The sequence below is a fragment of the Sutterella seckii genome (assembly GCF_009183815.1).
GTDB lineage: Bacteria > Pseudomonadota > Gammaproteobacteria > Burkholderiales > Burkholderiaceae_F > Sutterella > Sutterella seckii.
The window spans coordinates 1-47,850 of sequence record NZ_WEHX01000010.1; the positions used below are offsets into that span (position 1 = coordinate 1).

44 protein-coding genes, 1 tRNA gene and 2 pseudogenes are annotated in these 47,850 nt (G+C 60.0%); 33 read left to right on the plus strand and 14 right to left on the minus strand.

Annotated elements, in window-relative coordinates:
• A partial coding sequence (locus GBM95_RS03105) for an RNA-guided endonuclease TnpB family protein (RefSeq protein ID WP_152157745.1) occupies positions 1–815 on the minus strand: 815 nt, incomplete at its 3' end.
• Between the two features lie 79 nt (positions 816–894).
• On the opposite strand from GBM95_RS03105, the gene tnpA reads away from it, so the two are divergent.
• Both tnpA and galE read left to right on the plus strand, forming a co-directional pair.
• On the plus strand, positions 895–1,299 hold the full coding sequence (tnpA, locus tag GBM95_RS03110; protein WP_152157746.1) for an IS200/IS605 family transposase: 405 nt from the start codon (positions 895–897) through the stop codon (positions 1,297–1,299).
• A gap of 123 nt (positions 1,300–1,422) precedes the next feature.
• Positions 1,423–2,454: a UDP-glucose 4-epimerase GalE gene (gene galE / locus GBM95_RS03115; protein WP_152157747.1), complete on the plus strand. Its 1,032-nt coding sequence runs from the start codon at positions 1,423–1,425 to the stop codon at positions 2,452–2,454.
• On the opposite strand, the gene GBM95_RS03120 is transcribed toward galE, so the two are convergent.
• The gene (locus GBM95_RS03120; protein ID WP_152157748.1) at positions 2,445–3,446 is read right to left on the minus strand and encodes an SDR family oxidoreductase; all 1,002 of its coding nucleotides are present in this window, start codon (positions 3,444–3,446) and stop codon (positions 2,445–2,447) included. The two genes, galE and GBM95_RS03120, sit on opposite strands and share 10 nt — an antisense overlap.
• Positions 3,416–6,213: pseudogene (uvrA, locus tag GBM95_RS03125) on the minus strand (excinuclease ABC subunit UvrA). Before uvrA ends, GBM95_RS03120 begins: the two are co-directional and overlap by 31 nt.
• 112 nt (positions 6,214–6,325) lie before the next feature.
• Between uvrA and GBM95_RS03130 the strand changes: the two are divergent.
• The 4 genes from GBM95_RS03130 to GBM95_RS03145 all read left to right on the plus strand — a co-directional run bounded on the left by GBM95_RS03130 (position 6,326) and on the right by GBM95_RS03145 (position 10,411).
• Positions 6,326–7,540, plus strand: coding sequence for an MFS transporter (locus tag GBM95_RS03130; protein ID WP_152157749.1), 1,215 nt, complete (start codon positions 6,326–6,328; stop codon positions 7,538–7,540).
• Positions 7,541–7,579: 39 nt separating this feature from the next.
• Positions 7,580–8,083: a single-stranded DNA-binding protein gene (locus GBM95_RS03135; RefSeq protein ID WP_152157750.1), complete on the plus strand. Its 504-nt coding sequence runs from the start codon at positions 7,580–7,582 to the stop codon at positions 8,081–8,083.
• Positions 8,084–8,106: 23 nt separating this feature from the next.
• Positions 8,107–8,370, plus strand: coding sequence for a metal-sensing transcriptional repressor (locus GBM95_RS03140; protein WP_226963133.1), 264 nt, complete (start codon positions 8,107–8,109; stop codon positions 8,368–8,370).
• A gap of 145 nt (positions 8,371–8,515) precedes the next feature.
• Positions 8,516–10,411, plus strand: a complete 1,896-nt coding sequence (locus GBM95_RS03145; protein ID WP_226963134.1) for a heavy metal translocating P-type ATPase — start codon at positions 8,516–8,518, stop codon at positions 10,409–10,411.
• An 82-nt stretch (positions 10,412–10,493) separates the two neighbouring features.
• On the opposite strand, the gene GBM95_RS03150 is transcribed toward GBM95_RS03145, so the two are convergent.
• From GBM95_RS03150 to GBM95_RS03165, 4 genes are read right to left on the minus strand one after another with little or no spacing between them, the layout of a single operon-like run.
• Positions 10,494–11,702, minus strand: coding sequence for an ABC transporter permease (locus tag GBM95_RS03150; RefSeq protein ID WP_152157751.1), 1,209 nt, complete (start codon positions 11,700–11,702; stop codon positions 10,494–10,496).
• On the minus strand, positions 11,699–12,442 hold the full coding sequence (locus GBM95_RS03155) for an ABC transporter ATP-binding protein (protein WP_152157752.1): 744 nt from the start codon (positions 12,440–12,442) through the stop codon (positions 11,699–11,701). Before GBM95_RS03155 ends, GBM95_RS03150 begins: the two co-directional genes overlap by 4 nt.
• Positions 12,443–12,465: 23 nt before the next feature.
• Positions 12,466–13,770 (minus strand): efflux RND transporter periplasmic adaptor subunit, encoded by a 1,305-nt coding sequence (locus GBM95_RS03160; RefSeq protein WP_152157753.1) that lies wholly within the window; start codon positions 13,768–13,770, stop codon positions 12,466–12,468.
• A gap of 21 nt (positions 13,771–13,791) precedes the next feature.
• On the minus strand, positions 13,792–15,204 hold the full coding sequence (locus GBM95_RS03165) for an efflux transporter outer membrane subunit (protein ID WP_152157754.1): 1,413 nt from the start codon (positions 15,202–15,204) through the stop codon (positions 13,792–13,794).
• Between the two features lie 241 nt (positions 15,205–15,445).
• Here GBM95_RS03165 and GBM95_RS03170 point away from each other — a divergent pair, with 241 nt between their 5' ends.
• From GBM95_RS03170 to GBM95_RS03195, 6 genes and pseudogenes are all read left to right on the plus strand, one after another.
• Positions 15,446–16,156 (plus strand): response regulator transcription factor, encoded by a 711-nt coding sequence (locus GBM95_RS03170; protein ID WP_152157755.1) that lies wholly within the window; start codon positions 15,446–15,448, stop codon positions 16,154–16,156.
• Between the two features lie 160 nt (positions 16,157–16,316).
• The gene (gene fusA, locus GBM95_RS03175; protein WP_152157756.1) at positions 16,317–18,365 is read left to right on the plus strand and encodes an elongation factor G; all 2,049 of its coding nucleotides are present in this window, start codon (positions 16,317–16,319) and stop codon (positions 18,363–18,365) included.
• A gap of 165 nt (positions 18,366–18,530) precedes the next feature.
• Positions 18,531–18,734 (plus strand): annotated as a pseudogene (locus tag GBM95_RS03180) (FmdB family zinc ribbon protein); the annotation flags it as partial.
• 128 nt (positions 18,735–18,862) lie between these two features.
• Positions 18,863–19,525 carry a DUF502 domain-containing protein gene (locus tag GBM95_RS03185; RefSeq protein WP_152157758.1) on the plus strand — a complete coding sequence of 221 codons (663 nt, stop codon included), beginning with the start codon at positions 18,863–18,865 and terminating at the stop codon, positions 19,523–19,525.
• Between the two features lie 204 nt (positions 19,526–19,729).
• Positions 19,730–21,529 (plus strand): aspartate--tRNA ligase, encoded by a 1,800-nt coding sequence (gene aspS / locus GBM95_RS03190; protein WP_152157759.1) that lies wholly within the window; start codon positions 19,730–19,732, stop codon positions 21,527–21,529.
• A 120-nt stretch (positions 21,530–21,649) separates the two neighbouring features.
• Positions 21,650–22,513 carry a DMT family transporter gene (locus GBM95_RS03195; RefSeq protein WP_152157760.1) on the plus strand — a complete coding sequence of 288 codons (864 nt, stop codon included), beginning with the start codon at positions 21,650–21,652 and terminating at the stop codon, positions 22,511–22,513.
• A 4-nt stretch (positions 22,514–22,517) separates the two neighbouring features.
• On the opposite strand, the gene GBM95_RS03200 is transcribed toward GBM95_RS03195, so the two are convergent.
• From GBM95_RS03200 to mtnA, 5 genes are read right to left on the minus strand one after another with little or no spacing between them, the layout of a single operon-like run.
• Positions 22,518–23,531 (minus strand): DUF7146 domain-containing protein, encoded by a 1,014-nt coding sequence (locus GBM95_RS03200; protein ID WP_152157761.1) that lies wholly within the window; start codon positions 23,529–23,531, stop codon positions 22,518–22,520.
• Positions 23,532–23,562: 31 nt separating this feature from the next.
• Entirely contained in the window at positions 23,563–24,072 is a 510-nt protein-coding gene (locus tag GBM95_RS03205; protein WP_152157762.1) for a hypothetical protein, read from the minus strand.
• The gene (locus GBM95_RS03210; protein WP_193222557.1) at positions 24,069–24,332 is read right to left on the minus strand and encodes a hypothetical protein; all 264 of its coding nucleotides are present in this window, start codon (positions 24,330–24,332) and stop codon (positions 24,069–24,071) included. The genes GBM95_RS03205 and GBM95_RS03210 overlap by 4 nt, the downstream gene beginning before the upstream one ends.
• Positions 24,329–24,991: a class II aldolase/adducin family protein gene (locus GBM95_RS03215; RefSeq protein WP_152157763.1), complete on the minus strand. Its 663-nt coding sequence runs from the start codon at positions 24,989–24,991 to the stop codon at positions 24,329–24,331. The genes GBM95_RS03210 and GBM95_RS03215 overlap by 4 nt, the downstream gene beginning before the upstream one ends.
• Positions 24,978–26,072 (minus strand): S-methyl-5-thioribose-1-phosphate isomerase, encoded by a 1,095-nt coding sequence (mtnA, locus tag GBM95_RS03220; protein WP_152157764.1) that lies wholly within the window; start codon positions 26,070–26,072, stop codon positions 24,978–24,980. The genes GBM95_RS03215 and mtnA overlap by 14 nt, the downstream gene beginning before the upstream one ends.
• Positions 26,073–26,307: 235 nt before the next feature.
• Here mtnA and GBM95_RS03225 point away from each other — a divergent pair, with 235 nt between their 5' ends.
• The 6 genes from GBM95_RS03225 to GBM95_RS03250 all read left to right on the plus strand — a co-directional run bounded on the left by GBM95_RS03225 (position 26,308) and on the right by GBM95_RS03250 (position 33,299).
• A complete protein-coding gene (locus GBM95_RS03225) occupies positions 26,308–29,007 on the plus strand; it encodes a bifunctional acetate--CoA ligase family protein/GNAT family N-acetyltransferase (protein ID WP_152157765.1) in 2,700 nt (899 codons plus the stop codon).
• Positions 29,008–29,020: 13 nt separating this feature from the next.
• The gene (locus tag GBM95_RS03230; protein WP_152157766.1) at positions 29,021–29,782 is read left to right on the plus strand and encodes an enoyl-CoA hydratase-related protein; all 762 of its coding nucleotides are present in this window, start codon (positions 29,021–29,023) and stop codon (positions 29,780–29,782) included.
• A gap of 211 nt (positions 29,783–29,993) precedes the next feature.
• Positions 29,994–30,896 carry a transporter substrate-binding domain-containing protein gene (locus GBM95_RS03235; protein ID WP_152157767.1) on the plus strand — a complete coding sequence of 301 codons (903 nt, stop codon included), beginning with the start codon at positions 29,994–29,996 and terminating at the stop codon, positions 30,894–30,896.
• A 196-nt stretch (positions 30,897–31,092) separates the two neighbouring features.
• Entirely contained in the window at positions 31,093–31,827 is a 735-nt protein-coding gene (locus tag GBM95_RS03240) for an amino acid ABC transporter permease (RefSeq protein ID WP_152157768.1), read from the plus strand.
• Positions 31,828–31,839: 12 nt separating this feature from the next.
• Positions 31,840–32,526 (plus strand): amino acid ABC transporter permease, encoded by a 687-nt coding sequence (locus GBM95_RS03245; RefSeq protein WP_152157769.1) that lies wholly within the window; start codon positions 31,840–31,842, stop codon positions 32,524–32,526.
• A gap of 44 nt (positions 32,527–32,570) precedes the next feature.
• Complete coding sequence (locus tag GBM95_RS03250; protein ID WP_165697889.1) at positions 32,571–33,299, plus strand: amino acid ABC transporter ATP-binding protein; 729 nt, start codon at positions 32,571–32,573, stop codon at positions 33,297–33,299.
• On the opposite strand, the gene GBM95_RS12275 is transcribed toward GBM95_RS03250, so the two are convergent.
• A complete protein-coding gene (locus tag GBM95_RS12275) occupies positions 33,289–33,441 on the minus strand; it encodes a hypothetical protein (protein ID WP_193222558.1) in 153 nt (50 codons plus the stop codon). The genes GBM95_RS03250 and GBM95_RS12275 overlap by 11 nt on opposite strands.
• Between GBM95_RS12275 and GBM95_RS03255 the strand changes: the two genes are divergently transcribed.
• From GBM95_RS03255 to rapZ, 8 genes are all read left to right on the plus strand, one after another.
• Positions 33,440–34,432 carry a KpsF/GutQ family sugar-phosphate isomerase gene (locus GBM95_RS03255; protein ID WP_152157770.1) on the plus strand — a complete coding sequence of 331 codons (993 nt, stop codon included), beginning with the start codon at positions 33,440–33,442 and terminating at the stop codon, positions 34,430–34,432. The two genes, GBM95_RS12275 and GBM95_RS03255, sit on opposite strands and share 2 nt — an antisense overlap.
• Entirely contained in the window at positions 34,432–34,965 is a 534-nt protein-coding gene (locus GBM95_RS03260; protein ID WP_152157771.1) for a KdsC family phosphatase, read from the plus strand. The genes GBM95_RS03255 and GBM95_RS03260 overlap by 1 nt, the downstream gene beginning before the upstream one ends.
• Positions 34,966–34,969: 4 nt before the next feature.
• Entirely contained in the window at positions 34,970–35,578 is a 609-nt protein-coding gene (lptC, locus tag GBM95_RS03265; protein WP_152157772.1) for an LPS export ABC transporter periplasmic protein LptC, read from the plus strand.
• Between the two features lie 80 nt (positions 35,579–35,658).
• Complete coding sequence (lptA, locus tag GBM95_RS03270) at positions 35,659–36,261, plus strand: lipopolysaccharide transport periplasmic protein LptA (protein WP_152157773.1); 603 nt, start codon at positions 35,659–35,661, stop codon at positions 36,259–36,261.
• A 29-nt stretch (positions 36,262–36,290) separates the two neighbouring features.
• Positions 36,291–37,070 carry an LPS export ABC transporter ATP-binding protein gene (gene lptB, locus GBM95_RS03275; RefSeq protein ID WP_152157774.1) on the plus strand — a complete coding sequence of 260 codons (780 nt, stop codon included), beginning with the start codon at positions 36,291–36,293 and terminating at the stop codon, positions 37,068–37,070.
• 8 nt (positions 37,071–37,078) lie between these two features.
• On the plus strand, positions 37,079–38,542 hold the full coding sequence (gene rpoN / locus GBM95_RS03280; protein WP_152157775.1) for an RNA polymerase factor sigma-54: 1,464 nt from the start codon (positions 37,079–37,081) through the stop codon (positions 38,540–38,542).
• On the plus strand, positions 38,539–38,958 hold the full coding sequence (locus tag GBM95_RS03285; protein ID WP_152157776.1) for a PTS sugar transporter subunit IIA: 420 nt from the start codon (positions 38,539–38,541) through the stop codon (positions 38,956–38,958). Before rpoN ends, GBM95_RS03285 begins: the two co-directional genes overlap by 4 nt.
• Before the next feature lie 135 nt (positions 38,959–39,093).
• Positions 39,094–39,984 (plus strand): RNase adapter RapZ, encoded by an 891-nt coding sequence (gene rapZ, locus GBM95_RS03290; RefSeq protein WP_152157777.1) that lies wholly within the window; start codon positions 39,094–39,096, stop codon positions 39,982–39,984.
• On the opposite strand, the gene mutY is transcribed toward rapZ, so the two are convergent.
• Entirely contained in the window at positions 39,972–41,036 is a 1,065-nt protein-coding gene (mutY, locus tag GBM95_RS03295; RefSeq protein ID WP_152157778.1) for an A/G-specific adenine glycosylase, read from the minus strand. The two genes, rapZ and mutY, sit on opposite strands and share 13 nt — an antisense overlap.
• 184 nt (positions 41,037–41,220) lie before the next feature.
• Here mutY and GBM95_RS03300 point away from each other — a divergent pair, with 184 nt between their 5' ends.
• The 7 genes from GBM95_RS03300 to GBM95_RS03330 form a co-directional block, all read left to right on the plus strand.
• Positions 41,221–42,978, plus strand: coding sequence for a tetratricopeptide repeat protein (locus tag GBM95_RS03300; RefSeq protein WP_152157779.1), 1,758 nt, complete (start codon positions 41,221–41,223; stop codon positions 42,976–42,978).
• Positions 42,975–43,472 carry a lipoprotein insertase outer membrane protein LolB gene (locus GBM95_RS03305; protein WP_152157780.1) on the plus strand — a complete coding sequence of 166 codons (498 nt, stop codon included), beginning with the start codon at positions 42,975–42,977 and terminating at the stop codon, positions 43,470–43,472. The genes GBM95_RS03300 and GBM95_RS03305 overlap by 4 nt, the downstream gene beginning before the upstream one ends.
• A complete protein-coding gene (gene ispE, locus GBM95_RS03310) occupies positions 43,472–44,386 on the plus strand; it encodes a 4-(cytidine 5'-diphospho)-2-C-methyl-D-erythritol kinase (protein ID WP_152157781.1) in 915 nt (304 codons plus the stop codon). The genes GBM95_RS03305 and ispE overlap by 1 nt, the downstream gene beginning before the upstream one ends.
• Positions 44,377–44,451 (plus strand) — tRNA-Gln (locus tag GBM95_RS03315). The genes ispE and GBM95_RS03315 overlap by 10 nt, the downstream gene beginning before the upstream one ends.
• A gap of 104 nt (positions 44,452–44,555) precedes the next feature.
• Positions 44,556–45,506, plus strand: a complete 951-nt coding sequence (locus tag GBM95_RS03320) for a ribose-phosphate pyrophosphokinase (protein ID WP_165697890.1) — start codon at positions 44,556–44,558, stop codon at positions 45,504–45,506.
• Positions 45,507–45,586: 80 nt separating this feature from the next.
• Positions 45,587–46,225 carry a 50S ribosomal protein L25/general stress protein Ctc gene (locus tag GBM95_RS03325; protein ID WP_152157782.1) on the plus strand — a complete coding sequence of 213 codons (639 nt, stop codon included), beginning with the start codon at positions 45,587–45,589 and terminating at the stop codon, positions 46,223–46,225.
• Positions 46,226–46,475: 250 nt separating this feature from the next.
• Positions 46,476–47,850, plus strand: a 1,375-nt coding sequence (locus GBM95_RS03330) for a DEAD/DEAH box helicase (RefSeq protein WP_152157783.1), incomplete at its 3' end; no start/stop codon positions are given.

Here is a 47,850-nt window from a genome sequence, read left to right on the forward strand (position 1 = left end):
CCCCAGGCGGCATCAGCAATCGACTCCGCCAGGTGGTGGTTCTTCAGCATGTTGATGATTCTTAAACTCTCCGCAGCCAGCGCTTGGCTTTCGTTCACGAGTCGCGAAGAGACCTTGTGAAGGTTGTCGGTGCGGGCATTCGCCACGAGCTTATGCGCGCGTGCGAGCCTGCGGCGCAGCACCTTGCGGGCGTGCTTCAGATGCCTCGGGTTCGGTTCCTTGCGTCCGTTCGATTCTGTGAGGAGATCCTTGATGCCGACATCGATGCCGATGACCTGATCCTCATAGATCTCCTTCAGAGGTTCCTTTTCAGCAAGACCATCTTCCCAGAGGACGGCGGCGTAGTAGTCGCCGGCGGCATCGGCTTCAAGCGTGATGCTCTTCACCTTGCCGACGACCTCCCGATGAATCCGAGCCTTGATCGGCTCCATTTTCGGCACGCGCACGTAGTTGGGGCCGACGGAGACGTTGGTGCAGTGATAGCTCAACTGCGGCCCTCTGCGGGACTTGTAGTGCGGAAAGCCTGCTCTTCCCTCAAAGAAAGCGCGGTAGCCCTTGTTGAGATTCCGCACCGATTCCTGAAGCGCCATCGAATCGTATTCCCTAAGCCATGCGTACTTCTTCGACTTCTTGGCTCTGGCGATGAGTGGCTTGATCTCGTGGATGAGGTCAAGCGATACGCACCGCGTACGGTAGTAATGCTTCTTCAGGAAGAGCGCCATGTTCCAGCACTTGCGGACAGCACCCCACTGTGCCCAGAGAAAAGCTTCCTGAGCGGCAGTTGGGTAGATGCGGAATTTCGCAGCACGGAGCATGTGGCGGTTAAATAAATTTATTTTTAAATAATATTATGATATTATCATAATTAAGCATTAGCGGTCAAGGAGAATTTCGATGTTCGACGACTACGAAAGAGCGCGTCACAGCGTGACGAAACTCCATGTGCATTTGATCTTCACAACGAAATACCGGCGAAAAGTGATGACGCCGGAAGTGCTCGAAAGCGTGCTTGCTGCCCTAAAAATCGCGGCCGAAGATTTAGGCTGCAGCCTCCTGGAGGCCAACGGGGAAGCGGATCACGTACATCTGCTCGTGAGCTATCCTCCGAAGGTTAGCATCAGCGAGATGGTGAACCGCTTTAAAACGCGTTCGTCTCGAAAGATACGCGAGAAATATCCAGGGATTCTTGAAGGAGGCAAAACAGGGCTGTTTTGGTCGCGCAGCTACTTTGCTTGTTCAGTAGGCGGAGCTTCCCTGGAAGTTCTTAAAAAATACATTGAGAATCAGACAACCGATTAGCCGCCATTCCTCCCCGCCCCATCCGGGGCGAGGGCTCCTGGCGGATTTTGCTGAAGGAAGCAGGAGAAGCTTTGATTTTCTCGTGCTTCAGGATTTCCCGAAAATACTCAATAGGATGATTGTATGCGCGTACTTCTGACAGGCGGCATGGGCTTTATCGGCTCCCACACGGCTGTGGTGCTTCAGGAAGCAGGTCACGAACCGGTGCTCTACGACAACCTCTCGAATGCCGACCTGGGCGTCGCCCAACGCATTGCTGCTATCACCGGAAAGACGCCGAAATTCATTGAGGGCGACATCCGTGACGAAGAGCGTCTTGAAAAGACCCTGCGCGACGAAAGCATTGAAGCCGTCATCCATTTCGCCGGCCTGAAGGCCGTCGGCGAATCCGTCGTGAAGCCGCTTGAGTATTACGACAACAACCTGATCGGCACAATCCGGCTCCTTGAGGCCATGAAGAAAACGGGCGTCAGGCGCCTCATCTTCAGCTCCTCCTCCACAGTCTACGGGACGCCGAAGCGCCTTCCGCTGCATGAATCCGACCCGACGGGAGAAGCCACCAACCCGTACGGGCGCACCAAACTGCAGATCGAGGAGATCCTCTCCGACCTCTGCCGGGCGGCCCCGGATTGGAGCGTCATTTGCCTGAGGTACTTCAACCCGATCGGTGCGCACCCGTCAGGTCTCATCGGGGAAGATCCCAACGGGATCCCCAACAACCTCCTTCCTTACGTCGCCCGGGTGGCAAACGGGCGCCTCCCCTGCCTCAATGTCTTCGGCGGCGACTATGAAACGCCTGACGGCACGGGCGTGCGCGACTACATCCACGTGATGGATCTGGCCCGCGGCCACGCCGCGGCGCTTCCTTATGCCATGAGCCACACCGGCTGGAAAGCCGTGAACCTCGGCTGCGGCAGAGGCTACAGCGTGCTCGAAGTCGTCAAGGCTTTTGAGAAAGCTTCCGGACGCAAGGTTCCTCTCAAAATCGGTCCCCGCCGTGCGGGCGACATTGCCGCCAACTGGTGCGATCCGACGCTCGCAAAAGAACTTTTCGGCTGGGAAGCGAAGCTTGGCATTGACGACATGTGCCGCGATGCCTGGCGCTTTGAAGAAAAGCGCGCCGAGGAACTCAAGGCGCAGTCGAATCAATCCTGAGTTTCCCCAATTGCAAATCGTGGCAGGAGGAAATTATCCACGGACTTATCCACAGACTCCTGCCATGAATAACAATAGCTTGCATTGAAAAATGCAAGTTGTTCACACGAAAGTCTGCAATTCTCGGGCTGACTCTTCTGATGTGCTCTGAAGCCCTTCATGCCGATAAGCGCATTTGTGAACACGACACCCAGCCCGAATCCTTGTTTTTCAGAGAATTCCGCAGCGCGGGAAAGGATTCTTTTCGCCAGCGCATACCGTGAAACGGTTTCCCCGGGCGGCGCGAAATGAAGCACTTCCGGCACGCCCCTCCCGAGCGAGCTTTCTGCTCCTCCGAGCATCATGGAGGCCGACCAGAAGGCAAGCGACTCATAGCTTGAAGGCTTCCCAAACTGATTGGTCCGCATGGTGATGGGTTTTCCGGACAATGCGCGCTCGAGTACTTTTTGGGGGAAACCTGCCCCTGTCGCTTCTGAATAGAGCCAGCCCGCTCTGACGATAAGCGCCTTCCCTGAAGCCTTGCGGGTGATGCGGCGAACTTCACGCTCCCCATCGAGCTTGGTTCGTCCATACGCACCCTGGGGTTTCGGCCTCAGATCAGAGTGAAGCAAACGACGACCGCCGCCGGAGAAAACATAGTCGGACGAGTAGTGCAGCAGCGGCACATCCCAATGCGCCGCAGCAAGCGCCGCTCCGCGGGGCGCAAGCACGTTTCCTCGAAACGCGCCCGTTTTGTCGACTTCCGCACGCGGCACGTCGGACCATGCCGCAGCGCAGACAATCCAATCGGGGCGCCCGCCGGGAAAACGCTTCGAGAGCTTCAGCACGGATGCCGGATCCGCTGCATCCGCCTCAGCGCGCGATGCGGCAACCACAGTCTTCGCCCCAAGCTGATGGAGCGTCTTATCCAGCTCGCGCCCGAGCCTGCCGGCGCCGCCGAGAATCAGAATGCCGCTCATTCTCAAGCCCTCTCGAAATAAGCCTTGAGCCATGGGCCGGTAATGCTTTTCTTATTGCGAATCAATGCCCTGGGCGTACCCGCAGCCACAATTTCCCCTCCCGCATCACCGCCCTCCGGTCCCATGTCAATGAGCCAGTCGGCGGCAGCGGCAACGGCAAGATCATGCTCGATGACGAGCACCGTATTGCCGAGCTGAGTAAGACGCCTCAAGGCGCTGAGAAGCTTCGCCGTATCTTCAAAATGAAGTCCGGTCGTCGGCTCATCGAGTATGTAGAGCGTTTCCCCCGTATCGCGGCGCGCAAGTTCAGCCGCGAGCTTCACGCGCTGCGCTTCGCCGCCCGAGAAGGTCGCAGCATTTTGTCCGAGCCGGATGTAGCCGAGCCCCACGTCGGCAAGCGTATCGAGCTTGCGGATGATCTGGGGCTGCTGCGCGAAAACTGCGCGTGCCTCATCCACGGTGAGATCAAGCACGTCGGCAATTGAAAGTCCCTTCCAGCGGCATTCGAGCGTTTCACGGTTGTAGCGCTTCCCGCCGCAGACGTCGCACGTCACGAAGACGTCCGGCAGGAACTGCATCTCCACGCGCACAAGGCCGTCCCCGGAACAAGCCTCGCACCTTCCGCCCCGGGCATTGAAGCTGAAGCGCGAGGCGTCGTAGCCGCGCTCGCGAGCGGTAAGCGTCTGCGCAAACACGTCACGAATCAGGGTAAAGAGCCCCGTATACGTAGCGGCATTAGATCGCGGCGTTCTTCCGATCGGCGTCTGATCGACGGAAATGACCTTGTCGAACAGATCGCTTCCCTCAATCCGCACAAAGGGCAGCGACGGCGTCTTCGCATTATTGAGAAGGCCCGCCATTGCCGGGAGAAGCGTATCCGTAATGAGCGTCGACTTCCCCGACCCGGAAATGCCCGTCACGACCGTGAGCGCGCCGACCGGAATTTCGAGCGTCACATTTTTAAGCGTTCTCCCTGAAGCACCGATAAGTTTCAGCCATTCGGACTTCGCAGCGGAAAACCTCTTTGCGACCGTCTCCTGCGCGACGGTCTTTGCATGAGAAAGGTAGGGCCCCGTCACGGAATCCGGATTCTGCATGATCTCGTCGGGCGTCCCGACCGCGACGATGCGGCCTCCCTTTTTGCCGGCACCGGGCCCGAGATCCACAATCCAGTCCGCCGCGCGCATGACGTCTTCGTCATGCTCCACAATGACCACCGTGTTGCCGAGGTCTCTCAGATCCTTGAGCGTCCGGATCAGCCGGTCTCCGTCTCTCGGATGCAAGCCAATGCTCGGCTCGTCGAGCACGTAGAGAACGCCGGACAACCCGGATCCAATCTGCCCTGCAAGACGAATTCGCTGACTCTCTCCGCCCGAGAGCGTATTGGCGCGTCTCGCAATCGTGAGATAGCCGAGTCCGAGCGACTCGAGACACTTCAATCGCGGCACGGCTCCCGCGATAAGCTTTTCGCCGATTGCTTGCTTGTTTCCGGTGAGTTTCAGGCCCTCCAGCCGCTCCCGCAGGGATAGAAGCGTCATGCGGGAAGCATCGACGAAGGTGAAGCCGTCCGCTATCCGCTCTCCCACCCAGACATTGCGGGCAATCGGACCCAGTCCGCTCCCCGCGCATTCCCTGCAGAGCTGCGGCGCCCGTACCTCCTGAAGTGCGGCCTGTTCCGGCTCGGAAAGCTCGCTCCACCTCTCATCGAGTTCTGGGATTGCGCCCGGGAATGGCGGATGAAGCGCTTTTGTTTCCGAACTTCCCCAGAGAAGCGCTTCCTGCTTAGACGCATCAATATCGCGCCAGAGGACTGACACATCGATGCCGAGCGCCTCTGCAGCAGCGATGAGACGCTTCGGATCAATGCCTTTAAGCGCGCCGCTCCCGATCGACTGGGCAGGATCAGCAACAACCGCCTGAGGAAGGAAGGAAATTCTTTCTCCCGTGCCTGCGCAAGCGGAACAAGCTCCCCTGGGATTTGTGGCTGAAAAGTGAGCGGGCTCGAGCTCTCCCGCCGTAAAGTCGCATAAAGGGCAGGCATATTTGGAAGTAAAGGCGGCGCTCCATTCTGAATCCATGTCCTGCGCAATCACGCGTCCATCCGCAAGCGAGAGCGCATTTTCAATACTGGAGGCAATCCGCTCGCGGGCATCCGGCCGCACGCGCAGACGATCGACGACAACCTCCAGATCATGAGGCTTCCCGTCTGCCCAGACTTCTCCATCCGCGTCGTCCAGACTGAGGACCTCTCCGTCCGCTCGAATGCGCTGATATCCCTCGCTCTGCAGTTCATCGAGGAGCCGCCGGGCTTCCTGAGCCTCAAAAACATGCTGACGCTTCACGGGAGCAAGTATCAGCAGCCGCTTGTCGGCGGCATCAACCAGAAGCCGATCCGTCATATAAGCAACCGACTGAACCTCAAGCCTGAGGTGATGAACCGGGCAGTAGAGATCCCCTGTACGGGCAAAAAGAAGCCTCAGGTAGTCCGATACTTCTGTTGCCGTGCCGACGGTCGAGCGCGCACCTCCCTGGGTGGTCTTCTGATCAATTGCAATCGCCGGCGGCAGTCCGCGGATTTCATCCACTTCTGGTCGTGGAAGCCGCTCTAAGAACTGCCGGGCATAAGCAGAGAGGCTTTCAACGTAGCGGCGTTCGCCTTCGGCATAAAGCGTATCGAAGGCAAGCGAACTTTTCCCCGAACCCGAAACGCCGGTAAACACGATGTATCTGCGCGCGGAAGATCAACCGAAATATTCTTCAGATTGTGCGTGCGCGCGCCCCGAATAGAAATGGCATCCATGACTCTTGAAATAAACCGCTTTTAAGGCACTGGAAAAGTGGAAAAACTATAACGCGGACATTCGGACCGGCCAACATAGACCGGCAGACAACACAATCGCCCCACCTTTTCCATGACTCAGTCAGCCCCCTGGCGCATGACGCCGCGCGAGAAAAAATCAAGCATTTCGCTCGCTGGAATCTTCGCGCTTCGCATGCTCGGCCTTTTCGTCATTCTTCCCGTTTTTGCCATTTATGCGCGTGAACTTCCCGGGGGGAACGATGAGTTCATGGTAGGTCTTACGCTCGGCATTTACGGGCTCGCTCAGGGCATTCTGCAGATACCCTTCGGTGCCGCATCAGACCGCTTCGGAAGAAAGCCCGTCATTATTGCAGGCCTCCTGATCTTTGCTTTCGGGAGCTTCATCGCTGCCTGCTCGGGCTCCATCTGGGGCATCTTTTTCGGCCGGGCCCTTCAGGGCGCCGGCGCTATTTCCGCCGCAGTCACTGCTTTTATTTCAGACTCCGTGCGTGAAGAAGTCATTACCAAGGCAATGGCGATGGTGGGAGCCTCCATCGGCCTCACGTTCGCCGTTTCTCTCGTCATCGCGCCGCTGCTTTCCGACCTCTGGGGCGTCCCCGGAATCTTTGCGCTCACCGGCCTTCTTGCGCTCGCTGCGATCCTTGTCGCGAAATTCGTTGTTCCCGACGCCCCTCAGCATCTGAGAACCAAAACATCCGGGAAGCCCTGGCAGGAAATTCTGCTCGACCACCAGTTGATCAGACTCAATATCGGCATTTTTGTCCTTCATGCATGCCTCACTGCAGTCTTTGTCGTCATCCCGACGCGGCTCCTCGAAATGAATCTCCCCTCCGAGCACCACTGGTGGGTTTATCTGCCCGCCGTCACGGCGGGCTTCATCGTGATGGCGCCGCTCATCATCCTGGGCGAGAAGCGCGGCAAGATGGTGCGCATCATGAAGCTGGTGATCGGCTTTCTCACGGCCGCTTTCGTGCTCTTTGCCTATCTCATGCATTCGATCTGGGAAATCGCATTTCTCCTCGGTCTCTTCTTCGTGGGGTTCAATGTGCTCGAAGCAACACTGCCGAGCCTCATTTCCAAAATAGCCCCCAAAAGCGACAAAGGGCTTGCGCTCGGGATCTACAACACCCTGCAGAACTTCGGCCTTTTTGCTGGCGGCGCTCTCGGAGGCTTCATTGCCCGTGAGTGGAGCGCAGAAGCCGTCTTCTTTACCTGCGCTTTTGCTATGCTTCTGTGGCTCGCCTCAGCGATTGGCCTCAAGGAGCCCGAACGCTCCAGCCGAAAACCTGGGGAAGCCTTAAATTAGTTTTATTTCACACCATTACCTTTAATTTTTTGTCCGAATATGGCTTCCATCAACAAGGTTATTGTTCTCGGCAACCTCGGCGCCGATCCTGAAGTCCGCTACACCCCCGACGGCGGCACCGCCATCGCTACCCTGCGCATCGCCACCTCGCGCCGCTACAAAAACCGCGACGGTCAGCCCGTGGAAGAAACCGAATGGCACCGCGTCATTCTTTTCGGCCGCGCTGCTGAACTCGCCAAGGACTATCTGCGCAAGGGCAGCTCCGTCCTGATCGAAGGCCGCCTGCGCACCCGCAAATGGACCGATCAGAGCGGCAACGATCGCTGGACGACCGAAATCGTCAGTGAAAACATGCAGTTCGTCGGCGGCCGCAACAATCGCCAGGATAACGGCGGCGATGCAGGCTACGCGCCCTCAAACGATTTTGAATCGTCGCCGCGTCCCGCACCGGCTCGCCAGGCGGCCCCGGCACCCGCTCCTCAGCCTTCGCCTGCCGCAGCGTCCGCTCCGATCGACAGCCTTGACGAAGACGTTCCGTTCTGATCTGTACTTTCATGAAACAGTGCATGGATGCGCCTAATCTTCACAGGCGCCTCAAAAAGATCATCGGCCAGGTTCAGGCCATCGACCGCATGGTTGATGAGGATGTTCCCTGCGAGGACATCCTCGTGCAGATCAATGCCGCCAAGAGTGCGCTTCACAAAGTGGGACAAATTGTCCTCGAAGGACACCTGCAGCACTGCGTGCGCGACGGCATCGCGAAGGGCGATGCCGATGCAACGGTTGCCAAGTTTGCCAAAGCGGTTGAACATTTCGCCCGCATGTCCTGAAGCCGGCGCGCGCCTTGACAGCCCGCAGATGAAGGCATAAGCTAACCCCATACCCTATGGGGTATCAATATTTTCAAAACACGCCGCACGCTGTGCGGCTTGTTTTTTTAGCTTTTTCTAATACCCATACGGGTATATGTAAAAAATGTCTCCGCTTTCCTTCATTCGCGCCGCCTGGCAGGATGAGACCCGGCGCCAGATCGTTCTGATCGTCGTCTCCGCCATTGCGCTTCTCTTGGGCTTCTTCGACGTCACGGTCTCCGGCATCGACCTCTCCTGGGTCGCAATTCTGCTCTGCGGCACGCCGATCGTCATTGAGGCTGCAATCGGCCTCATTACGCGCTTTGACGTTAAGGCGGATCTTTTGGTCTCGCTCGCTCTCATCGCGTCAATCATCATCGGAGAATATTTTGCGGCGGGCGAAATCGCCGTCATCATGCAGCTCGGCGCGCTTCTTGAGGAAATGACCGTCGCCAAGGCGCGAAAAGGCATTGAGCGTCTCGCGTCGCTCGCGCCTGAAACCGCACGCGTGGTTACGTCCGGAACGGAGCGCATCATTCCGGCCTCAGAAGTGAAGAAAGGCGAAACCATCCGCGTCAATCCCGGAGAAACCGTTCCGGTAGACGGCGAGATCCTCTCAGGCAGCACATCTGTTGACGAATCCGTGCTGACAGGTGAGCCGATGCCGGTAGATAAAACAGCCGGCGACCATGTGATGTCGGGCTCCATCAACCGCTTCGGGGTTTTTGAGCTCCGGGCGGATGCCGTGGGAGACGCCTCCACGATCGCCCGCATGGCAAAGCTCGTCGAATCTGCGGACGCGAGCCGGGCGAAAATCGTGCGGCTTGCCGATCGATGGGCAACCTGGATCGTGGCCGCAGCACTCTCCATGGCCTGCGTCACATGGCTCGTGACCGGGGAGGAAATCCGTGCGGTTACGATTCTCGTCGTCTTCTGCCCGTGCGCCCTGGTGCTTGCAACGCCGACGGCCGTCATGGCAGCCATCGGATGCGCCACGAAGCGGGGAGTACTCGTACGCGAAGGGGATGCGCTTGAGCGTCTCGCCGAAATCGATCGTGCCGCATTCGACAAGACCGGCACGCTCACCACAGGTGAACCCACGCTCTGCGGCGTGAAGAGCCTTTCGAAGACCTGTTCCGAAAACGACATTCTCCGTTTCGCAGCCATTGCAGAAAAGCCGAGCAGCCATCCTCTGGGACGAGCCATCATCCGCGGGCTGAAGGATGCCGAAAAAGCAGGGCTGCCGAACCCGGACGACTTCAAAATGGAATCGGGAAGCGGCGTGAGCGCCCGGATCGATGATCATGCCGTCGCGGTCGGCCGTCTCTCCTGGCTGAAGCGCATCGGCGCAGCCGGCACCGGAGACGCCCGATCCGCAGCTGCCGTCTTTGAAGCAGAAGGCGCCACCACGGTCTTCATTGCACTTGACGGCGCGGTTGTCGGCTTCATCGCGCTCTCGGACGCGATGCGCCCGGGGATTGCCAATGTCATGCGCAGTCTGGAAAAGCAAAATGTCTCGCCGATGCTGATGACGGGCGACCATAAGGAAGCCGCAGAACATATTGCCAAAGAAGCAGGCATTGACGAACGGTTTGTTGATGCGGGCTGCATGCCTGAGGACAAGCTCCGCCGCCTTGAATCTCTTGAGCGCGCCACGATCCGCACGGCAATGGTGGGAGACGGCATCAATGATGCCCCGGCCCTGAAGCGCGCCTGGGTCGGCATCGCCATGGGCGGCATTGGTAGCGACATTGCCGTCAACGCCGCAGACATCGTGCTCGTGAGGGACGACATCCGCGTGATCCCATGGCTAGTACGACTCTCGCGCCGCATGATGCGTATGATCCGCTTCAACATCACGCTTGCGATGAGAATCAACTTCCTTGCCATCATTCTCGCCGCGCTCGGTCTGATGGGGCCCGTCCTGGGAGCTCTTGTGCACAACGCCGGCTCCGTCATCGTCATTCTCAATTCCGCAAGGCTACTGAGAACGCCTTCTGAAGGAGATCAGACAGCCTGAGGAACCATGCTGAAAGGCCTCCGGGGAAACGCTTCTCCAGAGGCCTTCTCATTGATGCAAGCCCGAAAGCTTTGCGGGGCAGCTACTCGTGGCGCACTGCTTCGATCGGATCAAGTCTCGCCGCTCTTCTTGCCGGGAAGAAGCCGAATACGATGCCGGTGAGCGCCGAAACCGTAAAGGCGAGGAGATTAATGAAGGGATCGAACGCAAACGGAACTTCCATCCAGGCGCAGAACACATAAGAAGCGCCGAAGGCAACCGCCATGCCGAGCAGTCCGCCGAGGCAGCCGAGCATCAGCGCTTCGATCAGGAACTGCATGAGCACCTCCCGGCCAAGCGCCCCGATGGCAAGACGAATGCCGATCTCGCGCGTGCGCTCCGTCACCGATACAAGCATGATGTTCATGATGCCGATGCCGCCCACCAGGAGACTCACGCCGGCAACGGCCGCGAGCAGCGTCGTCATAATGCCGGTCGTTGAGGCAACCTTTTCAGCGATTTCAGCTGTATCCATGATCTGGAAGTTGTCATCGTCGCCCGCAGAAAGCGAACGTCTCTCGCGCATCAGGTCCTTTACCGCCTGCTTCAAGCGCTCACGGTCGGAATTGCCGTCCATCAGGATCAGAAGCGAAGAGACGCGCGTGTCGCCGATCAGACGGCGCTGCACGGTCTTGACCGGCATGATGACGACATCGTCCTGATCTCCTCCCATGGCCGCGGAACCCTTGGTGGCGAGAAGCCCGATCACGCGGCAGGAAAAGCCCCCGGTTCGAATCAGTTCGCCCACAACGCCGTCGGTACGTCCGAAGAGTTCATTGGCAATGGTGGAGCCGATCACGCAGACAGCGGAACCCGCCATTTCCTCGGCCTCTTCAAAGCTTCGGCCGTCCGCAAAAGTACGGTTGTCGATCGTGAAGTAGCTCGATGTCGTCCCCGTAATGCTGGTCTGCCAGTTGCGCCCGTTTGCGACGAGCGTGACGCTCTTGCTTACCTGAGGCGCCACTGCCACGACACCCGCAAGCTGCGTCTGCAGCGCCGTCACATCCTCCATCTTGAAGGAAGGCGCCCCGATCCTTTGTCCGGGGCCAAGACGCATGCCCGGGCGCAGCATCAGCTGATTATTGCCGAAGGATTCAATTTCCGAGCGAATCGCCTCGCTTGCGCCATTGCCGATCGTCACCATCGTAATGACGGCCGCGACGCCGATCACGACGCCGAGCACCGTTAGGAGACTTCGCATAGGGTTGCGCCAGATCTGCCGTACGGCAAGAAGGAATGCGTTCCAGATCATGCTTGCCCTCCGTCTTCCTTAGCAAGCGTCTGAGGGCCCTCGCCCGGAAGCCCGCGGTCGTCGCGCACGAGGTGTCCGTCCTTGAAGATGATGTGTCTGCGCGCAAACTTCGCCATGTCAGGCTCATGCGTAACAAGAGAAACCGTGATGCCGTCCGTTTGATTAAGGTCCGAAAGGAGCTTCATGATTTCAATGCTTCGCGCGCTATCGAGCGACCCTGTTGGTTCGTCTGCCAGGAGCAGCTTCGGCTTGATGACGATTGCCCGGGCAATGGCGACGCGCTGCTGCTGGCCGCCCGAAAGCTCTGCCGGCGTGTGGTGCGCCCAGTCGGCGAGCCCCACGCGATCGAGCGCCGCAAAGGCGAGCTTCTGGCGCTCGGTACGCTTGAGTCCCCGGTAAAGAAGCGGCAGCTCAACATTCTCGAGCGCGGTCGTTCTCGGCAGAAGATTGAATCCCTGGAAGACAAATCCGATATAGCGGCGGCGAAGCATCGCCCGTTCATCGTTGCTGAGATTCTCCACGTGCACGCCCTCAAAGAGATATTCCCCCCAGGAGGGTCTGTCGAGCGCGCCGATGATGTTCATGGCGGTGGATTTGCCAGAACCCGACGGCCCCATGATGGCGACAAACTCACCCTCATGGATCGTGAGATCAATGCTGTGAAGTGCCGTAAAGGCCGCCTCCCCGGTGCCGTAGCGCTTCCCGATGCCGCGGAATTCAATAAGCGGAATATCCGTCATTCATAGACTCCCTATCCGGATCATCAGGATCTCTGAGCGCGCTGCTGATCAACCACGACCGCATCCTTTTCATGGATTTCTCCGGAGAGAATTTCCGTATGTGCGCCGTCCGTAAGTCCGGTGCGGACGGTCACGGGCTGCGGAACGCCGTTCTTCAGCACATACACCGTGCGTACGCGTTCAGCCTGGCCCTGAGAGGAATCTTCGCGAGCCGACTTCTGCGAACCTGAGTGACGGGGAGGCCCGGGCATGAAGGCTGAGCGAGCGCTTGAAGATTCCTTCTGAGCAGCCTCGCGCGGCACAAACCGCAGGGCGGAATTGGGCACGAGAAGCACATCCTGGCGCTGCGCCGTGGAAATGGTTGCCGAGGCCGTCATGCCGGGGCGAAGCTGCAGATCTGCGTTCTCCACATCCAGATAGGTGGTGTAGGTCACAACATTTTCCGTCGTCGTCGCACCGAAGGCCACCTTGCGCAGAGTGGCAGGGAAGCGCTTGTCCGGATAGGCGCTCACCGTAAAGTAGGCCCGCTGCCCGGACTTGACGCTCCCGATATCAGCTTCATCCACCTTCACCTGAAGCTCAAGCTTGGTGAGGTCGGTGGCGAGCGTGAGGAGTTCAACCGCCTGAAGGCTTGCCGCTACGGCGTAGCCGGGCTCCACCGAGCGTGCCAGCACGACGCCCTCAATGGGCGAGCGGATCATGGCTTTCGAGAGATCCGTTTCAGCCTGACTCAGCGAAGCCTCCGCATCGATAATCGAAGCGCGGGACACTTCAACAGCAGCCTTGGCGGTTGCCACCGCTGCCTCCTGCTGATCGAGTTCGGTCCGCGAAGGCATCTTGCCGCCCGAGAGCTTGTTGAGCTCCTTCAGCCGCTTATCCTTCACCTCGGCTTCGCGAAGCGTCGCCTGGCTTTCCGCCAGCTTTGCATTGGCGCTCGCCAGCGCTGCCCTCGCGCTCGCCACCTTGGATTCGAGGTTGCGGGTGTCAAGCTCAATCAGCACGTCGTTCGCGTGAATTTCATCATTCACGTCCACATTCACCTTGCGCACGATCCCGGAAAGTTCGGAGCCAAGCGTCACCGTACGCGTGGGGTTGAGCGTGCCGTCCGCCGTCACCGTCACGCGAATCTCGCCTTTGGTCACAGGCTGAGTCACATACTGCACCTTGCTTCCTGCCGCCCGATTCTGCTGCCAATACCAGGCGCCCCCGCCGGCGATCGCCAGAACAACAACCCAGGGAAGCGCACGGACATACCAGGGCCTGTGCACCTCGCCCAGGAGCTCTTTTACGGATTCATTCGCTTGAGGCGTCTTCTTATCGTCTGTCATGACCAAAATTCCTTATTGTTCTTAATTCTTCTGAGCGCCGTCTTCTCTTGCGGCATCCACTGCCCATGCGCCTCCGAGCGCGCGATAAAGACGTATGTAGCCCGCGGCGCGATCCGCGCGGTTGCTTAATTCGGATTCCTCTGCGGAAAGGAGTGAACGCTGCGTCGAGAGGAGCATCGTGTAGTCGCCGATTCCGGCTTCATATTCCTGGCGCGCCAGCATTTCGGCAGATCTTGCATGCTCAACAGCACGGGCAAGATCCGTGCGGCGCCGCTCCGCATTGGCGATCGACGCGATGGCGTTGTCGGTTTCTTCAAGCGCCGCAAGAAGCGTTGAGCGGTAGACGGCTACATTTCTGTCCACCTCCGCCGCCGCACTCTCTTCTCCCGCGATAAGCGATCCCCAGTTGAGAACAGGAAGCGTGAGCACTGCGGCAAGTCCCGCCACGCCCGTGCCGGCAGTACCCAGAGCACTCACTGTGGCTGCCGTCGTGCCGATATTCCCAGAAAGATTGAGCGAAGGGGAAAAATTGCTCTTTGCGCTTTTCAGCTGCAGAACCGCAGCCTCAACATTGAGGCGCGCCGCGCGCACGTCAGGCCGGTTGGCAATCGTTTCTGCGGGGATGGCAACGGCTGCATCATCGGGCGGCAATGGAATGACGCTGGACGACCCCAGTTCGAGCTCCTCCACCGGTGTCGCCGTAAGCCGCATCAGCGCATTCCGGTATTCGAATATGCTTCCTTCAAGCGTCGGAATGCGGGCACGTGCGGAAGCGAGCTGCACCATGGCGTCCTCTGCTTCTGACGCAGCGCCCGTTCCCGCCTCGAACTGCCAGCGGGAAGTTTCCGCCGTCTCCATGTAATTGGCGAGCGACTTCTTGACCACTTCGAGCTGCGCCTCTGCTGCACGCAGATTGACGTAGGCTTCAGCGACAGCTGCAGCAGTTGCCGCGCGGACATCCTCGAGCGAATAGCGCGACGCGGCCGCAGAAAGCTCTGCCGCATCCGCTTTCCAGAATTCAGCCCCGGCAAGATTGAGTGCGAGTCCGCCCGAACCCTCTAGCGAGAATGAATCGCGCGTCGTTCCGCCGGACCGATTTTTCCCGGCATTAGCACCCAGCGAAGCCGTCGGCCAGAGCGCCGCATTGGCAGAAGTGATGCTCGCCTCGGCTGAACGCAGATTTGCCGCAGCCGTTGCGATATCCGGATTGGCTTCAAATGCTTTCTCAAGAAGCGCAGTAAGAACCGGATCCTGCCAACGCGCCCAGAAATTGTCCCAGGCAACAATGCTGCCGGTCGGCAGGGAGGAACGCTGCCAATTCCCAGGCGTCATATCCGCCGTCATTCGATCAAGATCCGGATGCTCGACGGCGCATCCGGCGAGTCCGAGACAGAGCGCGGCAGCGAGTGAGAGAGGCCGCAGACCTGCATGCATTTTTTATTCTCCGATAGGAATGCTTTTCATTGAGGCAATTGTCTGCTGAAACAGGCGCTCAGAAGCGGCAAATGCCGCACATTTCAAAACTTTCCGGTTAGCACTTTTTTCAGCTTCAGAGAAGACTCATTCAGGCCTAAGCGCTTTCTAAGTCGATGGCTCATCAACGCTTTCGTCAACCGTATTTAGCCGCAAAGGTTTGTTAAGATAGGCGGAACCTTTGTTTAGCATCAGTTGGCACATGTTTAAAAATCCTCGCCGCATTCTGATCATCGACACCGACGCCGAACGGTGCACGCTGCTCGTCGACTACCTTCGTCTTGAGGGCTTTCATGCGCTTCCTGCGCATGCCGTTGACGCAGGGCTTAACGCTGTTGAAAATGAAGCGCTCGATCTGATCATCTGCGACGAAGTCCTGCCCGGCATGACCTGCGAGGCCATGCTCGCGGCGCTCAGACTCCGCTCCGATGCGCCGGTCCTCATGCTGGCCGGTACGGAGGAAGGCGCCGAAGCGCTTAAAAAAGCCGGAGCCGACGATGCGGTCGTCAAGCCCTGTCCGCCCCGGGACCTTTATTCGCATATCGGCGGCATCCTGCGCCGCACCTCGAGCGCCAGAGCGACGGCAACGCCCATTGTCGTCGGACCGATTGTCGTCAACCCCGCGGAGCGGGTGGCCAAGGCCGGCAACAGGCCGGTGGAGCTCACCACCACTGAGTTTTCGCTTTTTGAGCTTCTTGCCCGCAATGCAGGCGGCCCGGTTTCCAAGGAGGAAATTTATCCGAAGGTGCTCGGACGGTCGATGGGTCCGTACGACCGCGCCATCGACGTGCATGTTTCCTCAATCCGCCACAAGCTGAGCGCCGTTGTAGGCAAGGCGCTCGCCATTGAAAGCGTGCGCGGCGTGGGATACCAGCTGATTGTCCGTTCTCCTGAGGAACTTCAGAGCCTCTGACGACGGACCGGGAACTCTTAAGTATCACACAATCGCGGACTCGCGGCCACAGCTTGATTCTGTCTTGCGCTTTTGATCAAGCTCCCTTCAGCTTTTCTCCGATTTCCCGGCATGAAAGTGCAGAATGGTTTGAATCTTTCCTGAAAATAAAGGATCAGCCATGAGCAACTATTCCACCGAGAATCTGCGCACCCTCGCTTTGGTCGGCCACGGTTCCTGCGGCAAAACCTCTCTGATCGAGGCCATGCTCTACCGCTCCGGCATGATTCCGGAGCTCGGCAGCGTTGAACGCGGCAACACGATGTGCGACAACGACGCACTCGAAAAAGAGGTCGGTCACTCAATCCGCCTCGCGGTTGCGCACGTGGATACGGCCATGGCGGACCTTACGCCTGTCCGCATTCACATCCTCGACACCCCGGGCTACCCTGACTATCTCGGTCAGGACCTTTCTGCACTCGACGCCGTGAAATCGGTCTGCGCAGTGATCGACCCGACGCGCGGCCCGGAGCTTCTCACGCGCCGGATGATGGAAGCGGCCAAGGAGCGCGGGCTCTGCCGCATGATCGTCATCAATAAGTTCGATCTCCCGGATGCCGATCTTGAAAAGTGCCTCGAGGAGCTGCGCGAAACGTGGGGACCGGGCGTGCTGCCCATCAATCTCCCGACGCGCAACCGCACGCACGTCATCGACTGCTTCGACCGCGAGGACGGCGACAGCGACATCATGACCGTCGAGGACGTTCACCGCGCCTTCATCGAGCGCGTGGTTGAAGAGGACGACGAAATGCTCGAGCGCTACCTCGAGGAAGGCCATGTCGACCCGAGGCTTCTGCACCCGCTCGTCACCAAGGCGCTCCGCGAGGGTCACGTCATCCCGGTCTGCTTCACCTCGGCGAAGAACCTCATCGGCATCCGCGACTTCATGAAGGTGATCATCCGCCACCTGCCGCATCCCGGCGAAGCCAATGAAGCGCTCTTCCAGAAGAAGGACGGATCGCCCTTCCGCACCTATCCGGACAAGAACCTTCCGGTCATTGCTCAGGTCTTCAAGATCGTGAACGATCCCTTCATCGGCAAGATCGGCGTCTTCCGCGTGCATCAGGGCACGATCAGAAGAGACTCCGTCCTCTATGTCGACGACAGCAAGAAGCCGATCAAGGCGACGCGTCCGCTCATTCTGCAGGGCAAGAACACCCAGGAAACGGATCTCCTTTCGCCGGGCGACATCGGCGCTCTCGCCAAGATCGACGAACTTCAGTACGGCTCCGTCATTCACGGCGATCCGATGGACGGCGGCGTCCGCATGCGTCCCATCAACTTCCCGCGTCCGATGTACGGTCTTGCCATTCGTCCGGCACGCCGGGGCGACGAAAGCCGCATGAACGAAGTGCTCGCGAAGATGCAGAGCGAAGACCCGACGATGTCGGTCGAGCACGATCCGGTCCTCAATGAAACCGTCATCCGCGGCCTCACCGACATGCACGTGCGCTCGATCCTCAACCGCATGCGTGCCAACTTCAAGCTTGAGGTTGAAACGGCCGCTCCCTCGATCCCCTATCGCGAAACCATTTCCGCTCCGGCGGAAGGCCATGCCCGCCACAAGAAGCAGACGGGCGGCGCCGGGCAGTTCGGCGAGGTCTACCTGCGCGTCGAACCGCTCGAACGCGGCAAGGGCTTCGAATTCGTCGATCAGGTGAAGGGCGGCGTCATTCCCTACAACCTCATCCCGGCGGTTGAAAAAGGCGTGCGCGAGGTTCTCGCCACCGGCTTCGTCGCAGGCTACCCGATTGAAGACGTGCGCGTTACCGTTTACGACGGCAAGAGCCACCCGGTCGACTCCAAGGAAGTGGCCTTCGTGGCCGCCGGCCGGAAAGCCTTCCTTGACGCGCTCGCCAAGGCTGCGCCCCAGGTGCTCGAACCCATCGTCTCCGTTGAGGTGACGGCTCCCGAAGCCTACATGGGCGACATCGCGGGCGACCTTGCCAGCCGCCGCGGTCAGGTAACCAACACCGAAGCGCTTCCGGGCGGCGACATCGAGGTGACGGCGCTCGTGCCGCTTGCTGAACTCGAAAACTATGCGACGCGCCTGCACGCCCTCACGCAGGGCACCGGCGCATGGAGCATGGAGCTTTCGAGCTACCAGCCGGTGCCGGCGGCCCGTCAGGCAGAGCTTGCGGCCCACTTCAAGCGCACCGATGAAGACTGAGTGACCTGACGCTTCGGGACGGAGCCTTCATGCTTTCTTCCCGGAGCCCGGTCACCTTCCGCTTCAAAGAAGAGGACGACAGGAAAAACAACTGCCGTCCTCTTTCCTATAATGCGTGGCGATTGACTGAACTTTTTTCGGTCCTCTAGCGAGGACCATGCGATCATGCCCATTTACGCATACAAGTGCACTTCCTGCGGATTTGAAAAGGATTTCCTGCAGAAGATGAGCGACAAGCCCCTGTCAAAATGCCCGAAGTGCGGCAAGGACACCCTGAGAAAGGAGCTTTCAGCCCCTGGCTTTGAGCTGAAGGGCTCCGGCTGGGCTGCCACCGACTTCAACAGCGGCCCCAAGGCTGTTCCGGCTGCTCACGTGCATTCGGATAAATAATCCCCGGAAATCCTTTTGCTGCGCCATAGCTTCCCAATATGCGGCGCAGCTCCAGAAAGCCGTGCCGCGACCACCTTCGCAGCGCGGCTTTTTTCGCGCAACGCATCATGCTCAAGAAATACTTTTCCGCAGGCCTTCTGCTCTGGGTGCCTCTCGCGATCACGCTCTGGGTTCTCGAAAGCCTCATTCGCTGGTCCGACGTCGTCCTGAATCTTCTGCCGCCCGAACTCAATCCCGAAAAACTCATCGGCTTCGAGATCCCGGGGCTCGGCCTTCTTCTCGCAGCTGCCGTCATCCTCATCACCGGCGTGCTCGTCGCCAACATGCTCGGACAATGGGTCGTTTCGCGCTGGGAGTGGTTCCTCGACAAGATCCCCGTGGTGCGGCCGATCTATTCGGGCGTAAAGCAGATCCTTGCAACGGTCCTCTCCGACCGGACGCAGAGCTTCAGGGAGGTCGTGCTCATTGAGTTCCCGATCTCAGGCTGCTGGACCTACGGCTTCATCGTGGCGACTCCCGGGAAGGAGACGCTCGAAACGCTCTCCGCCACGGAGATGGTGACGGTTTTCGTGCCGACGGCGCCCAATCCCACATCGGGCTACGTCATCATGGTCGAGCGCGACAAGCTCCATAAGACCTCTGCCACCATCGAGCAGGCCTTTAAATTCCATGTCTCCCTCGGCGTCATGACCCCTGAAGGCGCCCTCAGGGGAGCGTCCGAAAAGCGCGACGCTTCAGCAGAAAATCAGGCAAAAAAGCCCGCCGGTTAGGGGAAAACGCGCTCGCGAGGCGGTCTTTCGAGCTAAACTCATGCTACGGCTTGGTCCCGGAGCGCTGCCGCTACAAACGACGGAACGCCGGACAACCCCCAAGCGCGACAGATTTCAAGGCAGCTCCCCAGCCTCGAAAGGGTTTGGGGCGCGCTATTTTTTCATACCCTGCTGGCCCTGCGGCCAGCAACTCTGGGAGCTTTTATGCGAACCGTGTACTCTGGCTTGGTTGATGAGTCCTTCATCGGCCAGACTGTGACCCTCTACGGTTGGGCCCATCGTCGCCGCGACCATGGCGGCGTGATCTTCATCGATCTTCGCGACCGCGAGGGTCTCGTGCAGGTTGTCTGCGATCCGGATCGTCCGGAAGTGTTTGCCACCGCCGACCGCTGCCGCAACGAATACTGCCTCAAGGTCGTCGGCGTCGTCCGCGCGCGTCCTGAAGGCACGAAGAACGACTCCCTGATCTCGGGCGGCGTCGAAGTTCTCTGCCACGAGCTTGAGATTCTCAACGCCTCGTCCACGCCTCCGTTCCACCTCGACGACGAGAACCTCTCCGAGACGACCCGCCTCACGTACCGCGTGCTCGACCTGCGCCGTCCGGTCATGCAGAAGAACCTGCGCACCCGCTACCGCACGGCGATGGCCTTCCGCAAGTTCCTCGACGCCAACGGCTTCATCGACATCGAAACGCCGGCCCTCACGCGCTCCACCCCTGAAGGTGCCCGCGACTACCTCGTGCCGTCCCGCGTTCAGGAAGGCTGCTTCTACGCTCTGCCGCAGTCCCCGCAGCTCTTCAAGCAGCTCCTGATGATCGCCGGCTTCGACCGCTACTACCAGATCGTCAAGTGCTTCCGCGACGAAGACCTTCGCGCCGACCGCCAGCCTGAATTCACCCAGGTCGATATCGAAACCTCGTTCCTCAACATGGACGAGATCCGCGGCCTGATGGAAAAGCTCGTCCGCACGGTCTTCAAGGAAGCGATCGACGTTGATCTCGTTGATCCGTTCCCCGTCATGCTCTACGACGACGCGATGGCGATGTACGGCTCGGACAAGCCCGATCGCCGCATCAGCCTGCGTCTGCACGAAGTGACCGACATCGTCGCCAACTCGGCCTTCAAGGTCTTCTCCGGCGTCAAGTCGCTCCACAACGGCAAGGTTGTAGCCATGTGCGTCCCGGGTGCTGCTTCCATGCCGCGCTCCGAAATCGACACCTACACCGAGTTCGTCAAGATCTACGGCGCCAAGGGCCTCGCCTACATCAAGGTGAATGAACTCGCCCGCGGCCGCGAAGGCCTCCAGTCGCCGATCGTGAAGAACCTCTCCGACGAAGAGCTCAAGGCGATCCTTGAACGCGTCGGCGCCAAGGACGGCGACGTGGTCTTCTTCGGTGCGGACAAGGCGAAGATCGTCTGGGACAGCCTCGGCGCCCTGCGTCTCAAGATCGGCCACTCCGAATTCGGCAAGGAGCACAAGCTCTTTACGCCGGGCTGGAAGCCCCTCTGGGTCGTCAACTTCCCGATGTTCGAGTACTCGGAAGAGGAAGACCGCTGGGTTGCCTGCCACCATCCGTTCACCTGCCCGCTCGACGGCGACGAGGACAAGCTCCTCACGGATCCGGAACACTGCTACGCCAAGGCCTATGACTGCGTTCTGAACGGCTGGGAAATCGGCGGCGGCTCGATTCGTATCCACCGCGAGGACATTCAGGAGAAGGTCTTTGCCGCGCTCAAGATCGGCCCCGAAGAGGCTCGTCAGAAGTTCGGCTTCCTCCTCGATGCCCTCAAGTTCGGTGCGCCTCCCCATGGCGGCCTCGCTTTCGGTCTCGACCGCATCGTTGCCATGATGGTCGAAGCCGATTCGATCCGCGACGTCATCGCCTTCCCGAAGACGCAGCGCGCTCAGTGCCTCCTCACGCAGGCTCCGTCGACGGTTGACGAGAAGCAGCTGCGCGAGCTTCACATCAAGCTTCGCCGCGAACCGAAGAAGGAAGAGCAGTAATCACTCTCTGACGACTTCGTTCAGGGAGCCTCATTTCTGAGGCTCCGCCGGAAGCCCCGCCCAAACTGCGGGGCTTTCTTTTCTTTATTCCCTTCCATTTCTCCGCCCGGACACCCTCACATGCAAAGCCTCTGGATGCTCGCCGCAGCCTTTCTCTTTTCGCTGATGGCCGTCTGCACGAAGCTCGGCGCAGAGCACTTCTCCACCTTTGAGCTTGTCTTTTACCGTTCGCTTTTCGGCATGATTGTGATCGCGCTCTGGGTGCTTCTTAAGCGGCAGACGCTCCGAACGCAATTCTTCTTTTCACATATGAAGAGAAGCTTCTTCGGCACGCTCGGCCTCACGATCTGGTTCTGGACCCTCGGCGTTCTGCCCCTCGGCACGTCCATGACCCTCAACTACACAAGCCCGCTCTATATGGCGCTCTTCGTTTCCGTGATCGCGCTTCGAGCCGGCCGCCGTCCGAGCCTCGGGCTCCTCGCGGCTATTGCGGCAGGCTTCATCGGCGTTGTCCTCGCGCTTCGCCCGGAAGTGCATGCGGGCGAGGAGCTCGCCGCAGCAATCGGGCTTTCCTCCGGATTCTTCTCTGCGCTCGCCTACATGCAGGTAAAGGGGCTCACCAAAATCGGCGAACCCGACTGGCGCATTGTGTTTTACTTCACGCTATTCGGAACCGTCTGCGGGCTCCTCGGGCAGCTTGTCACTGCGGGCGGTCTCAATCCAATCCGGACAGAGGACCTCCCGGCGCTTCTCGGGATCGGCGTAACGGCAACCCTCGCGCAGCTTTGCCTCACCCGCGCATGGGGCGCCGGCAACATGCTTCTCACGAGCGCTCTCCAGTTCTCCGCCATCGTCTTTGCTGCAGTACTCGGCCTCATCTTCTTTGCCGAACCCATTGCTCCCGCCACAGCGATCGGCATCGCGATCATCATCGTGGCAGGCGTTTCGGCCACAGTGCTCACGAAGCGCACGCCGCAGAAATAAGGCTTCAGCGGATTTCCAGTCTGCCGCCTGAACGAAGGACGTCATTCCAGTCCGTTCCGGGTTCAGGCGGAATATGGACCGCTACCTCGATATCCGGGCGGCTTCTGCGGATGCGGGCGGCCAATTCATAAGCCCCTGCCGCTCCGGCATAAGAACGGTCGTTGTCGCCGCAGATGTGAATCTTCTTCACGCCTTCGGGCACCTCGCCGAACTTTCTGAGGCCTGTGAGCGAAATGGCGCTCCAGACAGGAAGCCCCGTCATTTCATGAACGGAAAGCGCTGTTTCGATGCCTTCGGCGAGGCAGAGAATCGCCGTAGGCGGAAAGAGCCGGATGAGGCCGTCCTCAATTGCGCCCGGGGCGAGCTTCTTGGGAGATGAAAGAGGCGCCTTGCCGCCGTCAGGCGTCAGAAAGGTTCTGTGAAGGGTAATGATCCCGCCGCTCCCGTCCGTCACTGCCGCGAGAAGCACAGGGTACCTTCCGGCAGAACGGCGTTCTCCGTCCTCATTCGTTTCCCAGGCCTCAGTCTCCGCTTCCGCACGGAGCATTGCGCTCGCGTCGCAGGCCCCGAGTCCGCGCGAAGCGAGGTACTTCCACTGAGGCGATTCGCGGCTCAGGTCCCTGAGCGGCACAGCCGCATTCCAGAAAGCGAGATTGCGCTCCCTTCTGCGAACGGTTTTTTCTGCTTCCGAAAGCCCCTCCGGACGATGGCAGAAGCTTTCACGCTGATGCTCAATCCCGAGATATGCCTCCAGCCAGCGCAGCGTTTGCGGAAAGGTTGACCCCCTGAAGCGCTTCACAAGCTCGATGCCGTCGCCATACCCGCAGCCCCTGCAGTACCAGCGCCCGTCGGGCTCGTTGCGCTCTCCTTTGAGGAGACTGAAGCGATCTCGTCCGCCGCAAAGCGGGCACGGACGATTTGACTTTACAAAGTGCCCGGGATCCATCCCGGCAGCGGCGAAAATTTCGGGCCAGCGCCCCTGAGCCGTATGTTTGATGCGGTTGAGGGCAGAGTCCATTCAGGGCGCTCCCGGGTGAAATGAAAAAAAATCAGAATGAAAGCAGCCAGTGATCCTGGTCTTTCCAGGGATCAAGCGTATAGCCCACTTCCGTCACAATGCCCTCAGGGTTGAACTGCACCCAGCAGGCCATGTCGAAAGCGCCTTCATCCTTGAAGCGGTACATCCAGGCATGCTGGTTCGAGAGGGCGAACTCGTACTTCTGCGCACACTTGCCGAAGAGATTCCAGACATCCTTTTCAGTAGAGACGCCCGGCTTGATGAGTGCAAAGTGTTCGCTATCGAGCGCATTGATGCGGCTCACAAGCTTCCCGGCCTTGTCGAGCGTAAGCCACCAGACTTCCTGCGCGGCGCCCTGGCCGGAGTAAACGAGCCGCGTACTGCCGTCAGGCAGCGTCACGCGGGCATCGGGATTGCCGAGATATTCAACAATCTGGCTGTCGCTCTCTCCCATGTCAAGGAGCTGCGGATGCGCGCAGGCAGCAAGAAAAAAGGGAAGAACCAGCACAGCGCAAAGCGCTCTGCAAAGACGCTTCTTCATTTTGCCTTTCCTTTCGGGAGCGACTCCACCGGAGCAGTCTTCTCGGCCCAGTCGCACTCGAGATCATCAATCAGACGCTTCATCGCGTCCTTGAATTCCTTTTTGCCGACGCCGAGGAGAACGGCATCCTCATAGCTTTCGGCAAGCAGTTCAGCGATTTCGTGCCAGTTTTCCTCAAGCACGCGCACAGATTCCGTGCAGGAAACGGTCGTACCGTCGCAGCGCAGCCATTCGCGAGGGGCGGGTATGGGCTTTTTCACTCTTTGTCTCCAGGCTGACGTCCGTACGTTTTGAATTTCTGCACGACCCGCGCCATCTCATCAGCCGGAATGAGGCGCGGTTCGCCCAGCGAACGAACAATACAGTACTGCCGGGCGAGATTCTCTACTTCGGCCAGAAGCTGAATGGCTTTCGCAAGCGTTTTCCCGAGCGCGAGCGATCCGTGGTGCTCGAGCAGACAGGCATTCTTCTTCTGAAGCGCCTCTGCCGCCCGCAGGGCGAGCGCATGCGTGCCGAAGGTCTCGTAGGGAACCACGTCGATCGAATCGCCACCCGCCGCCGCCACCATGTAGTGGAAGGCCGGAATCGGCATGTTCTGGCACGCCAGAGCCGTAGCGTAGGCCGAGTGACAGTGCGCAACAGCACCTGCATCAGAACGGATGCGGTACACCTCGGCATGCATCTCCCACTCGGAGCTCGGAAGCCGATTGCCTCTGCATCCGCCGCTTTTCAGATCAATAAAAACGATGTCTTCAGGGATCAGCGCTTCATACGGGATCCCGGTAGGCGTAATCAGGAAGCCTTCCCGAAAGCGCGCGGAGATGTTTCCGGATTTGTTGACGTTGATGCCGCGGCGATTGAGTTCGCGCGCCGTTTCAATCACGGCGCGCCTCAGCGCAAATTCCTCAGAGTCCTGCATTTGCAATCTGATCCTGGAAGGCCGCAGCAAGGTTGGTGGGCGAAAAAACGCCGCGCTCGGTGATGATGCCGGTGATGAAGCGGTTGTGCGTCACGTCGAAAGCCGGATTCGCCGCAGACTCATTGGGAGAGGCAAGCTGCACGGTGGCAACCTCGCCCGACCGGTCAATGCCTCGAAGCGAAAGGACTTCGGACGCTGAGCGGTTTTCAATCGGGATTTCCCGCTTGCCGTCATTCAACTTCCAATCGATCGTCGACGAGGGCGCCGCCACATAGAAGGGAATTTCATTGTCCTTGGCAGCGAGCGCCTTGAGATAGGTGCCGATCTTATTGGCAACGTCTCCCCGCCGCGTAATGCGGTCGGCGCCGACAATCACCATGTCGACCGCACCCTTCTGCATGAGTTCGCCGCCGGCATTGTCGGCAATGATGGTATGGGGAACGCCCTGCTGCCCGAGCTCCCAGGCCGTGAGGAGCCCCTGATTGCGCGGCCGCGTCTCGTCTACCCAGACGTGTACGGGCGTGCCCCTTTCAAAGGCGAAGTAAATCGGCGCAAGCGCCGTGCCGTAGTCGACGGTAGCGAGCCACCCGGCATTGCAGTGCGTGAGGATGTTGACCGGACGGCGAAGCTTTCTGTAGAGCTCGGCAATCAGACCGTAGCCCGCATCGCCGATCGCTCGCGAAAGCATGACGTCTTCCTGCGTCATCGCTTCTGCGAGCTTCATGGCAGCCGCAAACCTCAGGGACGGCTCCCGGGGCAGAAGCGCCGCGAGCATCCGCTGCACAGCCCAGGAAAGATTCACCGCTGTCGGGCGGACATTCTGAATCTGCTCGGCCGCCTTGAGGAGCGCGGCATTTTCAGGATTTTCCTTGGTCGCAAGCACAACAGCCCAGGCGCCGGTAATGCCGATCAGCGGCGCGCCGCGAACGCGCATCACATCAATCGCCTCCACGCAGTCGCGCCAGTCTGACAGCACGCGCTTTTCAAATCGATAGGGCAGAAGCGTCTGATCGATGATCTCGACGGCCGTTCCGTCGTCGAGTGCGCGAATGGTGCGGGTGGGGATGCCATTGACCTTCATACATTTACCTCCGGGGAATCTGCTCCGCTGCGGAAAGCGTCATTCCGCGTGCAGGACCGCTCTCTGAAAAGAGACCTGCAGAGAGTTGAGAGTTTGCGCGCTTTGAAGCAGAGAAGAGCCGGAAATATTCGCAAAAACCGATCCTCCGGCCCCTATATTGCAGTTTAGCAAGCACTTGCCGGAAGGTCTCTCCGGCTACACTCTCGAGTGCACGCACTTTCCGCATGGCCGATTCATGTTGAGCTCAAAGCTATCCGCCGCACTTTCCCCGCGCTCGGTCGCCGTCATCGGCGCGAGCAGCAACCCGGGCAGCCGCGGCTATTACGTCTGGCGCTCCGTTCTTCTTTCAACGGGACTCGAACGCCTGTGGGCGGTAAATCCCAAGTACCGCTTCATCGGCGAGCGTCCCTGCTTTGCGGATGCATCCAGAATTCCGGCGGACAAAATCGACCTTGCCATCCTCTGCGTAGGAAGAAAGCACCTTCCAGCCGCACTCAGGCAGCTCGCCGAGAAGCCGCCCGAAGCCGTGCTCTTTGCACCCCAGGAGGAAGGTCCGCTCTCCGACCGCTTTGAAATTGAAGAACTCCTCGAATCTGCCAGCGCGATGGGGGCAAGACTCATCGGCCCCAACTCCATCGGCATTCTGAATCCCGCCAAAGGCATCAATGCGAGCTTCTGGCCTCGCATGCCTCAGCCGGGCGGAATCGCGCTCATCACCCAGTCGGCCATGGTTGCGACCGGGCTCATGGATCATGCAGAGGAATCGCGCCTCGGCTTTGCCGGCATCATCAACACCGGACTCGAAGCCGACATCAGCATGGCCGAATGCATTGAATGGTTCTCTGCGAATGCCGCTGCCCGCGTGATTGCGATTGAAGTTGAGGCGCTGCGGAACCCGAGGGCCTTTGCGTGCGCCGTGAGAAAGGCATCTCAAACAAAGCCCGTCATCGTGCTTCGCGCCGGTCCGGGCTCAGGCTATGCGGCCGACAGACTCGCCGCCGGCCGCTTCGGCACGGATGCGGGCGACGACAGAGCATTCGATGCGCTTCTTGCCGCCTCCGGCGCCCTGCGCGTGCGCTCCTATGAGGAATTCTGCGCCGCAGCCGCTGCCTTTTCCTCGGGCACGCTTCCTGCCGGCCGCTCTGCCGCCATCATCGCCAACGACAGCGGCGTAGCCGCGCTTGCGGCCGATGCCGCCGACTCCGCGGGGATCCTCATCCGGGGGCTTTCCAATCGAACCATTCAGGCGCTCCACAAGGCGCATCCGGAAGAGCACATTCCCGTCAACCCCGTGGTTCTCGGCGCCAGCGCTCCCGGAGAACGTTTTGCCGGGACCCTCAGCATGGTGCTTGACGACCCCGGAATCCACGGCGCCGCCGTGGTTGTCGGACCGAGCCCGGTTTCAACGCTCGATCCGACGCTTTCTGAAATCGCCCGCGCAGCCATGAAGACCTATAAGCCGGTCTTTGTTTCCTGGATCTCCAGCCGCAGCACGCCGGTCGTGCGCCGGCAGCTCGCGGCATTTCCCGATTCGCGCATCATCCCCGTACGGACGCCCGAGCTCGCAATGCGCGCCTTCGGTCTTCTTGCGGAACGCGAGGACCTCATCCGCGAGCGCCGCTCGCCGCCTCAGCACGGCAGGAGCTCGCTCAAAAAAGAGAAGCTTGACGGCATCCGCACGCTTTTTGAGCACGTTCTTCATTCAGGCCGGCATGTACTCGGCCCCAGGGAAGTGCGGGAACTCATCAGCGCGCTCGGACTTCTGCCGGTCCCGGCGAAGCTCACCACGTCGCTTGCGCAGGCAATTGATGCTGCAAAGGGAATCGGCTGGCCCGTCGCCATCAAGGCCGTAAGCGAAGGCCTCGGAAGCCGAAGCGCCTCAGGTCTCGTTTTTCTTTCCATCTCGGGACCGGACGAACTGGCTCAGGCCTGGGAAAAGCTCACCGCAAATCTTGAGGATTTTTCTCCTCTTGCCCGTCCCGAAGGCGTGCTGGTCGAAAAAATGGCGTCCCACTCCCTTGAGCGTGAGCTGAGGCTTTCAATCCGGCTCGATGCCGTGCTCGGCCCCGTCGTGGAGTTCGGCGGCGCCGGCCTCGCTTCTTCCCTCTACGGCGACCGCGCCGTAGGGCTCCCTCCCATTTCCCGCCTCGCAGCCGAACGAATCGCCAGAGCCCCGAAAGCGGCCCTGGCGCTCGGCGACTACCGAGGTCTTCCGGAAATCAACTGGGAGACCCTTTTCGGTGCGATCTGCCGGCTTTCGGATCTCGCCGCCGCAGTCCCGGCGCTCCGGGAACTCCGCCTTGAACCGGTGGTACCGGTGCCTGAAGGCCTTCTCGTGCTTGACGCTGAAGCAGCGCTTTATGATGCGCCGCTCGCCGCCGACCGCAGCTTCAGTCATCTTGCGCTCCAGCCTGCCCAATGGGAGCTTCTGCGCCCCATCGAGCTTCGTTCCGGGAGGACGCTCTATCTGCGCGCGCTCATTGAAGACGACTTCCCGCTTCTGAAAGACTTCATTCACGAGCTTTCGGAAACCTCCCGCTACTATCGCTTCCACACGAATGCCGCGCTTTCCGACGAGCGCATCGCAGAACTCAGCCGTCCGGACTGGTCGGCAGGCGGCGCCTGGGTGCTGGCCGAATCGCCGGACAAGTCCGCGCGCATCGCCGCCTGCGGGCGATGGTCGGCGCTTGCCGAAGATGAAGCGGAATTCGGCATCTGCGTGCGCGACGACATGCATCGCCTCGGCATCGCCCGCAGACTTCTTCTCTGGCTCGAATCTGAAGCATTCCTCGAGGGTTTCCATAAAATGACGGGCTACGTTCTGCGCGGCAACGAACCGATGGAAAGCTTCATGCGGTCAAGCGGCTACGAAGCCGCTCCCGCTCCGGCGGTTTCCCCGACGGTTGCCTGGAGCAAAACGCTCCGCAACTCCTGAAACAAGTGAAATCATGAGCATTCAGACCACCCTTCAATACGGGATTCTTCATCTCACCATCGACCGCAAGGAGCGGCGCAATGCACTGACGTGCGACATGTTCCGCACCCTCGCAAAGGCACTCACGGATGCCGAAAGCGACCCGAAAGTCCGCGTCGTGCTGCTTAAGGGCGCAGGTTCCGTCTTTTCCGCCGGCGCGGACCTTGAGGAAATGCTTGCGGCACCGGAAGATGCGGAAGCTGCCGCCGGCGAATTTTTTGCTGCCATCCGGGCCTTCACGAAGCCCGTCATCGCTCAGGTGAACGGTCCCTGCGTGGGCGAAGCCTTCACGGCGCTCCTTTACTGCGATCTGGTTTATGCAGGTCCTCATGCACTTTTCTCTCTCCCCTCGGTAGCGCTCGCACGCACGCCGCGCTGGGGCGCCGGCGCCATCATCACGGCCGCCGCAGGGTTCCCCAAAGCCGCCGAAAAGCTCCTGCTTTCCGAGCCCATCAGCGCGGATGAAGCGGAAGCGATGCGCCTCATCACGCGCGTCGTTGAGGACGAGCACCTCGACAATGTCGTCGCCGCCAAGACGGCGCGCCTTGCCGTGCTGCCGCCCCTTGCCGTGGCCGGCACCAAAGCCGTTCTCAAGGCCGCCCGCAGCGAGGAAATTGAAAAAAGCATCCGTCTTGAGGAAGAAATCTATGCCCGCCAGAGCGCAACGCCTGAGGCGGCAGAAGCGCTCAAAGCCTTCCTTGAAGGGCGGCGCCCGGTCTTCCAGACGGAAGATTAATTTGCACCAAATTGGTGCTTAGGCACCGTAATGATGCATAACAAAATGCCCTGCAGACTCAATGCAGGGCATTTTTTCTTGTGCGGACCCCATTTCCTCTGCTCCCCGTGTTTGGCACGGCTATTGCTTCAATAGTTATTACAGGTTCGCCCCGATACGTATACGGCACCTGCAGCATTCCAAGAGACCATTCAGAGATCAGGAGCCAGATATGTTCAAGATTTCCCGCCGCACAGCCATCGCCGCTGCCACATGCCTTCTTGCCGCCAGCACCGCCGTGAGCGCGGCAGAACTGACGGGCACGCTCAAGAAAGTTCAGGAAACCGGCTCCATTACGCTCGGCTACCGCGAAAGCTCGGTTCCCTTCTCCTACCTCAATGCCGACGGCAAGCCCACCGGCTACGCCTTCACGGTCTGCCAGCGCGTTGCGGACTCCGTCAAGAAGGAGCTTGGTCTTTCGAAGCTTGACATCAAGTATCAGGCAGTCACCTCCGCCAACCGCATTCCGCTCATCCAGAACGGCACCGTCGACATCGAATGCGGCTCGACCACGAATTCGCTGAAGCGTCAGCAGGAAGCTGCCTTCTCGGTGAGCTATTTCGGCATTCAGGTCTCCGCAGCTGTCTGGAAGTCGAGCGGCATCAAGACGATCGACGACCTCAACGGCAAGACCATCGCGCTCACGTCCGGCACCACCTCCGTTGCGCTCACGAAGGCCTATGAACGCGATCACAAGCTCAAGTTCCGCTACCTCATGACGAAGGATTTCGCGGAATCGATGCAGCTCGTCGCCAACAAGCGTGCCGACGCCTTCATCATCGACGACGTGCTGCTCGCCGGCCAGATCGCCAACCTGTCCAATCCGCAGGACTTCACGATTCTTGATGCTGCGCTCTCCGTTGAACCTTACGGCGCCATGTTCCGCAAGGACGATCCTCAGTTCAAGGCTCTCGTCGACAAGACCGTCACCGACATGATCAAGTCAGGCGAGCTTGAAAAGCTCTACACGCAGTGGTTCGAGTCGCCGATCCCCCCGAAGAACACCAACCTCAACTTCAAGATGAACTCCTACACGAAGGAGCTCTTCAAGAACCCGAGCGACAAGGGCATCTGATCCGGCCCTGCCGTCTCTGATTGATCTTTTTCAATCCCGGATGCGGTCTGCTAGCACTTTGGCTGCATCCGGGATCTTCTTCAAACGTCACAGACTCCCGCCCCGGACGGAGCTCCCCCTCAGGCACCTGACTGAGGGCTTCACGGGAAGACCCCCTTGAGAAGCACCGTCTGAGAGATAAAAAGAGGATTGCGTCATGGCGCTCAATTTCAGTCTGGACTCGCTCCTTGAGCAGTCCCTCCTTACAGAGGACCCCTGGTGGGTCTACATCCTCAACGGCGCCTGGTGGACGATCGGCCTCACCATCGCCGCTTTTGCGCTTGCGCTTCTGATCGGCATCATCGTCGGCACCCTGCGAACAGCGCCGAATAAATTCGTCCGCGGCCTCTGCGAAGCCTGGATTGAACTCTTTCGCAACATCCCTCTGATCGTCCAGATCTTCATCTGGTACTTCGTCGTCCCCGAACTCGTTCCCTGGTACAAGGACTGGCTCATTGAAGTCGATCCTGCCGTCGGACAGTTCGTCACCGCCTTCATCTGCATGGGGCTCTTTACGTCCTCGCGTATTGCCGAGCAGGTCCGCGCCGGCATCTCATCGCTCCCGCGGGGGCTCCCCAACGCAGCAAAAGCGCTCGGCTTCACGACCGTTCAGGCCTATGTCCAGGTCGTGCTCCCGATGGCCATGCGCCTCATCGTGCCGCCTCTCACGAGCGAATCGATGAACCTCGTCAAGAACACCGCCGTCGCCATGACGATCGGTCTCCCGGAACTCACGATGCGCGCCAACGAAATGGGTGAAAACACCTTCACCTTCTTCGCCGCCTATCTGTGGGCCACGATTCTCTACATCATCATCGCTCTCGTCGTGAATCAGCTCATGGCCTGGGTCGAGAAGAAGAGCGTCATTCCCGGCTTCATCGCCGCCAAGTAAGGAGCACCGATCATGTCCGTTGATTTTTCCTCAATCTCCGGCTCGGTGGACTTCCTCCTTGCCGGCGCCGGCTACACCATTCAGCTCACAGCCATCACCGCCGTCCTCGGCCTTGCGCTTGGAACGCTTCTGGCGCTCGCCCGCCTTTCCTCCATCGGCTGGCTTTCGCTCATTGCGCGCCTCTACATCAATCTGATGCGCGCCGTGCCTCTCGTCCTCGTGCTCTTCTGGTTCTTCCTCCTGATGCCGGAAGTACTCCGCCTTATCTTCGGCCTCGACCATCCGGTGATGATCGGCGCCAACCTGACCGCAATCATCACGTTCGTGCTCTTTGAGGCGGCATACTTTGCGGAAATCATGCGTGCGGGCATCCAGTCGATCGGCCGCGGGCAGTACTTTGCCGCCACGGGTCTCGGTCTGTCCTATGCCCAGACGATGCGCTACGTCATTCTTCCGCAGGCTGTGCGCAACATGCTCCCGGTGCTTCTCACGCAGACGATCATTCTTTTCCAGGACACCAGTCTCGTCTACGTCATCAGCGGCAGCGACTTCATGGGCGCAGTCGTTAAGATCGCCCAGCGCGACGGACAGCTCGTTTTGATGTACTCTTTTGCAGCTGCCTGCTACCTTGCAGTCTCGCTTTCGCTCTCAATGCTCATTCGCCGCCTGCAGGCGAAGATGGCTGTCGCTGCACGCTGACACACTAGAAGAAGAGCTCACCCTTAAGGATCCCTCTCATGGCAATGATTGAAATTAAGAACCTCAGCAAGTGGTACGGCAACTTCCAGGTTCTCAAGAACTGCAACGTCAACGTTGAAAAAGGCGAGGTCGTCGTCGTCTGCGGCCCGTCGGGTTCTGGCAAATCGACGCTCATCAAGACCGTGAACGCGCTCGAACCCTTCCAGAAGGGCGAAATCATCGTCGACGGCGTCTCCGTGGGCGACCCGAAGACGGACCTGCCGAAGCTCAGAAGCCGCGTGGGCATGGTCTTCCAGCACTTTGAGCTTTTCCCGCACCTTTCCATCCGCGAGAATCTGATCCTTGCGCAGATGAAGGTTCTCGGCCGCTCCCGCGAGGAATCGCTTGCCCGCGGCCTCAAGCTTCTTGACCGCGTTGGTCTTCTCGCCCATGCCGACAAGTATCCCGGCCAGCTCTCGGGCGGCCAGCAGCAGCGCGTCGCCATCGCCCGCGCGCTCGCCATGGATCCGATCTGCATGCTCTTTGACGAACCGACGTCCGCGCTTGACCCGGAAATGATCAACGAAGTGCTCGACGTGATGGTGAGCCTTGCCAAGGAAGGCATGACGATGATGGTCGTCACGCACGAAATGGGCTTTGCCAAGAAGGTTGCCGATCACGTGATCTTCATGGACGCCGGCGAAATCATCGAGAACCTGCCGGCTGAGCAGTTCTTCAGCCAGCCCCATACCGAACGCGCGCAGAAGTTCCTCTCGAAGATCCTTAATCACTGATCTTTACAGAAAACTCCCTGACGAAAGAAATTTTAGGGATTTCCGGACGCTCCGTCCGGTTCCGGCAAAACGGGCCGGAACCGGCGGAGCGTTTTTCTTTTAAAATAGAGAGTTGCCCTAAATTCTGGAGCTTAACCGCCATGATCGAAACGCATTACGACGCTGATGCTGCCGTCCGCCTCGGCCGCGATGTCCTTGCGCACGAAGCCGACGCCATTCTTGCTGCAGCCAAGCGTCTTGGCGACACGCCGGACTTTGCCCTGGCCGTGAAGGCTGTTCTCGGCTGCCGCGGCCGCCTCGTCGTTTCAGGCGTCGGCAAATCCGGCCACATCGGCCGCAAGCTTGCCGCCACCTTTGCGTCGACCGGCACGCCGGCCTTTTTCGTTCATGCGGGCGAAGCCGCCCACGGCGACCTCGGCATGATCACGAGCGACGACATCGTGCTCGGCATCTCCTACTCCGGCGAGACGCAGGAGCTCCTCATGATCGTCCCGATCCTGAAGCGCGAGGGAGCGACTCTCATCGCGATGACCGGGAACCCGAATTCAACGCTCGCCAAGCACGCCGACCTGCACATCAACTGCCATGTTGAACGTGAAGCCTGCCCGCTCAATCTTGCGCCGACTTCATCCACTACCGTGACGCTTGCGCTCGGCGACGCCCTCGCGGTTGCCTGCCTCTCAGCGAAGGGCTTCAGCAAGGAAGATTTCGCGCGGAGTCATCCGGGCGGAGCGCTCGGCCGCAGACTCCTCATTCATGTCCGCGACATCATGCGTCAGGGCGATGCGGTTCCGCGCGTCACGGCGGACATTCGACTTCTTGACGCCATTCGCGAAATCACCGCGAAGCACATCGGCATGACGGCTGTCGTCGACGCTGACGACCACGTGATCGGGATCTTCACGGAAGGCGACCTGCGCCGCCTCATTGAAAAAGTGGGCGACGTCCGCAATCTGATCATGCGGGACGTCATGACGCCCAATCCGCACACCATCGGCCCCGACGAACTTGCGGCATCCGCCGTCAAGGCGCTTGAAGCGCATCAGTGCAATCAGCTTCTCGTGGTGGACGCCGACGGCAAGCTTCTCGGCGCCCTGCACATGCACGACCTCATGGATGCGAAGGTGATCTGATGACGACGACGCTTGACCGCCTTAAAGAAATCCGCATTGTCGTCCTCGACGTGGACGGCGTCCTCACCGACGGCTCTCTTGTCTTTACCGACAAGGGCGAGCTCGCCAAAAAGTTCCATGTCCGCGACGGCCTCGGCATCAAGCTTCTGCAGGCCGCCGGCATTGAAGTTGCAATCCTTACGGGCCGCACGTCAGGGATCGTCGCCTACCGCGCCGACGAACTCGGAATGACGAAAGTTGAGCAGGGAAAGCTCAAAAAGCTCCCTACCCTCAGGAAGATGCTTGAGTCGGCCGGACTCAAGCCGGAAAACTGCGCCTACATGGGCGACGATCTCCCTGACCTTCCCTGCCTCAGAACCGTCGGCTTTGCGGCTACGCCCAGGGACGGCAGCAGCGAGCTTGATCCCTACATTCACTGGCGTGCTCCGCATGAGGGCGGCCGTGGGGCGGTGCGCGACCTCGCTGAAAAGATTCTGCAGGCCCAGGGACGCTGGGAGGAACTCATCGAAAAGCAGTTCCTCTCTCAGGAGTAAGCGCATGGCTCACCGCCGTCTCATTTTCCGCGAGCGCATCACCGCCATCGTCGGTTCCGTCATTCTCTTCGGCCTGGTGCTGTTGAGCTACTGGTATTCCGTGCAGTCCGAAATTGCCGGACTCAAATACATCCCGAGCGACAAGAGCCCGGATTTTCTCGCCCGCAATGTTTCACTCACGGATTTCGATGAGACGGGCCAGCCCAAATACAAGGCTTTCTCAGAAAATCTGCAGCATTTCTCCGATGAACGCATGCATGCGGAAAAAGCGCTTGTGCTGTCGCTTGCTCCGGGTGAAGCCGTTGCAAGCGCGCGTGCCGATGAGCTCTGGAGCAACGACGGCATGGAGACGGTGGAATTTTCCGGGAATGTCGAGGTAACCCGCGAACCCTGGGGAACAGAGCCCGAGCTTTACTTCCGAACAAACTTCCTGCGGGCCTGGCTCGATACGCTGCGCTTTGAGACGAACGAACCCGTCTTCATGCGCCGCGGCGAGAATACGACCGAATCTGAGGGCGGTGCAATATACGATAATGTGGCCCGCACCATTGAACTCCGGGACCGCGTCACTACGATTCTCCAGCCGAAAAGTCTTTCGGCCGATGCCCCCTGAAGTCCGGACAATCCTGATTTAACCCTGACACCCATTTTCCCGCCTCCCTCATCCAGAGGCCATCTACGGAGTCTTTCTTCATGAAGAAGCTTCTCATCGCCGCCATCGCCGCCAGCATTGCCTCCGGCGCCTGGGCGCTGCAATCCGACCGAGAGCAGCAGATCGAGGTTCACGCCGACCAGTTCAACGGCGACGAAGTGAAGCAGACTGCCGTCTACAGCGGCGCCGTAGTGGTCGATCAGGGCTCCATGCGCCTCACGGGCGACGTGCTTGAACTCAGAATTACGCCCAAGGGCTATCGTCAGGCGACGATCACCGGAGCTCCCGCACGCTTTCGCCAGCAGCGCGATCCGGATGCTCAGAACCCGGTGGATGAATGGATGCATGCGGAAGCGAAGCGCATTGTTTACGACGAAGAGACTGATAAGGTGACGCTCACGGGCGGCGCCAGACTCTCACGCTCGGAAAACGGCGTTGAAAAAGACATGACCCAGGGCGAACGCATCGTCTACGACATGCGGAATGCCCGCTCGGTCGTGGAGGGCGGCGTCAAGTCGGGGACCGGTCAGCGCGAGCGCGTGACGACCATCATTGCGCCCCGCACGAAGAACGCTCAGCCCGCCCAGCGCGAAGGCGCCCAGCTTCAGAGCGCTCCCTCGCTTTCCACCCCCGCCAAGCCCTGATCCCATACTCTTCTCCGTCTTGAATTCCAATGGAAGCAACTGAAAATCTTCAGAGCGCCGACGCCGTCAAGCACACGCTGGTTGCCAAAGGCCTCAAGAAGCACTACGGCTCCCGCCAGGTCGTCAAGGGCGTGGATCTTTCCGTGAAGTCGGGCGAAGTCGTTGGGCTTCTCGGCCCCAACGGCGCGGGCAAAACCACCACCTTCTACATGGTGGTGGGCCTGGTTGTTGCCGACGACGGCACTATTGAACTCGACGGCAAATCGATCATTCACCAGCCGATCTACCGCCGCGCCCGCATGGGGCTTTCCTATCTGCCTCAGGAAGCGAGCGTCTTCAGAAAGCTGACGGTTGAAGACAACATTCGAGCCATTCTTGAGATGCAGCTCAACGACGAGGGCCGCCCGCTTTCGTCCTATGAGGTTGAGGAGCGGCTTGAAAAGCTCCTTGACGAGCTTCAGATCAAGCACATCCGCACAAATCCTGCGCTCTCGCTTTCCGGCGGCGAGCGCCGCCGCACGGAAATCGCCCGTGCTCTTGCCGCGAATCCGCGCTTCATTCTGCTCGACGAACCCTTTGCCGGCGTCGACCCGATCGCCGTGATTGAAATTCAGCGCATTGTGCGCTTCCTTCGGGACCGCAATATCGGCGTTCTCATCACGGATCACAACGTGCGCGAAACGCTCGCCATCTGCGACCACGCGTACATCATCAATGAAGGCCGCGTTCTTGCTTCGGGCGAACCGAAATCCATCATCAACAACCCCGACGTGCGCGCCTTCTATCTGGGCGACAACTTCAGCATGTAGGGAGCGCCATGTCGCCGAGCATTTCCGCTTCTCTCGCCGCTCAGCTCGCGCAGCAGCAGACGCTCGCTCCGCAGCAGCAGTATGCGCTCCGGCTCCTGCGCATGAATGCGCTCGAACTCCTTGCCGAGGCCGATCTTGCTGCCGAGGAGAACCCGCTTCTTGAGCGTGAGGCGCCGGAAGCAGATGCCCCAGCCGAATCCGCCCCGTCGCTGCACGAGGAAAGCGATGCGGTGCGCAGCGAGGATGAGACGCCTTTTCCTGAGGATCGGGGCCCGCTCGAAAACATTTATTCCGGCTGGTCCGGTTCCGGCGCCGAACATGCCGACGAAACTCCGGCAGTGGAGCGCGTTGCGGCGGAATCGTCTCTGCGCGACGACCTCATTGCCGAACTCAATTCCCTCAATACCGATGAACTGACGCATGAGCTCGTCATCTCGCTCATTGAGGAACTTGACGACTCCGGCTTTCTGCCGCAATCCCTCGCTGAAACCGCCGAAAGCCTCAAAAAAATTGTTTCCGCGCCGCTCGAGGCCTGGAAGAAAGCCCTCGCGCTGCTCCAGACCTTCGATCCTCCGGGAGTCGGCGCCTCTTCGCCGGCAGAAAGCCTCGCGCTACAGGTTCGCCGCCGCATGGAATCGGGATCCGTCGACAAAGAGACCGGCGAACTTCTCATCGAACTCATCCTGAAGCACCTCAGGGAGATTGCGGCCGATGACAGCAAGGCGCTCCTTGCGGTTGCGGACGGCGACAGCGAGAGGCTGGGGAGCGCGCTCGCGCTTCTCAAGACCCTCAACCCGCACCCGGCCGCCAACTATGCAAGCGAAGCCACGCAGTACATCATCGCCGACATCTCCATCCGTCGCGAAGCCGGCCGCTGGCAGGCCTTCCTCAATCCCGGAGCACAGCCCGGGCTTCGGCTTTCCGCCGTCGCGCAGACCATTGCAGTGGATGAGTCCACGCCGTTCGGGCGATACCTCTCGGAAGCGCGACGTCTCATTTCCGGCATAGAAGCCCGGCAGACCACGCTTCTTCGCGCCGCAGAATTTGCGACCGAGCGTCAGCAGGCCTTTTTTGAAAAAGGCCGCGCCGCCTTGCTGCCGCTTACCATCGGAGAAGCCGCAGCCGCGCTCGGGCTCTCGGATTCAACCGTTTCGCGCGCAATCTCCGGAAAATATTTTCAGTGCCCGCTCGGCACATTTGAACTTCGCAGCCTCTTTCTTCTTCCCGCAGTGCAGGCAGTTGATGCGGAAGGCCTCAGCGCCTCCGTCACGCCTCTGCGCATCCGCGCACGCATTTCTGAACTCATTGCCCAGGAAAACCCTGAAAAGCGGCTTTCCGATCAGGCGCTCACCGATCTGCTTCGCGCCGAAGGCTTTGACATCACTCGCCGCACAGTAGCGAAGTACCGTGATCTTGAAGGCATCCCTACGGCACGTCTGCGCAGGGACAAGACCTCTGTTCTTTCTGAATGACTCTTCTCACACCCTATCTCAAGCTTGAGTCCGTCAGGCTTGACCTCGATATCGCCAGCCAAAAACGACTCTTTGAGGAAGCTTCGCTCGCCTTCGAGCGCGCCTACGGCGTACCGCACGACGAAGCGTTTGCAGCTCTCATGGACCGCGAGCGAATCGGCTCGACCGCCGTAGGTCACGGCTGCGCCGTTCCGCACGGCAGACTCTCCGACCTCGACAGCCCGGCGATTGTGTTCCTGCGCACCCTGACGCCCCTCAAGGTGTCCGCCCCCGACAATCTGGGCGTGCAGCTCTTTTTCGCCATTCTTGTGCCCGCAGAAAATCCCGGAGATCATCTGGCGCTCCTCAGGGAAACCGCCGGCATTTTCGGCGACGAAAAAACACGAGAAGCGCTCCTCAGGCGCCCGACGCGATGAGCTTCCTTGAAATACTCTCGCAGTGGTCGCCCGGATCAGAATCCGAAAAATTATCCTGAGCAAAACCTCCTCTGGGCCGGCCATTCCTGATAAAACGAAGGCGTTCTCTCAACTCCAGAAGCGTGAGGCACCATCATGCAGCTCATCATCGTCACGGGACTCTCCGGCGGCGGCAAATCGATTGCCGTTCGGCAGCTTGAAGACAGCGGCTTTTACTGCATCGACAACCTTCCGGGCGAATTCCTTCTCCCCGTTGCGAAGAGCCTCGCCGCAAGCGGCACGCGCGCTGCGGCCGTGGCGATCGATGCACGCTCGCACGCGACCTTTGACAAAGCGCTCGAGGCGTTCGAGGAATTGAAGCGCGAAGGGTTTGACATGCGCGTGCTTTTTCTCACCGCTTCGAATGAGGAACTCATCCGGCGCTTTTCGGAAACCCGCCGCCGGCATCCTTTAAGCACGCATGCAGAGCATCTCGACCAGGAGCTGACGCTTCAGGAAGCCATCCGGCTCGAGCGGGCGCTCCTCGCGCCCGTTGCGCAGATCGCTCACGTCATGGACACGAGCCGTCTGCTGCCTTCGCAGCTGCGCCGCTGGGTGCAGCAGTTCATCGGAGCGCCGTCCGCCAAGCTGACGCTCACCTTTGAATCTTTCGGCTATAAGCGCGGCCTTCCCTTCGCATCAGACCTTGTCTTTGACGTGCGGTGCCTGCCGAACCCCTACTACCTGCCGGAACTGAGGCCCCTCACAGGCATGGACAAGCCCGTTGCCGACTATCTCGCAGGACAGCCTCTTGTCGGAGAAATGATTGCCGACATCGCGCACTTCATCGAAAAGTGGCTGCCGCATTACACCGCGCAGAACAGGCACTACCTCACGGTATGCATCGGCTGCACGGGCGGTCAGCACCGATCGGTTTATGTTGCAGAAGCGCTCGGCCGGCATTTTGCCGATCGTGCGGGAACGATTGTCCGTCACCGGGCAATCGAAGCCAATACACCTCAGGAAGCAAAGCTTCAGACGGAGTAGCCGGCAACCTGGAGCGCGGCCTTTGCAAGCGTCCGTACGGGTGCCGGCATCCCGGGCAACTCATCCCGCCCGGGGAGAAATGCGCTGTAGCCTTCGGCCTTCAACGCTCCCTCATGGGAAATAAACGCTGCGGCCTGAATGAACAGCCGCTGATGCGTGAGCTCTCGCTGGGAATTTCCCAGGCAAACCGTCTTCCACTCGGCATCAAGACCAAAATCCGAAGGGAATAACAGCCCCTTCGACTCCTCAGCAGGAATTTCCCGCACGCAGGGTACCCAAAGCCCACGCCAGATTGAGTCGCTGTTCGGGCGCAGCCAAAGTCCTTCAGTAGAAACAGCAAACCCAAGAAGCAGATGCCGCTCTTTTTTCTCGAGAGATTTCTTGGGCTTTGGGAAATCCTCCGGATTAGCATCCGCGCCCCGGCAGAAAGTCCTAACCGGGCACAACGTGCATTTTGGATTTCGTTTGCAGCAAATCTGGCTTCCGAGATCCATGAGCCCCTGCGTATAGTCCGCAATCAGGTCGCTTCCGGGCAGAAGCGCCTTCGCGCATTGCCGGACCTTTTTTTCAAAGGTCTTTTGGCCTATCCGACCGGGGATCATCCTAAGCCTTGCAAAGACGCGCTTGACGTTGCCGTCGACCATCGGGTATTTGGCTTCATGACTCGTAAAGGCCGCCACGGCCGCTGCTGTTGAGGGGCCAACGCCCGGAAGCGTCAGCAGATCCTGTACGCGTGTCGGAAACTTTCCTGCAAGATTGGATACGACATGCGCGGCAGCGCGCTGCAGATTTCTTGCCCGGGCGTAATACCCGAGTCCGGCCCAAAGCCGCATGAGCTCCTCTTCAGGAGCCTCTGCGAGCGATTCTGCCGTCGGGAATCTTTCCAGAAACCTCTCGTAATAGGGGATCACCGTGGCTACCTGCGTCTGCTGCAGCATGACTTCGGATACAAGCCGCTCATAGGGTGTATCAAAAGCCTGCCACGGCAGCGTGCGTCTGCCGCATGAGCGCTGCCATTCAACAAGCGTGCGGGAAAAGGTCGTCTGAGTCATGAAGGGATCCGAGGGAAATATTGGGCCGCACATTCTCTCATGCAATCCGATGAAACACCTTGAGACTTTCGCGACCCGAACGGCATAAGGTACCGATGACGCATCGGCAGATACAATGATCCGACTTATGCCGGCACTCCCGGATCCTGCCGGCCACTCCGAAAGAATTACAAAAGGACGCATTATGCCCACGGGCAGATTCAGTTCACTCTCCGCCGCAGTTCTTGCCGCTGCCGCCATGACTGCAGCGCACGCCATGCCCGGCATGCCGGCAGGACATCCTGCCGTCTCCATGCCCGACCGCACGCTTTTTGAACTCATTGCCGCCGGCGTCGCCATTCATCGCAATGATCCGGACTTTGCGTATGCCGCCTGGATGGATGCGGCGCAAAAAGAGCGCAACCCTGAAATCGCCGAACTCGCCTGGCAGGCGGCTGTAGCCTCGCGGCAGCCTGAAAAGGCGCTCGAAGCTGCCAGACTCTGGCTGCGCCTTGACCCCAAATCCGAAAAAGCCCTTCAGACGATTCTGGCTGACGCCGTTGAGCGGAACGATCAGCAGGGGATCCTGGACACGCTCGCCCAAATGGAAAAAGCGCTTTCCCCCGGCGACGAGAAGAAGGGAGACTGGATTGAACGTCTCCTTGACGTGCTCGGCCATACGGCCAAGCCGGGCGCAGGGCTTCAGAAACTCAGCGATGCGCTTGCTCCCTATGCCGCCCGCTATCCGAAGCGCGCCGACATCGGCATCGGCTATGCGCAGCTTCTTTCGCGCTCAGGGAAACTGGCGCTCGCCTGCACGCGTGCCGAAACTGCCATCCGTCAGGCGCCCGACGACCCTGAACTTTTGGGGCGCGCAGCCGACATCTGCTGGCCTGCCGATACGGCAAAGACGCGCGCGCTTCTGAGTCAGTACCTCAAGCGCCACCCGGACGACAGTCTTGTGCTCCTGATTTCCGGCCGCGTCGAGCAGCGGCTCGGCGAACGCGCTCAGGCGCTCGCCACGCTCGACCGCGCCATGAAGAAGGGCACGAAGGACGCCCGCATTGCGCTCAACGCAGGGCAGCTTGCCGCCGATCTCAATGACGCCGCCCGAACGGAAAAATTCCTTCTGCGCTATGTGGAGCTTCTGCGGGAGGAAAGCGAAGAGATTGATCTTTCACGCCTGGAAGTGTGGCTTCAGATGGGCAACGCCGCGCTCATGCAGAAATCGCCCGCACGCGCCGCGGAGTATTTCCATGAACTTCAGGGCGGTCCCTTCGCGCTTCAGGCGCGCATCCGCGAGGCGCTTGCTCTCACGGACATGGGCAGGCCCGATGAGGCGCTCCTTGTTCTCAAAAAGGCCCGGGAAACGCTTCCTCTGGATGCCGCCGCCCTCTATTCGGCAGAGACGAAGCTTCTTCTCGAACTCAATCGCCGGGATGATGCGGTAAAGCTCATCACGGAGGCCGTCGAAAAGCTCCCGTCGGAACCCGGCATCCTCTACGACGCCGCCATGGTTGAGGAGGAATCCGGGAATACTGCCGCCGCAGAAAAGCACCTTGAAGCGCTTGTCAAGCTCAGTCCCAATCATGCCGAAGCGCTCAACGCTCTCGGCTACCTCTGGGCGGACGGCAACCGCAATCTCAAGGAGGCCAGAGAACTTCTCGAGCGCGCCTACAAGGCCGAGCCGCTCAATCCCTTCATTCTGGATTCCATGGGCTGGCTCTGCTATCGGGAAGGCCGCCTCAGGGCCGCCGCGGAATTTACGAGCGCCTCGCTCAAGCGCCTCTGGGATGCTGAAGTAGCCGCCCATCTGGTCGAGATCCTCGCACGGGACGGGCGCACTGCCGAAGCGGAAAGAATGCTGGCGGACTATGCCGCCCGCACCAGTACGGAGGAAGCCAAGGCCCTGGCCGACCGGCTGTCCCTCAAGCTGCCGTCCCTTCCTGAGACAAAGAAATGATGCAGCGACGACTCGTCCTTTCCGCGCTGGCCGCAGCGCTTCTCGTTGGCGGCTGCGCCGCACCGCTCGCGAATGCGCATACGTGGAAGGGGCGCTTCGCGCTCCGAAGCGAAAAGGAAAACCTTTCCGGACGCTTTGAGCTCACAGAGGCTCCGGATCTTCTGCGGCTTGATCTCCTTACGCCGCTTTCGGGCATCCTCGCGCGCATTGAGGAAACGTCTGACGGTGCAGTCTTCATGAAGAGCCTCTCGGATCCGGGAATCAAGGGCAAAAACCTTGAAGCGCTCATGGAGTCGCTCTTGGGATTCACGCTGCCGGTTCACGATCTTCTCGACCTCTTGAGAGCGGGTGCGGCGGCCCGGGATCTTTCATCCCGAAACTGGCAGTGCCGCATTCTCTCGAGGCTCCCCGACGGCGCTCCGCAGCGTCTTCGCATCGAGCGCGCCGCCCCGAACGCCCTCCAGGTCACGCTTTTCATTGATGAGGCTCACTGATGACCACTGCTACTCAGGTGCCGCGCAGATTCATCGGCCTTCCGGCCCCGGCAAAGCTCAATCTTTTTCTCCATGTCATCGGCCGCCGCACAGACGGGAAGCACCTTCTCGAATCCATTTTCATACTGATTGATCTCGCCGACGCGCTCGACTTCACGCTCCGCGATGACGGCGCCATCGTTCGTACGGGAGATCTCGAGTGCGAGGCTGAAAAGGACCTCTGCGTCCGCGCCGCTGCCGCCCTCCGGGACGCCGCAGGGAAGCCTCTGGCGGGCGCGGAAATTCACGTGAAGAAGCGCATCCCGGCCGGAGCCGGCATGGGAGGCGGAAGTTCCGACGCTGCAACAACTCTCATTGCGCTCAATCAGCTCTGGGGACTGGACCTTCCCCGGGAGGAGCTTGCCCTTATAGGCGAGACGCTCGGCGCCGACATTCCCTTCTTCATCAGAGGGAAAAATGCGTTCGTTGAGGGCATCGGAGAAATCATCACTCCGATGGATGTTCCTCCCGCCGAATACGCTGTCCTCTGGCCCGGACGCGGTGTTTCCACTGCGAAAATTTTCTCTTCACCTTCCTTGACAAGGGATAGTGAATCCTTGAAAATAGCCATCTTTTCCGACTTACTCCGGAACCGCTGGCCTGAGCTCCCCGGACATAATGACCTGCAGAAAACTGCAGTCGGTCTTGAGCCTGCGATCCTTCAAGCCCTGGACGCCCTTGCGCCCTTCGGCGAAGCCCGCATGACCGGCTCCGGAAGCGCTGTCTTCGCACTGAACAGGACCGGTTCGGCCGAACCTGCATCTCTGATGGAACGCATCCCTGTTGACTGGCGTTTCTTCAGCGTTCGCAGTCTCCCCGAACATCCGCTCTGCGCGTGGACGCGCAGTGCCGAAGAAGAAAGCACAGGGGTGTAGCCAAGCGGTAAGGCACCGGATTTTGATTCCGGCTACCGAAGGTTCGATTCCTTCCACCCCTGCCAGATCCCCGGGATCATCAGAAAACTGATGTCTCGGCGGAGCGCCCTGGCGGACACCCTCGCCAGTCTCAACCCAACCCCAAGTGAGAGCAGAAATCATGGTCCCCATGGTGCCGGAAAGCATGATGGTCTTTGCAGGCAATGCCAATCCCAAGCTTGCCCAGGCCGTCACCGAATATCTCCACATTCCCCTCGGCCGCGCGTCGGTTGCCCGCTTCAGCGACGGCGAGGTCAGCGTTCAGCTGCTGGATACGGTCCGCGGCAAGGACGTCTTCGTTCTGCAGAGCACCTGTGCTCCGACGAACGACAATCTGATGGAGCTTCTGATCATGGTGGATGCGCTCAAGCGCGCTTCTGCCCGCCGCATCACGGCTGCGATTCCCTACTACGGCTATGCGCGTCAGGACCGTCGTCCGCGTTCGGCCCGCGTCGCCATCTCGGCGAAGGTTGTCGCCAACATGCTCCAGTCCGCCGGCGTTGATCACGTCCTGACGATGGACCTGCATGCCGACCAGATTCAGGGCTTCTTCGACATCCCCGTCGACAACATTTACGCCACGCCGGTGCTTCTCGCCGACCTGCACGCCCGTCACCTCGAGAACCCGATCGTGGTCTCTCCCGATGTCGGCGGCGTCGTCCGCGCCCGCGCCATGGCGAAGGCCATCGAATCCGATCTCGCCATCATCGACAAGCGCCGTCCGCGCGCCAATGTCGCTGAGATCATGAACATCATCGGCGACGTGAAGGGCCGCACCTGCATCATTACCGACGACATCGTCGACACCGCCGGCACGCTCTGCAATGCCGCGGGCGCCCTCAAGGAACGCGGTGCGCTCGGCGTTGTGGCCTACATCACGCATCCGGTGCTCTCGGGCGCCGCGATCGATCGCATTACCAATTCCGCTCTGGACGAGCTGGTCGTGACGGATACCATTCCGCTCTCGCCCGCCGCCCAGGCCTGCCCGAAGATCCGCCAGGTCTCCTGCGCGGCCATCATCGGCGAAACCCTCTCGCGCATCGCGCGCGAAGCCTCCGTGAGCAGCCTGTTCGCGGAGTAATGAGCAAAGCGGCGCGGAGTTGGTCGCGATTCCCGCCGCGCTCTTTTTCTTAATCAATCATCACTCCTGAGGAGTTACCAATGAAAGTCATCGCCACCACGCGCAAGGCGCAAGGTACGGGTGCGAGCCGCCGTCTGCGTCGTGCGGACAAGCTGCCGGGCATCGTCTACGGCGGCAACCAGCCCGCTGCGCCGATCGAGCTCGAACACAATCCGATCTTCTTTGCCCTTCGCAAGGAAAAGTTCCACGCTTCGATCCTGACGATGGAGCTTGACGGCGTCGAGCAGCTCGTTGTTCTGCGCGCCTTCCAGATGCATCCCTACAAGCCGCAGGTCATGCACATCGACTTCCAGCGCATCATGCCGGATCAGGAAGTCACGATGCGCGTGCCGCTGCACTTCTCGGGCGACGAAATCAGCCCGGCCGTCAAGGTTTCGAAGTGCATCATCTCGCACACCGTCTCCTACGTCGAAGTGGCCTGCCTGCCGCGCGATCTTCCGGAATTCATTGAGGTCGACCTCTCGAAGATGGAAGACGGCATGACGCTGCACTCCACCGAGCTCGTGGTCCCGGCCGGCGTTCGCGTTGTCACTGACACCGTCGTCGCCTCCGTCATCACGCCGGTTGAAGAAGTCGTCACCGCTCCGGCTGCCGACGCCGCTGCTCCGGCTGCTGACGCTGCCGCCGCTGCTGCTCCCGCCGCTGACGCTGCCAAGTAATCCGGTTTTCACAGCCTGATTTACACTTAAGGGCCCGCTCGACAAATTTGCCGGGGCGGGCCTTTATGCCTTTATATTTTTCAAAATTCCCGAATGCGGGGCAGGACCGGGAACTCATCTCTCCCCATTTCGCTTCCTGCCGCACTTCGCCAAAGACTTTTCTCCTGCTGTCCGCCTCATTCTCCATGACTTTCGAGACCTGATGTGCGAGGCCGTTCAGCGCCATCTCCTACACCGAATCTCAAAAATCATGGCTACATTTGCCGAACTCGGCCTCTCGCCCCAGCTCGTCTCTTCTCTTTCCGCCCTCGGCTTTGAAGAACCCACGCCCATTCAGGAAGCCGCCATTCCGGCAATCCTCAAGGGGTCGGACGTTCTCGGCCAGGCCGCTACCGGCACGGGCAAAACCGCAGCTTTTGCGCTCCCTCTGATCGAACGCTGGGCGCTCGGTCATGAACCGGGCGAACCCGTCATCCTCGTCCTCACGCCGACCCGCGAGCTCTGCCTCCAGGTCTCCGAATCCTTCCACAGCTACGGCCGCGATGCCGGTATCGTGGTGACGCCCATCTACGGCGGACAGGAATACGGCCGCCAGATCCGCGCGCTCAAGCGCGGCACTCATGTTGTCGTCGCCACTCCGGGACGCGCCCTCGACCACATCAACCGCGGCACGCTTCACCTTGAAAGCATCCAGGCCATCGTGCTTGACGAAGCGGACGAGATGCTCGATCTCGGCTTTGCCGATGAGCTTGACGCCATCTTCGAAGCGCTCCCGGGCCACGTCCAGACGGCGCTCTTCTCCGCCACGCTTCCCCCGCGGATTGCCAAGATTGCCGACGAACACCTTGAGAATCCCGAACGCATTTCCATCGCCCGCGAGGAGACGCCTGAGGGAGAAGCACCCAGAGTGCCGCAGATCGCCTATGTCGTTCCGCGCAACTACCGCACCGCAGCGCTCGGCCGCATTCTCGACCTTGAAGATCCGGAACTCGCCATCATCTTCGCGCGCACCCGCAACGAAGTGGACGAACTCACCGAAGCGCTGCGCGTGCGCGGCTACAGCGTCGAAGCGCTCCACGGCGGCCTCGATCAGCCGACCCGCGACCGCGTGATGCGCCGTGCCCGCGCCGGACAGCTCGACGCCATCGTGGCAACCGACGTTGCCGCCCGCGGCATTGACCTCGAGAATCTCACGCACGTCATCAATTTCGGCATTCCAGCTTCCTTCGAAACGTACGTCCACCGCATCGGACGCACCGGCCGCGCCGGACGCACCGGTACGGCGATCACGATCATCGAGCCGCGCGAGCATCGTCAGCTCCGTGCGCTCGAGCGCTTCACGCGTTCGAAGATTGAGATCCGCACGGTGCCCTCCGCTACCGATGTGCAGGCAAAGCGCCTTGAAGTGACGCGCGGCGCCATTGAGGAACTCCTCACGGAAGGCAACCTCGACCGCTACCGCGTCATTGTCGAGTCGCTCTGCGAAGAACACGACCCGATGGACGTTGCGGCCGCCGCCGTGCGCTACGCCTTTGAAAACGAAGGCGCCGCCGAGGATGAAATGGAAATTCCGGCTTTCGCCGCCCGTGAACGCCGCGAACCGCGCGACGAGGGCGACCGCCGCC

What these genes read in the sequence shown, in the direction of transcription:
- tnpA (WP_152157746.1), top strand. Translation starts at nt 895, where the DNA reads ATGTTCGACGACTACGAAAGAGCGCGTCACAGCGTGACGAAACTCCAT.
- galE (WP_152157747.1), top strand. Translation starts at nt 1,423, where the DNA reads ATGCGCGTACTTCTGACAGGCGGCATGGGCTTTATCGGCTCCCACACG.
- GBM95_RS03120 (WP_152157748.1), bottom strand. Translation starts at nt 3,446, where the DNA reads ATGGCTCAAGGCTTATTTCGAGAGGGCTTGAGAATGAGCGGCATTCTG.
- GBM95_RS03130 (WP_152157749.1), top strand. Translation starts at nt 6,326, where the DNA reads ATGACTCAGTCAGCCCCCTGGCGCATGACGCCGCGCGAGAAAAAATCA.
- GBM95_RS03135 (WP_152157750.1), top strand. Translation starts at nt 7,580, where the DNA reads ATGGCTTCCATCAACAAGGTTATTGTTCTCGGCAACCTCGGCGCCGAT.
- GBM95_RS03140 (WP_226963133.1), top strand. Translation starts at nt 8,107, where the DNA reads ATGGATGCGCCTAATCTTCACAGGCGCCTCAAAAAGATCATCGGCCAG.
- GBM95_RS03145 (WP_226963134.1), top strand. Translation starts at nt 8,516, where the DNA reads ATGTCTCCGCTTTCCTTCATTCGCGCCGCCTGGCAGGATGAGACCCGG.
- GBM95_RS03150 (WP_152157751.1), bottom strand. Translation starts at nt 11,702, where the DNA reads ATGATCTGGAACGCATTCCTTCTTGCCGTACGGCAGATCTGGCGCAAC.
- GBM95_RS03155 (WP_152157752.1), bottom strand. Translation starts at nt 12,442, where the DNA reads ATGACGGATATTCCGCTTATTGAATTCCGCGGCATCGGGAAGCGCTAC.
- GBM95_RS03160 (WP_152157753.1), bottom strand. Translation starts at nt 13,770, where the DNA reads ATGACAGACGATAAGAAGACGCCTCAAGCGAATGAATCCGTAAAAGAG.
- GBM95_RS03165 (WP_152157754.1), bottom strand. Translation starts at nt 15,204, where the DNA reads ATGCATGCAGGTCTGCGGCCTCTCTCACTCGCTGCCGCGCTCTGTCTC.
- GBM95_RS03170 (WP_152157755.1), top strand. Translation starts at nt 15,446, where the DNA reads ATGTTTAAAAATCCTCGCCGCATTCTGATCATCGACACCGACGCCGAA.
- fusA (WP_152157756.1), top strand. Translation starts at nt 16,317, where the DNA reads ATGAGCAACTATTCCACCGAGAATCTGCGCACCCTCGCTTTGGTCGGC.
- GBM95_RS03185 (WP_152157758.1), top strand. Translation starts at nt 18,863, where the DNA reads ATGCTCAAGAAATACTTTTCCGCAGGCCTTCTGCTCTGGGTGCCTCTC.
- aspS (WP_152157759.1), top strand. Translation starts at nt 19,730, where the DNA reads ATGCGAACCGTGTACTCTGGCTTGGTTGATGAGTCCTTCATCGGCCAG.
- GBM95_RS03195 (WP_152157760.1), top strand. Translation starts at nt 21,650, where the DNA reads ATGCAAAGCCTCTGGATGCTCGCCGCAGCCTTTCTCTTTTCGCTGATG.
- GBM95_RS03200 (WP_152157761.1), bottom strand. Translation starts at nt 23,531, where the DNA reads ATGGACTCTGCCCTCAACCGCATCAAACATACGGCTCAGGGGCGCTGG.
- GBM95_RS03205 (WP_152157762.1), bottom strand. Translation starts at nt 24,072, where the DNA reads ATGAAGAAGCGTCTTTGCAGAGCGCTTTGCGCTGTGCTGGTTCTTCCC.
- GBM95_RS03215 (WP_152157763.1), bottom strand. Translation starts at nt 24,991, where the DNA reads ATGCAGGACTCTGAGGAATTTGCGCTGAGGCGCGCCGTGATTGAAACG.
- mtnA (WP_152157764.1), bottom strand. Translation starts at nt 26,072, where the DNA reads ATGAAGGTCAATGGCATCCCCACCCGCACCATTCGCGCACTCGACGAC.
- GBM95_RS03225 (WP_152157765.1), top strand. Translation starts at nt 26,308, where the DNA reads ATGTTGAGCTCAAAGCTATCCGCCGCACTTTCCCCGCGCTCGGTCGCC.
- GBM95_RS03230 (WP_152157766.1), top strand. Translation starts at nt 29,021, where the DNA reads ATGAGCATTCAGACCACCCTTCAATACGGGATTCTTCATCTCACCATC.
- GBM95_RS03235 (WP_152157767.1), top strand. Translation starts at nt 29,994, where the DNA reads ATGTTCAAGATTTCCCGCCGCACAGCCATCGCCGCTGCCACATGCCTT.
- GBM95_RS03240 (WP_152157768.1), top strand. Translation starts at nt 31,093, where the DNA reads ATGGCGCTCAATTTCAGTCTGGACTCGCTCCTTGAGCAGTCCCTCCTT.
- GBM95_RS03245 (WP_152157769.1), top strand. Translation starts at nt 31,840, where the DNA reads ATGTCCGTTGATTTTTCCTCAATCTCCGGCTCGGTGGACTTCCTCCTT.
- GBM95_RS03250 (WP_165697889.1), top strand. Translation starts at nt 32,571, where the DNA reads ATGATTGAAATTAAGAACCTCAGCAAGTGGTACGGCAACTTCCAGGTT.
- GBM95_RS03255 (WP_152157770.1), top strand. Translation starts at nt 33,440, where the DNA reads ATGATCGAAACGCATTACGACGCTGATGCTGCCGTCCGCCTCGGCCGC.
- GBM95_RS12275 (WP_193222558.1), bottom strand. Translation starts at nt 33,441, where the DNA reads ATGGCGGTTAAGCTCCAGAATTTAGGGCAACTCTCTATTTTAAAAGAA.
- GBM95_RS03260 (WP_152157771.1), top strand. Translation starts at nt 34,432, where the DNA reads ATGACGACGACGCTTGACCGCCTTAAAGAAATCCGCATTGTCGTCCTC.
- lptC (WP_152157772.1), top strand. Translation starts at nt 34,970, where the DNA reads ATGGCTCACCGCCGTCTCATTTTCCGCGAGCGCATCACCGCCATCGTC.
- lptA (WP_152157773.1), top strand. Translation starts at nt 35,659, where the DNA reads ATGAAGAAGCTTCTCATCGCCGCCATCGCCGCCAGCATTGCCTCCGGC.
- lptB (WP_152157774.1), top strand. Translation starts at nt 36,291, where the DNA reads ATGGAAGCAACTGAAAATCTTCAGAGCGCCGACGCCGTCAAGCACACG.
- rpoN (WP_152157775.1), top strand. Translation starts at nt 37,079, where the DNA reads ATGTCGCCGAGCATTTCCGCTTCTCTCGCCGCTCAGCTCGCGCAGCAG.
- GBM95_RS03285 (WP_152157776.1), top strand. Translation starts at nt 38,539, where the DNA reads ATGACTCTTCTCACACCCTATCTCAAGCTTGAGTCCGTCAGGCTTGAC.
- rapZ (WP_152157777.1), top strand. Translation starts at nt 39,094, where the DNA reads ATGCAGCTCATCATCGTCACGGGACTCTCCGGCGGCGGCAAATCGATT.
- mutY (WP_152157778.1), bottom strand. Translation starts at nt 41,036, where the DNA reads ATGACTCAGACGACCTTTTCCCGCACGCTTGTTGAATGGCAGCGCTCA.
- GBM95_RS03300 (WP_152157779.1), top strand. Translation starts at nt 41,221, where the DNA reads ATGCCCACGGGCAGATTCAGTTCACTCTCCGCCGCAGTTCTTGCCGCT.
- GBM95_RS03305 (WP_152157780.1), top strand. Translation starts at nt 42,975, where the DNA reads ATGATGCAGCGACGACTCGTCCTTTCCGCGCTGGCCGCAGCGCTTCTC.
- ispE (WP_152157781.1), top strand. Translation starts at nt 43,472, where the DNA reads ATGACCACTGCTACTCAGGTGCCGCGCAGATTCATCGGCCTTCCGGCC.
- GBM95_RS03320 (WP_165697890.1), top strand. Translation starts at nt 44,556, where the DNA reads ATGGTGCCGGAAAGCATGATGGTCTTTGCAGGCAATGCCAATCCCAAG.
- GBM95_RS03325 (WP_152157782.1), top strand. Translation starts at nt 45,587, where the DNA reads ATGAAAGTCATCGCCACCACGCGCAAGGCGCAAGGTACGGGTGCGAGC.